Genomic DNA, 57,671 nt, shown 5'->3' with positions numbered 1-57,671 from the left:
TAAACTCTCCAACCCTTCGTTTTGGTACTCTTGTGCTGCAGACATAATATATCCCAAAAGGACAGGTTGTGCAGTTGTTTGTGCTTCCGATAATCTGTCTAATGCGTTATCGTCGAGGCTATCCACTTTTTCGATAGCTGCTTCAATGTGTCCTATGGAGACTTGTGCCATGTGTATTTGTTTTGGCACAAATGTACTGTAATCTTTAAAGAAATGCAGAAATTCTCGTCACCGAAAATCTGTAAAAATCAACAACCTTGCGAATTGGATAAATACTATCTTTGGTGCATGGCATATTTTACAAAAGACTATCTTGATTTCTTTATTGAATTAGCTGCAAATAACAATAAAGACTGGTTTGATTTAAATAGAAAACGCTACGAAAATTCAGTAAAAAAACCTTTTGCGAACTTTGTTCAGGTATTTATTGATCACTTGGCAAAGTCACATCCTTCTTTTAAAGATTTAACAGCATCGGAATGCATTTTCCGAATCAACAGGGATATCCGGTTTTCTAAAGATAAATCGCCTTACAAACTGATGTGTTCCGCGGTAGTTGCACCGAATGGGAAGAAGTCTAAAAGTATTCATGGTGTTTACTTTGAATTCGGCCCGGAAGAAGTTCGTGTTTACGGAGGAGTTTATGAGATCGAAAAAGACGACTTGTTCCTGGTTCGCGAAGGAATTGCTCATAATCTGAAAGAATTCAACGCGCTGATAACAGACAAAGAATTTGTGAAAGTGTTCGGGGAAGTTCGCGGTGAACGCAATAAAATAGCTCCTAAAGAATTCAGGGAAGAAGCTGAAAAACAACCTTATATTCTCAATAAACAATGGTATTTCTTTACAGCATTCGATGCAGAATTGATTTTGCAGGAGAATCTGTTGGAAACCCTAGATCATTGTTTTCAGGTCGGTCTGCCGCTTGAAACGTTTTTTAATAAATTCATACAAAGACCTTAATTTATGAATAAGTATTTTGGACTAACAGTATTTGTTATTCTTGGATTTGGTGCGGTTGCTCAGAAGAAGCAACTGACACTTTCGGATGCAGTGATGCAGCAAAACAGAGCTTTCAGAGACGAACAGTGTAATTCCATTACCTGGATTCCCGGAACGGATTCCTATGTCTATGTTAGCAACAATTATCAGACAATGTATCAGGCTTCTGTTAAGAAAACGGATCCGGAGCAACTCTTTACCATTCAGGAGGTGAACAAAATCCTTGGTTCACAGCTATACAGTTTGTATGGTTTTGTGTTTAAAAGTGCAGATGAACTGATCCTGAATGATGGAAACAACTATTATTTGCTGAATCTGAAAACGAAAACCGGTTCTAAGTTGGTCTCTGTGGTAGAAGAAGGTGCCGGAGCTGAATATGAAATGAATTCAGGAAGCGTAGCTTATACCGTTGAAAATAACTTATGGATAGTCAATTCAAAGGGTGAAAAAATTGCCGTTACCTCCAATACCGATAAAAATATCGTTTCGGGACAGACAATTGCCCGAAGCGAATTTGGTATTTCGGATGGGATTTTCTGGTCCGGAAAAGGAGCTTACCTGGCATTCTATCAAAAAGACGAAACCAATGTGAAGGAATATCCTCTGGTGGATATCACGAAGGTTCCTGCAGAATTGATGAATATTAAATACCCGATGGCCGGACAAGGTTCTGAGAAGCCGAAAGTTGGTATTTATTCTGTTTCAGATAAAAAAACCGTTTATATTTCACCCAAAGGGGCAGCAGACAGTTACCTGACTAATTTGTGCTGGACTCCCGACGAGAAGTTTGTCCTGATCGCGGAAGTAAATCGTGAGCAAAACCACATGTGGTTAAACCAGTACGATGCAAAAACAGGCGCTTTTGTAAAAACCATTCTGGAAGAGCAAAATGATAAATGGGTAGAGCCAGAGCATCCTGCATTTTTCCCCATGCCGAACTCCAATAATTTCGTTTGGATTTCTGAAAAAGACGGATTTAACAATCTCTATTATTATTCCTTGGATGGTACTTTAATCAAACAATTGACTACCAATAAATTTGTGGTTAAAGATATTTTGCAATCAATCAATAAAGGAAAAGAAATCGTTTTCTCGGCAACGGGGACAAGTCCTCTAAACACTTTGTTCTATGCAGTTGACCTGAATGGGAAGCAACGTTGTTTAACATTGGAAGAAGGAACTCATGGAATTGTGATCAATGATTTGAATACTTATATTATCGATCAGTATTCCTCTCATTCTGTTCCTGGCAAAGTGGAGTTGAAGACCATTACTGGAAAAATCACAAAAACGTTATCGGTTTCGAAAAATAAACTGGCAGATCTTCAGATCGGAAGTGCAGATATCGGGCAGATCAAAGCTGAAGACGGTTCAGTTCTTTACACACGGCTTATTAAGCCAAGTAATTTCGATCCTAATAAAAAATATCCGGTAATGGTTTATGTTTATGGAGGACCGCATGCTCAAATGATCACCAATTCTTGGTTGGATGGAGCTAATTTGTGGATGTATTGGATGGCCGAGCAAGGTTATTTAGTGTTTACGTTAGATAATCGTGGTTCCGGAGAACGTGGTTTTACTTTCGAAAGTCAAATACACAGACAGTTGGGAGTTATAGAAATTAAAGATCAAATGAAAGGAATTGATTACCTGAGATCTTTGGCTTATGTCGACACCTCCCGTTTTGCTGTGCATGGTTGGTCTTTCGGTGGATTTATGACCACTTCATTGATGTTGAAACAAGCTGAAACGTTTAAAGTTGGAGTAGCCGGCGGACCGGTAACCGATTGGAAGTACTATGAAGTAATGTACGGAGAACGTTACATGGATCGACCTGAGGAAAATGCTAAGGGGTATGAGGAAACCTCTCTGTTTTCGCATGTCAATAAATTAAAAGGAGATCTATTGTTAATTCATGGAACAGTGGATGATGTAGTGGTTCCACAGCATAATGATGCGTTAATCAAGAAATTCATTGATTTAGGTATTCAAGTAGACTTCTTTCATTATCCGATGCATAAGCATAATGTAATTGGAAAAGACAGAGTACATTTGATTCAAAAAGTGCTTAACTATATTATTGAGCATAATCAATAGAACTGGATATATAAAAAGAGGAAAAAATTTCCTCTTTTTTTTTCAAAACATTAAAATATGACTAAATTAGTCATGATAAATTTAGTCAAAAATGAAAGAAATTATCCGGAATGCTAGAAAAACAAAAGGAATGCGTTCCAGGGAACTGGCAAGTTTGCTAGGGGTGGATCAATCCTTGATTAGTAAATTCGAGAACGGTAAACGAATGCCATCTGAAGCACAACTGATTCAGATTTCAAATATTCTTGGGATTAATTTGAATGAATTGATGAAAGCATGGCTGACACAGAAGGTTTTAGTAGAAGTAAAACAATATTCATTTGCAGATGAGGTATTGACAATGGTTCAGGAAGAACTGGCAAGTTATTATCCTGAAAGAAAGTTTGAAGATCTGTCGATTGAAAAAACATTGGGTGAAATCGATGATTTGAAGAAGCAATTGGATCAGATACGGGAATTTGAGAATCATCGTATTACGGAAGCATTGGAACTGGAATATACCTTTGAAAGTAATCGAATAGAAGGGAATACTTTGACACTCCGTGAAACCGATCTTGTGATTAATAAAGGTTTAACTGTTTCAGGGAAAAGTATGCGGGAACATTTGGAGGCAATTAATCACGATGATGCCATTCATTATGTGAAAGAACTGATTTCCAAAGATGCTGTAATTACCAGGAGAGAATTGCTGGGAATCCATAATTTGGTACTTAGAGGGATTCTTCCTGAAGATGCCGGAAGATTTCGTAGAATTCAGGTAATGATACAGGGGAGCGGGCATATGCCTCCGGCTCCATATCTTGTTGAAAAGCAAATGGAAGATTATTTCATCTGGTACGAACGGAACAGGCTAAGTTTGCATCCGATTGTGTTAGCGGCAGAAATGCACGAACGGTTAGTCACGATCCATCCCTTTATAGATGGAAACGGAAGAACATCCCGTTTAATCATGAACATGATTTTATTACAGCATGGCTTCGTGATTGCAAATATTAAAGGCGATAATACGTCCCGTTATAGTTATTATGAAGCACTTGATGAGGTTCAGACTTCCGGTAACAAAGATGCTTTTATCCGGTTTGTTGCTGAAATTGAGAAGCAAAGTTTGGAAAGATATCTTTCCATTTTGAAATAAGATGAGGTTTTTGTTCGCAAATGAAGCCGATTATTCTTCTCATATTCGATTCGTTTCCTTTTTGAATCTTATCTTTGTTACAAAAAATACCCTAAAATGGCAGATACTCTTTCGAAGACCATGAAATCTACTGTTAAAACAAGCAAAGATGTTTTGTTGAAAGCCTTTCGTTTAATGGCAACCGCAAAAACATTGGCTGAGAAATATGAGGCAAATAAAGAAGTTACAGCAAAATATGTTCATGCTACATCCAGAGGACATGAGGCGATTCAGCTTGCTGTAGGTTTGCAGTTGAAACCACAGGATTGGGTTTCTCCTTACTATCGGGATGACAGTATTCTTTTGGGAATCGGAATGACTCCTTATGAGTTGATGCTTCAGGTTTTTGCCAAAAAAGACGATCCATTCTCAGGAGGAAGAACTTATTATTCGCATCCATCTTTGAAACGGGATAATATGCCAAAAATCCCGCATCAGTCTTCAGCGACAGGTATGCAGGCTATTCCGACAACCGGAATTGCAATGGGGATTCAATACAAGGAAAAAACCGGTCTAGCGGAAGATTTTAACGGTGAAAACCCGGTTGTGGTTTGTTCTTTGGGGGATGCTTCCTGTACGGAAGGTGAAGTTTCCGAAGCATTCCAAATGGCAGCTCTGAAGCAATTCCCGATTGTTTACCTGGTTCAGGATAACGGATGGGATATTTCTGCAAATGCAGCGGAAACAAGAGCTCAGGATATCAGTCATTACGCACAAGGATTCAAAGGGATCGAGGTAAGAACAATAGACGGAAGTGATTTTGATCTTTCGTTTCAAACTGTTCAGGAGGTTTTTGATATTGTTCGAAAAGAAAGAAGACCATTCATTATTCATGCAAAGGTTCCGCTTTTAGGGCATCATACATCGGGAGTGCGAAAAGAATGGTACCGGGATGATCTGGAAGAAGCTGCAACGCGTGATCCGTATCCGAAATTGAAGGAAATTATTCGTGAACTGGAAGGCGAAGCGGATATCATTAATATTGAAGCTGACGTTCGGAAATTGGTCGACGAAGATTATGAAAAGGCTTTAAATGCAGAAGATCCTGCACCGGAAAGCGTTACCGATTTTATTTTCGCTCCTACTCCCGTTACTGAAGAAAAAGGAGAACGTGAACCTGCCGGAAAGAAAAAAACGGTAATGGTCGATAGCGCATTGTTTGCAGTGCGTGAGATTATGTCCGAGCATCCGGAAGCATTGCTTTACGGCCAGGATGTCGGTGGACGCTTGGGAGGCGTTTTCAGAGAAGCAGCTACACTCGCTCAAACATTTGGTGATGATCGCGTGTTTAATACTCCAATTCAGGAAGCATTTATTATTGGTTCTACTGTCGGTATGTCGGCTGTAGGATTGAAGCCATTTGTAGAAGTTCAGTTCGCAGATTATATTTGGCCGGGATTGAATCAGTTGTTTACTGAGGTTTCCCGTTCCAACTATTTGTCGAATGGAAAATGGCCGGTTAGCTGCGTAATCCGTGTTCCGATCGGAGCTTATGGTTCGGGTGGGCCATATCATTCTTCCAGTGTGGAGTCGGTTTTGGCAAATATTCGTGGGATCAAAGTGGTTTATCCTTCTACCGGTGCGGATCTGAAAGGTTTATTGAAAGCGGCATATTATGATCCGAATCCGGTGGTAATATTGGAGCACAAAGGATTGTACTGGTCTAAAATTCCTGGTACTGAAGGTGCTATGTCGATTGAGCCTGATGAAGAATACATCATTCCGATCGGTAAGGCGCGTATTGTACAGGAAGCTTCGGAATCTGCAGTTAAAAACGGGGAGTCATGTGTGGTGATTACATACGGACGAGGTGTTTATTGGACATTGGAAGCTTCCAAACAATTTGATGGAAGAGTGGAAGTTTTGGATTTGCGTTCCATCAATCCATTGGATATGAAGGCTATTGCTGCTTCCGTAGAAAAGCACGGAAAGGCTTTGCTGGTAACAGAAGAGTCTGTTGAAGCATCCTTTACGCTTGGTTTGGCCGGAAGAATTCAAAGAGATTGTTTTAAACACCTGGATGCTCCGATAGGAATTGTCGGGGCTGTTGATACACCTGCTATTCCGTTGAATTCGACATTGGAGGCTGAACTGTTGCCGAATGCAGATAAAGTGCAGAAAGCTCTGGAACAACTATTAAATTACTAAACTTTTGAACCAAAATCATCCACCTAGAGTTCGGGCTATGCTCGAGCGTGTTCGGTTAATTAAATCAGACCTCTCAGGGGTTCATATCTCTGTTTCCCTTGATGGAAATGTGAAGAACTTACCGGAAGTAGCTGAAATTCTATCCTCTATTAATTCAGAGGATAAGACGCGTTTATTGACTGCTTTGCATGAAGCATTTGAACAAAGAGACCTGACGAAAGTCACTGCTTTGTATTCTTATATCGTCCTGTTTTCCGAATCGGATCAGCTGGAAATAAAAAGAGAGACACTCCAGGATTTTCAGCTTTACATCAGAGGGCATAAAAATGAAGATGAGTTGAATGATATTTTCACTCATCCGGGCTTTTCAACGTTGGTCAATGCATTAAATAACCAAGACTTGACAGATCTTCAATTCCGGCTGTTTGAAAGATATCATATTGAAAACAAAACCAATATCGGAAGAAAGGTTGCTATAGTACAGAAAAACCTGCCTTTAAGTGAGGAACAGCGGGCTGGGGTGATTCAGTACCTGGAAGAAATGAAAGCTGAAAAGCAGAAGAATGATGCCATTGAGGAGAAAAAAAGTAACAAGGCGCTCATCTGGACAATTGTCGGTATTGCTTTGCTCGTTATCAGGATCTTATTGCGTTTATCCCGGGATTAGTATTTGTAAACAATCCTGATTTTATAAGTAATTGATTTTTCAGGAAAATCGATGCCTCATGAGCTTACCTTTATAGAGAGGAAGTCTATGAAAATCGGAAGTATACATACAGTTGGTGCAATCGCACAATTTTTGGGCAGGGAAGTAGTTGGAGATGCGTCTCTGATTGTTACGGGAATCAATGAAATCCACAGGGTTGAACCTGGAGATCTGGTTTTCGTGGATCACCCGAAATATTATGATAAAGCCCTCAATTCAGCGGCTTCATTTGTTTTGATTGACCGGGAAGTTCCCGTTCCGGAAGGAAAAGCACTGATTATTTCCCCGGAACCTTTCGACGATTATAACAAACTGACTAAAAAGTTTTCGCCCTACAGGCCGCAGATGTCGATGACCGGGGAAAACTGCCAGATAGCAGATTCAGCACATCTTTCTCCGAATTGTTTTATTGGTCACGATGTAATTATCGGTGAAAATGTGACGATCCATCCGGGAGCTTATATCGGAGACGGAACTGTTATTGAGGAAAATGTGATCATAGGTCCGAATGCGGTGATCGGCCATTATGCCTTTTATTACAAAAAGAAACCGACCGGCTATGACCGCATGCACAGTTGCGGATTTGTTTACATCGAAAGAAATGCAGAAATAGGTGCAGGATCAACCATTGATGCCGGAGTTAGCGCAATTACAAGGATCGGTGAGGGAACAAAAATTGATAACCTGGTCCAGATCGGACATGATACGATTATCGGGAAAAATTGCCTTTTCGCATCCCAGGTTGGAATTGCAGGTTGCTGCACCATCGGTGACAATGTTACTTTGTGGGGCCAGGTTGGCTGTGCTTCCGGGATTACGATCGAAGATGGAGTAGTTGTTTTGGCTCAATCCGGTATCGGGAAGAACCTGGAAGCCGGAAAAACATACTTCGGTAGTCCGTGTGATGAGGCTAAACTAAAAATGCGTGAATTGTTTGTGTTGAAAAATCTTGCAGAGCCGAAGAAATAAGTCATGAAGGCAGAAACCCGCATAGCGAATTTAGAATCACAGGTTGAGTTGGGAGAATTCCGGTTAAATTCTTTACTGGAATTAACTCGGGCAATTGCTACCAATCAAAGTATTGAGCAAATTGTGCGGATGTTTGAATTCGTTATGCGCGAACAATTAGGTTTTGACCACTTTCTGTTATTTAATAAAGAAAATCACTGGAGCCCGCTTTTAAAAGTCGGGTTGAAAAATAAGCTCAAAGATGTTTCCGTTGAAAAAGAATTGTACCGGTTTCGCGAAATTACGGTCATAGAATCGAGTTATTCTGCAATTATCGACGAATTCGACATCATTGTTCCCGTATTTCATAAGGATAAACCGCTGGCTTATTTGTTGATTGCGGGAATAGAAGGCTCGGGTATGCGAAAATCCGAGACTTTGGCGGATATGCGCTTTGTTCAAACGCTTACCAACATGGTTGTTATGGCGATCGAAAACAAGCGAATGGCTCGGGAAGAACTCAAAAGAGAGCGCTTGAAAAAGGAACTGGAAGTTGCTTCGGAAATGCAGAAATTGCTCTTTCCTTCGGATTTGCCGTCCAATAAACAAATGGATATTTCGGCGAAGTATATCCCACGTCACGAAGTAGGAGGAGATTACTACGATTTTATTCCCCTGGGAGACAATAAATATGTGATTTGTATTGCGGATGTTAGTGGAAAAGGAATCAGCGCCGCGATGTTAATGGCCAACTTCCAGGCCACTATCCGGACGTTTTACTCAACCGTTCATCAAATTCGCCCTTTTTCCCTGGAATTTCTTATTGAAGAATTGAACAAAAAGGTCATGACGAGTGCGAAAGGTGAAAAGTTCATCACTTTCTTCATTGCAGTGTACAATGCAGAGACACGAGAATTGGACTACGTAAATGCCGGACATAACCAGCCCATTATCACCAATGGAAAAGAACCGAAATTACTGGATATCGGATGTGTCGGTTTGGGAATGTTTGATGAAATGCCCTTTATTCAGGTAGGAAAAGAAGTACTCAAACCTAATACAACCTTGATTCTTTATACGGACGGGGTGGTGGAATTGGAAAATGAGAAAAACAGTCATTTTGAATTGGATCGCCTGATTAAAATTTACCACAATTTCTACCGCCTGAGTATGGAAGATATGAATAACATTGTGTTTTCCAAACTGGATGAATGGAGGGGGAATCGTAAATTAGTGGATGACACCGCGATATTTTCCTGCAGATTCTTCTGAGTCTTTTGATACATTTGCAGAAAATATTCAATCATGAAAATAATCAATTTAACGCTCCTGTTCTTTTTAGGGAGTTTATCACTGTATGCCCAGGATGATATCAAAGTTTCTTCCGGGGTGAAGGTTACGAAAAGCGAACCTTATCCGGTAACAGACGCCTATTCAAAAGAATATTATGCACTAGGTAACGGCGAAGTTTTTAGCATCAAACAAAAACGGAAAGGTGGATTGACTTTAATCCTTCAAAAGTTCGGTGGGGAAAATCTGAATGAAATACAAAGAGGAGAAGCGGTTCTGAGCATTGAAAAAGGAATGGCTATCGAGGGTACATTCAAAATGGGGGAGACATTTTACCTGATGTATTCCAAATTGACCGGATCAAAAGAAGTCATCTTGTATGCCAGAGAAATAAGTACTTCCAGTCTCTCATTTTCCGGTGAAGAGAAAGAATTGCTGACGATGACAGAGCCTGAAAATCAGGTTCCTTTCGGTGCAATCGTATTGAGTAAACAAACCTTCCCGAGATTTTCGTTTGATTTTTCGAGTGATCAATCGGTAATGGTGGTGAGATACCGGAAAAAACCTATCAACAAAGATGATTCTAACAACCACGATATTATTGGGATGGGTGCTTTTGATGCGCAAATGACTAAGCTATGGGGAAATGAATTCGAAATGCCGTATACGGAAAGTTTAATGGATAATCTGGATTTTACGGTAGACTCCAAAGGAAACGGGTATTTCCTGATTAAAAAATACAAACAAGAACTTACCCGTAAAAACAGGGAAATATCCGATAACGAATCGATGGCTATTTTAGTGACAAACCAGGATGGGCGTCTGGCCGAAGTAGAATTCAACCTTGGAGAAAAAATGCTGGATGACGTTTATTTGAAAGAAAATAAAAAAGGAGACATTATTTGCGCGGGTTACTACCGGAAGCCGAAGTCTTATGGAGTTGATGGTGCTTTCGTCTCCATTTTGGATAGCAAAGGCAATTTAAGTGCACCGAAATTTTATGAATTTTCATTGGATTTCATTAAGAAGTACAAACGCATTTCAGATAAGGCGAAGAAAAAAATGGAAAACGCGGATGCGAACGATAATCTTGCGATGACCAATTTAAGAATGCGCCGGATCCAGACATTAGAAGATGGAGGAATCGTATTGGCGGGTGAGATATTCTATATTACAACACATACCGATTCAAAAGGAAACACCTACACCACTTACCATTATGATGATGTAGTGTTGGTTAAAATCAATGCTGACGGTGAATTGGGGTGGATGCAGAAGTTCCCGAAAAGATCCGTTTCGGAATCATTCCGTTTAATGGCTTCTGAAAAATATTCCTATGTACTGTTTTTAGATCCGGTAAGGAACGCTACGATGACGGATGACGGAGAAGTGAATAAAGACATTAAAGGAGATTGTGTTACAGCGCATTGCGTGGATAACAAGACCGGGGAAGTGAAATACCTTCATTTGTTCGACTGGAGAAAAATCGACGGGACTGTCGTTTACCAATATGCTTTGAACAGAGTCATTCCGTTAACAGATAATTCATTCGCGATTGAACTGTATATCAAGCAGAAAAGCGATATGATGTTCAAGGTTGAATTTGAAGAGTAAGAAATAGAAAATGCTAATAATAAAGGTCGTTTCGAATTCGGAACGGCCTTTTTCTATCTCATCAAATACATCTTTCCAAAATTCTTTTTGAAATATTGATCAGCTCCCGATTCGCGCTGTTTGATATCTTCTCCGTTAATTTTAGCCATAACCTGGTACAGATACACTCCGTTTGCCAGTTGGTCACCGAATTCATCTTTTCCATCCCAGGCATATTCAGAGATGTTTCTTCCGATACGGATCAATCCCATTTCGTCTTCGGTGATTTCACGTACCACGCGACCTGAAACGGTCATAATGCGTATAATAATATCGTCCGGAACTTCGGTACCGGTTAAGGTAAAAACGAACCTGGTACTGGTCGAGAAAGGATTCGGATAGTTCATCATTTGGGTAATCGATGATTCCCGGATAATCTCAAAACTCACTTTGTATTCGTAATCACCTGAAATATTTCCCGACCGGTCTGTTCCCTGGACAAAAAGCTGATAGATTCCGTCCTGCAGGAATTCTTTCGGATAGATGATTTTAAACTTCAGGTTCTGGCCATTTGCCGGGTACCACTGCATGATCGTATTTCCGTTTGCATCTATAAACGGAATCCGCTTTTGGACTCCGTCCGGGCCGGTCAGGTAAATTCCGAAAAGTGTGGTATCGCTGATGTTATCCATCACCAGGTAAGGATTATCGTCCTTAAGCGTAATCAGAATTTCACTAGTCGGATCAATAATATCTCCGTTCAGAATGTGTTGCCCGTTGAAAGTAACATCGAGAATCGGGTTCCTGTTGTCTTCTACTACAAAAACCGGCAGCTGCAGGATGTTGTTGTAATGGTATTGCTCCAATTGATCGGTTTGGACCAGTGAACCGTTTACATAAGGATTTACTTCCATCCAAAGGATGTTATAACCCGGACGTGCAACAGAAGTGAATTGAATGGTATCTCTCAAAACCTGGTGAACACGCAAAGAATCCTGTCTTGGGTAAGGAATAACATGTTTGATGTGTTGCTGATCCTCCAGCCAGTAATCGATCAGTAAGGAATCCATATCAAATTCACTGACATTTACTACATCTACTGCAAAACTGAAATCCTGGCCTTCGTACAAGGTGTCACCGCTTACGGAGGCATAATATCCGGACGATCCGTCAATTGCGGCTTCAGGAACAGGTTGGTAAAGCACGTGTATGCGATCGATCTGGGCAGGAGTTAAATTCGCTTTATCCGAGTTGTAAATCCCGATGCGTATCCTAGGATAGGTTGTTGCATTAATCAGGTTGTTCAGATTGATAATAGAATCCAATGGTGTGAACATCGTATCAATAGTGCCGACCAGATCGTTGGTCGTATTGTATTTCTCAATGAATATACGCACACTGTCTGTAGACGGCGATTCTAAGGAATCTCTTCTCCAATAGAGTGTTTCCCACTTAAAAGCCGGTCCGATTTGAGGTGTTTTTTCTACACCGATATAAGAGGGTTTTAACACATTGGCCTTCAGAACAATTTTAGGAACTCCATCTGGTTCACCCGCTGTTTGAGTATCTGTGGACCAATATTTTACCTGATTGAATGCAGTTGTACCTTTTTTGAAGAAGAGTGCAAATGGTTCGTCCGGCTGGCTGGCGGTCATGGTAGGGAATCCTAAATTCTGGAACATGGTAAACACGCTCGGATTATTGGTTCCCCACAAATTGAAATAAGTGGAGAAAGGCGTGTAAATAACCACGTAATTACTATCCGGAATTCCATTGGTAATCATGTTTTGGAAATTGGCCATGGATGCCGGGTCTGTTTGGTCGAAAGTGAAATATACTTCGTATCTGTCCCTGCAACCCTGACCTCCGGCACTTCCCAGGTTATTTAAATTACCGAAATTCATTGCCGGGTTATTGTTACTTCCCTGAGAGCATCCCGGGCAGTGGGTTCTCCATGCTTCGAGAGTTGTACCGTCTGCTACACCAACGTAGATATAAGGATAGGTGTTGCAGGTAGCATAATCCATGTTTTGATTATCTATAGACCAGGCAATAAAATAGGAATTATAAAGAGTGGTGTACTTCATAGTGGTAATCCCTATGGTATGTATATCATTGAGATTAAACAATCGTTTTCTGGATGTTCTGTCATAATTGATGCTCGAGAACGAATTATTCTTAAACTGGAAGAAATGATCCTGTCCCCATCCGCGTTTTCCCGGAATGTACTGGAAAGAATATTCAGTCCAGCTTGGAACCGTACTGTCAACGGCAACTCTCCAGAAATAAACCGTGCTGTCTGTGCATACAAGCGGGAAAGGAGCACCGAAGGCTGACAACCATTGATTCGGTTGTACCGATTTTACACCACCAAGACCGGTCACTGAAAAACGTCTGAGTTGCGGACTGTCGTAGGTATCTGTTGTGTCCAGTTCAAACCGATAAGTCCTCATTCCGGCGATCGGATTAATGGTGGATGCTTTAACCGTAATGGTATCAAATGGAATAACTGCGTAATTGTAAGGCCAGATAGGCAGCATTCCATCAATGTTCAGGAAAAAATTGGCACTTGCCTGGTTATTTGAAATTTCTTCAAATTGTTCGCTATAAACATTCGGAATGTCAACAGAAACCGTAAAGGTATTCACTCCGGCACTGATGGTAGGTTGTAAGGGAAATTTACGTTTGATTACCGTATCGTAGTTCAATTTTGGCAGAAACAAAGTTTTCATGGAGTCGATAGTCGTTCCCGGAAAATCTCTTCGGATCTCGACGTAAACCGGTCCCTTGATCGATTTCCCGATATTCCGGATAGTGAAAGTCAATTCAATACTGTCAACCGATAAATTCACATTGCTCGGACTCAGGTTCAGATCAGCAACCTGGATGTCAATTTCCGGATCCGTACTATAATTGACCTTAATCATCGGATCGCCGTGAAGTGTCATTTGAGTACATGCCGTTTCATAGAATATGATTCCGTCCTGTAAAATAGGGGAATACTCATTGTAAATCTGTTTGATAGTTTCTTTAATCTGATAACCGAATGTTTTCCCATAGTTTTTGTATGAAAACTGTTTGTATAATTCGGTTGAATAAATGGCCAGCGGAGAATCGTAACCTACTGAAATGGTTGAAAGGAAAGCAATAGCTCCTTCATTGGGAATGTTAATAAAGTTCTCAGAAGTTGAATTGACATCTTTGAAAATATTCCCGTTATAACAGGAATTTCCAATCACCACCGGGTATTTTCCGAAATTATTCCAGTTGCCTGGCTCATCGATATTGATTTCAAATCCATTATTGGAAGCTGCGGCATGGCCAAAGAAATTCATGATCGAAACACCGTCTTCTATTTTTTGTGTAACGTCTGTCACCACATTCGGATCCAGCGGATTACTGGAAGTTTTGAAATAATTGGTGACATTTCCGGCAAAAAGAGTGTCTTCTACAATTTGCTTCATGCCATTCATGTAACTTTGGAATGTGGTCTGTTGCAGTGCATCAGATCCACCGACAAAATGAAGCAATTGTTTTTGCCACTTTTTGGTCTGGGAATAATTCAATCCGACATTATTTTGAGCATCCTCGTATTGCTGGATCTTTGAGAGGTAATTTTCCACTTCCGTATTGCTTGTCATGGAAAGTCTTCCTGTTGGAACAAGCGGTTCCCAGGTATTTGTGCTGAGCAAACCGGCGGTTGTGGCAACATCACTTGCAGGATATCCCATTGGTGGAACCAGGCAGTTTGCAAAGCCGGTAGGAGAAAGTCTGGTTTCACCGACATTCATACCTTTTCCTATTAATAATAGTCCTTCCGGCTTTTGAGTGCTGTTATTGTAAATGAAATGCACAAAACGGCGGATTGAAACCGGATGTTTGATGATACCTCCTCCGAACTGTAAATACAATTCTTCAATATTGGCAGCAAGTACGTTGTGACTTCCACCGCTTATCGATGAACGATAGTTTGCATAAGAATCCTTGCCGCTTGAAAGAGCAGGAGGATAAACAAAAATGAGCGCCGAATCAATGTTCATTGAGCCAAAGTCGGTAAAAGTACCGGTTCCGTTTACCGGAGTCATAGTGCCAACCGGAGTAGCACTGCTGATATCCACTACCAAAACTTCGGTTTCATTGCTCCAGGTGTTGTTCGGAACAATGAACTGAATCAATCCGCTGCCGATTGTCGGGATTTCATATCTTGGAATGGAACCGAAACTCAGTACCAATGGTGTGGGTACGCTGTAGTTGATCAGGTCGATTCTGCTTTTTACGGCTCCGTTTTGAACAAAAAAACGATCGGACACCAAATTGTTCGCATTCGGAAGTCTTGGATAGGACAACATCGTATAAGTGAAAATCTGCCTGTCTACCGCAACGTTAAGGTCCGCGATAATTTCATGATGAATATAGGTTATCCCGTTGCTTAGTGCTGACGCCGGAAATTGACTGACTGTTTTTATCTGAGTGTGATTGCGGTAAGTGGTGTCAATGATCGGTAAATTCGAAGTTCCGAATGATAATTTGGTATGGTGATTGGGATCTTGCGGATGTGACGTTTCGGCTTCCGAATCGGAGGAAACCCGGCATTCCACTTTGACGGGTATTGCACCGGGGCCTGTGTAAACATTCGGGGTTGAAATTCCTACATCATACGAAGCATTGCTGCCTGCTGAAACCAGTTCGGGCAAACCGTAGCCTTCTCCCCGCGAATAAATGGAACCGGAAGCATCATCATAGGTAAAACCTTCGCTGTACGAATTTGAATAGTTGCTTCTGTATTCGGCCCTGACAAAACTGCTTGGCGTGTAATTGGAATAATTCTGATCGGATTGCAAGGTGAAACGAAGGCCATTGCCTGCATTTTTCCACGAGAAGAAATAGGTAATAGTATCGTTGATCAAACTAAAGCCGGGATTTCCCATTTGAGCTGGATTCGGATACATCACGGAATCGAGCCAGCCGTCATTCCGGTAAGCATAAAACAGGAAATAATCTCCCGGATCAAATGAATTATCCCCGTTATCAACCATGTATAGCGGTACTTCTTTATCTTTCCCGAAAACCTGAAAACTGGAGGGAGTAATTCCGGAAACAGGAACTCCATTGCTGCTTAAAGTAGCATAGTCAATTTTGTATAAACCTGTCTGGAAAATTTTAAAACCGTAGAATTTCTGGGAATAATCAATCCATTCATTCCCATAAGGCTGACTCCACGCAAAAACAACCGGAAAAATTGTAAGTAGTATTAAGTAGAGTTTGTTCATAGGCTCTTCTTATTCATCTGTTTTCACCGCATTTTTTGGTTTGTTCAGTGCAAGACGTAATGAAATGACATGTGAGTACAATGCAGTTGAAGCGTCACCGATATCAGTAAATGCGTAGTCTAAATATACAGCTTTAATGTGTAATCCAATACCAATGTTTGGTTGAATGGTTAATTTTTTTGAGTCGTCAAAGTTCTTGATATACTGTAAGTTGGAAATTCCTCCGCGCAGTGTAACCAATTCCTTAAATCCGAATGCAATCCCGATATGCGGATCGAAACTGACCACATTTGTTTTAATGATCGTATTTCGTTTACCATCCGTAGTCATGTCCAGATCCAATTCCCCGGAAACAAAAAGCCCTTTTTTACCAAGTGGCTGTTTGTAATAAGTCCCGAGAATCAAACGCGGAAGGGTCAGTTCCAGTCCGTTTCGCGGGATTTCGTTTCCTGTCAGGGTGAATACTTCTTTCGTCTGATCGTCGAGTGTAAAAATCCATGCATTGAATGTGGAAGTTACATCACGCAGTACTGCTCCGAACTTCAACCGGTCGCTTTTCTCGTAAGTTGCTCCTGCATCCAAACCGAATCCCCAGGATTTTGCGAAATCACCGACCTTGCGGTAAATGACTTTGAAGTTTCCTCCCAAAGATAATCCGGGAACTTTGGTTTTACGGGCATATGAGAACAGGAATGCGTAATCTGCAGCTGTAAATGTGGTGATCTTGTCGTAATCGATGCGGCCTTCATTATCAATCAATTGAGTCGTATTCGGAATGTCGTCTACCGCAAAACGGATAACGGATAAACCGACCGCACTTTTTTCATCGATCTGGTGAGCAAGGCCTAAATAATCGTATTTGGCAATTCCCGCAAAATATTCCGAGTGCATCAAACCGATATCCAGCCATTTATTGGTTCTCACCAAACCTGCAGGGTTCCAGTAACCGCTGTTTACACCACTGGTCTGAGCAACAACTGCATTGGAAAGGCCCAAAGCGTCTGCCCCGATACCGATGGCTAAGAATTCGTTGGAATATTTGGGTGCTAACGAACCTTGTCCGAACGACAGGAAAGAGCAAGCAGTAATGCAAACAATTAGGTAAAATTTCATAGTATACAAGTTCCTCACGATTGCTATTAACTGCATCTTTTATAAAAAATTGTGTGTCCCGATGGTTTAATGATAAAATCGAAGTGTAAATTTACACACTTTTGAAATATTTAAACTAACAAAATATTCATTCACCCCATGAAAATGTTCAATTTACCTAATTTGATCACTGCCAGCAACATGCTTTGTGGAGTTCTTGCTATTATCCTGGCATTTGCGGGAAGAATCGATATCGCTCCGTATTTTATTTTCCTGGCGGCAGTTTTGGATTTTTTCGACGGGTTTGCGGCACGAATGCTGAAGCAGCAGGGCGAGTTGGGGAAACAATTGGATTCATTGGCGGATATGATCTCTTTCGGATTGGCCCCGGGGATTATCATGTTTGTTTTAATGGTCATTCAGCAAAGAGGCATTGATTTATTCCAGTCAACAGCATTGTTGAATATGTCTATGCATGTTGAACTCTACGATTTGGTTAATTTGCAATGGGATAATAAACTTCCTTTCCTGGCATTAATCATTCCTTTCTTCTCGCTGTTTCGCCTCGCAAAATTCAACATCGATACCCGTCAGTCGGAATCATTTATCGGTTTACCAACCCCGGCCAATACCATTTTCTTTATGGCTTTTCCGCTGCTTTTGGCACAATATGGAAATAAAACGGGCTGGGAACACGATCTGATTATCTGGCTCATTCAGCCGGCGGTGCTCATTCCGATTATTGTAATTATGTCCCTGCTTCTGGTTTCTGAATTACCTTTGTTTGCGCTGAAATTCAAGCATTTTAAATGGAAAGGGAACGGGACCCGCTACGTGTTCTTGATAAGTTGTGGAATACTTATTTCAACTTTATTGATTTGGTCCATTCCAATTATTGTACTTTTGTACCTGTTATTATCATTTATTCAACACATTCTTCGAAAAAATCGAACGCATGAAATTCAAAGCTGAAATCGATGTGATGCCATTAGAGGCATTGTTAGACCCTCAAGGAAAAGCAGTTACTAACAGTATGCCGACAATCGGTTTGCCTGAAATTACAGGAGTACGAGTTGGAAGACACGTACGTCTTTTTGTGGATGCACCTTCTAAAGATGTAGCAACTGAGAAAGTTGAATTGGCTTGTAAGAAATTGCTTTCAAACCAAATCATGGAAAGTTACTCATACACTGTTGAGGAGGCGTAAGCCATGAACTTCTTAGGCAAGAATCACATTGGTTATCAAATAAGCGCTTTTGGAGATCGTATTTTTTTTGGAATAGATCCAAGAAACAACCAGCCATTTGAAACACCTTTTCGTCAGGCTTCTCCAGAAGAAGTAGACGAGGCTCTTGCCAAATCACAGGAAGCGTTTGAAGCTTATCGCTTAATTTCCGTTGAAAAGCGGGTACAATTCCTGAAGGCCATTTCGGAAAAACTGAAGGCCAATAAAGAATTGTTGATCCAATGGTTTTGTGCCGAAAGCGGTTTGCCCCGGGATCGTGCAGAAACGGAGTATGCACGTTCTTGTTTCCAGTTTGAATTCTATGCAAAGGCTGTTGAAACCGGGTATGCATTGGAGATCAAGATCGATGAAGCTGATCCGGAGAGAAAACCGGCTCCCAAACCGTCTCTTACAAAAATAAATATCCCGGTTGGACCCGTGGTGGTCTTCGGGGCAAGTAATTTCCCTTTTGCGTATTCTACCCTGGGTGGCGATGTGGCTTCTGCACTTGCAGCGGGTTGTTCCGTTATTGTGAAAGCGCATGCCATGCATCCGCATACGAGTTCGATTTCCGCTCATTTTATTCTGGAAACAGCAAAAGAACACGATATGCCGGATGGGATTTTGTGTCATTTACTGGCGGAAGATTTTACGGTTGGCCAAAAGCTGGTTCAGGACCCGCGCGTAAAAGCCGTAGGTTTTACAGGAAGCATCGGAGGCGGAATGGCGCTTCAAAGATTGATCGATGAACGCAAGGAGCCGATTTCCCTGTATGCTGAAATGGGAAGCTCCAATCCGGTTGCAGTAACGAAAAGTGCCCTTGACAAACGAGCAGCGGAAATTGCCAGACAACTTGCCGCTTCTGTTTTATTAAATGCAGGCCAGTTTTGTACGTCTCCCGGTTTGTTGTTTATTGAGGAAGGTGCAAATCTGAATTTCTTCAAGCAAGAATTGATCAACGCGTTTTCCGGTAGCGAATTACAATGTATGCTGCATCCCGGAATTTCAAAGCGGTATTTCGAACGTGTAAAAGAACATGCGGCTTTGGTAACAGTTCTTTACGAAGGAAAACACGAAGGGAATTTCATTCAGCCTACTTTAGCCGAAACAACTGCTGAACATTTCATGAAACATCCTCAAATCCAGGAAGAGATCTTCGGTTCTTATCTGACCATTGTGAAATGTTCCGATGAAGTGGAATTGAGAATGTGTATGCAGTTGCTGCAAGGTCAGCTTACAAATAGTTTATATGCAGAAACAGACGAAGAAATCAATCGTTTTCTGCCCGTTTTAACCGCTAAATCAGGTAGGATTATATTCAATGGCGTGCCGACTGGAGTAGAGGTGAGCTTTGCACAACAGCACGGCGGACCATTCCCTAGCAGCCTGAATTCTTACTTCACATCCGTGGGTTGGGATGCCATCAAGCGTTTCCAGCGGCCTGTTACCTTCCAAAACTTCCCGGAAAATTTCATTTCTAAAAAGGTGGAATTCAATGGAAACACCCATTTTTTACATTTTCTTAACGGAAAATACGAATAAACGTATTGGAGGGACGAATTAAAAACGCTTTATTTGTCTCGATGAATTCCCTATCGTTCATTAGTTCTATTGTTATATTTGTATTTAAATTTTAGATTATGTCAGAAGAATCAGGCTCAAAGAAAAACATGACACCGGCACTAACAGCGATTATTGTTTTGTTGGTTGTTTTATTAGGAACGATGACTTATTTATGGAGTTCAAAAAACGGCGCTTTGAAAGAAGCAACGAAGAAAAATGAAGAACTTCAGGCGGACATCGAAGAAATGAACAAAATGATGGCTCCGTTCTTAGGAAGTGAAACCACTAACGACTTGATGTCGGATTTCACCAACATGATGGATACTTACGATGCGTTGATTAAGAAAGATGCATCCAAATCTGATAGCTTGAATGCTCAGAAAGACAAGATCCAGGGATTGATGACTGAGTTGGAAACAGCAAAAAAGAATGGTCGTGTAACAGCATCGTTGATTGCGAAGTTGAAGCGTGAGAACGAAACCTTACGTCAGATCATGATCAGTTATGTGAAACAGATCGACCAGCTGAATACCATGAACCTGAAGTTGACTTCGGAATTGGATGAAACTTCAAGCCAGTTGGCAGAAACGCAGACAGAGCGTGACAGCTATAAAGGTCAGGCGGAAGCAAGTGCCGAACAGGTTAAGAAAGGTTCGAAACTGGCAGCTTACGGCTTCTCTTCAACCGGTTTACGTATGAAATTGAATGATACCACAGAACCAACTACGAAAGCTCGTAACTGTGTTCAAGCAAAATCATCGTTTACAATCGGTGAAAACAATATTGCAACAGCGGGAGACCGTACCGTTTATATGCAGATCATTGATCCGGACGGTAAAACATTGCAAGGCCGTTCAGGAGGTACTGCAAGTGCTGACGGAGGAAATTTCGTATATTCAGCCAAGCGTGATATCCAGTATGGAAACAAAGCGGTTGATGTGACGATCTTCTACGACTTCAACGGTGAAGAGCCGGTGAAGGGAAATTACAAAGTAAAAATCTACTGTGATGGACAAGTTATCGGTTCCGATAGCTTCACATTGAAGTAAGAAAATAAAGAATGTGAGCTCCGGGATTATTTTAGTTCCGGAGCTAACTGTTAAAAAGGAATAAACGTTGAAACGTTTTAGGTAAATTAGTCGGACTGAAGTCCAATTTTAAAGTTAGGTAAATGACAAATATTTTTATCGCAAATCTCGATTGGGAGATTACATCGGAGGATTTGCAAGCAACGTTTTCAGCGTTTGGTGCGGTTCACTTGGCTCACGTAGTGTTTGATGCCAAAACAAAACAATCTAAAGGCTTTGGTTATGTCGAAATGGAAAGCGCCGAAGAAGCAATCAATGCTATTCAGGCACTGAACGGTTTCGAAGTAAACGGCCGTAAGCTGGATGTGAAAATTGCTTCTCCGAAAGCAAATCGTCCGAAACCGGAAGACAAGCCGAAAAAACCATCCTATGGAAATAAGCAAGGTGGTTTCGGTGGACAAAAGAAGTTCAACAACAACGGACCGCGACAAGGTGGTGGCGGTGGCGGATCTTACAGATCCAACGACCGGAATTCCAATTACAACCGTGAAGGTGGAAGCGGGAATTCAAACTACAACCGTAACGAAGGTGGAAACTCCAATTACAATCGAAATGATCGTAATGACCGTAATGAAGGAGGAAACTCGAATTCCGGTTCAGGTGAACGTCAGATGCGTCCACGCAGAAAATTTGATAACTGATAATTAGTTCCATTTAATCCATGTCAGAAGCTATCAACCAGGGACACGTAGAAATGCGTGTCGATGAATTCGGTATTGCTACAATCGAATTCGGACATCCTTTAAGTAATTCATTGCCGGGAAAAATTCTCCGCAAACTGGCCGACACCATTACAGACGCAGGAAATGATCCTGCTGTAAAAGTGATCGTATTAAGATCCACAGGAGATAAAGCATTTTGCGCAGGTGCAAGTTTTGATGAATTGATTGCTATCCAGGATCTGGAATCCGGAAAAGTATTCTTTTCGGGGTTTGCACAGGTCATCAATGCATGCAGAAAATGCCCCAAATTAATCATTGGCCGTATACAGGGAAAAGCAGTTGGTGGAGGAGTAGGAATTGCTTCGGCAGTTGACTATTGCTACGCAACGCGTTTCGCGGAAGTAAAACTTTCCGAATTGGCTGTTGGAATCGGGCCGTTTGTGGTTGGACCGGCAGTTGAGCGTAAAATGGGGCTTTCAGCCATGTCACAGCTGGCAATCAATGCCACAGAGTGGAGAACTGCCGAATGGGCTATGCAAAATGGCTTGTATGCGGATGTGTTTGACAGCGAAGAAGAAATGGATGATGAGATTATGCGTCTTGCAACCGTTTTAGCGAAATCAAGCCCGGAAGCAATGGCGGAATTGAAAAAGATCTTCTGGAAAGGAACCGAAGATTGGGATCAGTTGTTATCAGACCGCGCGGGAATCAGTGGAACATTGGTTTTGTCCGATTTCACGGTAAATGCGATAAATTCGTTTAAGAAGAAATAAACAAATCGATTGAAATACTGAAAGGGTATCTGCTGTGGCGGATGCCCTTTTTTGGTGAGCAATGTTTTTAGTTTATAATGATTTAGTCATTGACAGGCTGTGATTATTCATTCAATGAGATTTCCTTTTTTCGGCAGTGAAAAAAGAGTACATTTGAACTCGGTTAAACCCCTAAAGATGAAAACACTACTTATAACTATCCTTGCGTTCGTCAGCCTTCAGTTGAATGCACAGACCTGGGTTCAGGTTCCGGATCCCAATTTTCAGAACTTTTTAACTGCTCATTATCCGGCGGGTGCTTTTATGACCAGTGGCGGGAATTTCTTTGTTGATGCCGATCATGCGGATATACAGGCAGAAGATACATTGTTTTTAAATTCAATGAACTTAATGAGTATAGAAGGAGTTCAGGCGTTTGAAAATCTGGTTTATTTGAGCTGTTATGACAATCAAATAACTGGACTTCCTGCGTTACCGGTGAACTTAGATCTTTTAGAATGCAGTAGTAACCAGTTGACTTCTTTGCCTGTATTGCCAATGAATTTAAGATTGATATATTGCTCTGATAATCAATTGACTTCTTTGCCGGGTTTGCCGAATTCCCTTATTGGACTAAATTGTGGTCGAAATCAATTAACGGCTTTGCCTGCTTTACCAGGAATACTTATAGGCCTGGATTGTCCGAATAATCAAATTGCCGTAATTCCGGGATTACCAAATGGTTTAACAGCGCTTAATATTTCCAGTAATCCTGTGAATTCTTTTCCAACGTTGCCGGCCAGCTTGCATTCTTTAATTTGTGATAGTATTCAATTGACCGCGCTTCCTGCTCTTCCTCCAACATTGACTGGGTTGTCTTGTTCAGGAAATATGTTAACAGTATTACCAGCTTTGCCGGGTACATTGAACCTACTTGTTTGTTATGGAAATCAATTAACCTCCCTTCCGAATCTTCCGGCTACGTTGTATTATCTTAATTGTGCATCTAATCAACTAACATCCTTGCCTGAATTACCTGATGGCTTACAAACTCTGAATTGTGTAGGGAATAATATTCATTGTTTTGGAGAATTTCCGTTGTCCCTTACAGGTGTTTTTATAGCGAACAACCCATTTACCTGTCTGCCAAACTATATTCCTGCAATGGATCCGGCAACATTAGCTTATTCCTTATGTATTGAGAATGACCCGGTTAATAACCCGAATGGTTGTGCCGCGGCAACCGGAATTGAAGGGACGGTTTTTCATGACGCAAACAGCAATTGTATCAGTACCGGGCAAACACTCACTTATGTTCCGATGTCTCTATTTGATTCAAACGGTTCGTTGATTACATCGTCTACGAGCCTGGCTAACGGAGATTATTATTTTTCGGCAGTTCCGGGAACTTATGCATTGAGTATTGATACAGTAAATCTGACAGATGTTCTCCAGGTAACCTGCCCATCGGGAATTACATCTACGGCAACAGTTCCTTATGCAGATACGGTAGTTTCAGGCGGAGATTTCGGATTGGTTTGTGACGGTTATGATTTGGGAGTACAATCCATCACTCCTAACGGCTGGTTTTTTCCGGGTCAGGTACACACCGTGGAAATCCTGGCCGGTGATTTAACTGCTCCATATAACATGCACTGCGCTTCCGGGATTTCAGGAGAAGTGAGCATTTCGGTTGCAGGTCCGGGAACTGTTACTTTTCTGGGGTCTCCGATAAGTGTTTCAGGAAATATAGCCGTATACGCCGTTGCGGATTTCGGAGCGCCGGGAGCGATGGAGTTTTTTGTATCAGTACTGACAGATACAACAGCCCAGGGCGGAGATGAATTCTGTGTTTCTGTTGCGGTTTCCACAACGGCGGCGGGAGAATTGAGCTCCTCGAATAATGGATTAAGCTACTGCTATGAGGTCGTGAATTCTTACGATCCGAATATCAAACAAACATATCCGGAAATTGTTGAACCGGGCTATGATGATGAGTTTACTTATACGGTTTATTTTCAAAACACGGGAAATGCTCCGGCATTCAACATTCGTTTGGCCGATACGCTGGATGCAAACCTGGACTTAACGACTTTTAAAGCAGTGAACGCCAGTCATGAGTTCAATACGGTTGTAAATGCTTCAACACGCCTGTTGACCGTTCGTTTTCCGAATATCATGCTGCCCGACAGTGCCAGCGACCCGCAGGGCTCAATCGGCTTTATTCAATACCGGGTAAAACCACTTTCGGGATTGCCGCATGGAACAACCATTCACAATACGGCGTACATCTATTTCGATTACAATGCCCCGATCGTAACGAATACTACAGAGAATTTGTTTACCGTTGGTTTGGGTCTGAACGAATTCCAGGCAGAAACTATTCAGCTCTATCCGAATCCGGCAGAAAATGAGTTCTTTGTTCACGCTGAAACTGAAATAAATCAAGTCACACTTTCTGACATCAACGGGAAGCAAGTTGGCATTTATTTTCCAAATGCAAAAACAGCTTCAGTGAATGTTTCGGATCTGAAACAAGGAATTTATCTCGTAACGCTTAAAACAAACCAATCAGTTACTACAAAACGTTTGATTGTTCGCTGAGAATAGAAATAGAACAAATAAGCAGGGACGGGATTAATCGCGTCCCTGCTTATTTACTTAGAAAGCAAAGCCAGCAAAGCAAAACTCGCCAACCAGTGTTCGCCCATGTAATCCCCGTCTACAATGTTCGGAAGGGATGTCCGGATGTGCTGATCCGCAATGGCATTCAAATGCTTCAATTCCGGTAATGTTTTCGTAATTCCGTATAAACACCAGGCTCTGCTGAAATTCAATCCGTCCAGATGTACCAGGTGGCCGTCCGAACGATCGGAAACCTTTCCGGGTTCAAGTGCGAATTTCTTGCTGAATAATTGAGGGGCGAACTGTTTCAGCCACTTTTTAAACTCGTCTTTGGACAGGATTCTTCGCATGATGTCTATTTCTTCAAAACCTCCCGAAAGGAAATCGTAACCGCTTGGCTCCAAATGGAGCGGATAATTTTTATCGTTGAAATAGAAATCCCGCGCGCGTTTTTCAATGACATTTTTCAGGGAATCGTTCGAATGTGCCAGTGCGTAATCGTAAGCGAAAGTCAGCCCGAAAGCTGTATTGATGTGATCTCCGGAACGAATGGCATAATTCAGTTTCGGCAGAAAGTCGATGTACTTTTTGCAAAACAGATCGGATAAGGGCTCCAGGTTTGCGCTCAGTTCTTTTCCCGCCGGATGCTCCCAGTTTTCGAGTTCCAATTGCAATTTCAACAGCCAGTTCCAGCCGTAAGTGCGTTCAAAAGATCCGTTATTCTTTACACCGAAAGATTCGATTTCCTTTTGGATATTAGCTTTGCTGAGATTGGTCCGCAGCAGCAGCAATACCGAATCGGTTGCCAGTTCGGGGTATTTGCTGAGTATTTTTACCATGAGCCAATGGCCGTGAACGGAAGAGTGCCAGTCGAAACAACCGTAGAATGAAGGATGAAGCTCGGCGGGCGATTTCAAATCTCCTCTTTCATTCAAAACCTGTCCCAATTTGTTCGGATATTCTTTTTGAATACATTTCATGGGAAGGCTCAGCAATCTTTTTGCTTCTGTCAGTGAAATTTCCTGCGCGGAAGCAAGTGTTGCAAGGAAAAGGAATGTTACGGTCAAAAACTTCATCAGTTGCGATTTCTTTCAAATGTAGGATTATTTTTCTTCCGCTGAATGATGCGTAACTTTGTATTCTTGTAAGGAGAACGAAATCATGGAAAACCAGGCAGAAGAACGGAAAATCATTCACATCGATATGGATGCGTTCTATGCTTCTGTGGAACAAATGGACAACCCGGAACTGAAAGGTAAGCCGATTGCTGTTGGCGGAAGCAAATTGCGTGGTGTGGTTGCAGCGGCAAGTTATGAAGCCAGGAAATTCGGAGTGAAATCAGCGATGCCAAGTTCCACGGCGGCACGTTTATGTCCGGACCTGATTTTTGTGCGCCCCCGTTTTGAGCGTTACCAGGAAATTTCTGCGCAAATCAGAGCTATTTTTCACGAGTACACGGATTTGGTAGAGCCACTTTCCCTGGATGAAGCTTTTTTGGACGTGACAGCCAATAAAAAAGGCCTTCCGTCGGCAACTTTATTGGCAAAGGAAATCCGTGATCGCATCCTGAAAGAAGTCGGGCTGACTGCCAGCGCCGGGATTTCGATCAATAAGTTTACGGCCAAAATTGCCTCAGATGTCAATAAACCGAACGGTCAGTTGACTGTGGGGCCGGATGAAGTGGAAGCTTTTTTAGAGAAATTGCCCATTGAGCGGTTTTTTGGAATCGGAAAAGTAACGGCTGCCAAAATGAAGGAACTGGGCGTGCGGAATGGCAAAGACCTGAAGAAAAAGAGCATGACTTTCCTCACGCAGCATTTTGGGAAACAAGGACTTCATTTTTACAACATTGTGCGTGGAATTCATCGCAGTCAGGTAAAGCCTGATCGCATCAGGAAATCCTTTGCTGTTGAGCACACCTATTTTTCGGAAATTTATTCCAAACATAAAATTAGGGAGAAGCTGGAAGAGATTGCTGTTGACCTGGAACGCAGGATGGAGAAACGTTCCATTGCGGGAAAGTGTGTCTCGATTAAAGTCAAGTATGCTGATTTCACCACCCAAACCCGCGCAAAGACCATTACAGAATACATGTGGAATAAAAACGATTTCTTTCCTTTGGTAGAATCATTATTGGATCATCTGGAAGTAGAAAAACCTGTTCGTTTGCTGGGAATCTCGCTTTCCAAATTGAATACGGAAGACGAAGAACCGGACCGGAACAAGCAATTAACACTTCAATTCTGATTACAGCCTGATCCGCAATCCGATTCCCACGCCGAAAGCAGGATTTCTCGGTGCATCGATTTTCCATCTCAATTGCTGGGAAAGTGTATGATTGAACGTCCCAAAACCAAACAGTTCAGTTCTACCGAAGGAATAAACCAATTCCGGGCGCAGCCAAACGGAACAGCCGAACGGACGGAATTTCGGAGCACTTAAATCCGGATGTGTGAACTTGCTTGAAACATGACCGTAAGCGAACTCTGCACCGGCTGAAAGGCGGGTTCGCAGTTTATTGCCAATTGGAATGGAACACGCGAAACCAATCGGCAGAACGATGGAGTTTACCCGGAATGATTGCTTTTCAGACCAGCGAATCGTATCGGGAGAATTGGGAACCGGTTGCGGAACGCCCGAACTTACCCCGTCGATCGGAATTTCTATTCTTTCCAGGTTGCCGTATTGCACAATCTCAGAAGAACGGAAACCAATTCCTGTCAGAACTTCCCAGCGCTGTGCAAATTGCCGGTTGATTTCCACTTTTCCGTAGAAAGTAGAAGCATGCACCTGCGCATTTTCTCTTTTGAAGGCAATAAACGGCTCATCGCTGAAACCGGAAGCCCGTCTTTTTTCGCCTTCCCAGTAGGTCAATACCGATAAGGACCATTTTCCCGCTTCTTTGTTTGAACCCGCGCGTTTGAGTACTTCTGAAATGGCTAACGAATCAGAATCGGGAACCGTGGCAGTACTGGTATCCGGTTTGTTTGCTGCAAGGACTTCCTGTTCAGCTGGTATACGATCTGTTGATTTTACCGGATCTGTGATTGCAGGTATTTCTTGTTTGTTCTGCTCAAGCAAGTGTTCAGGTGTTTTCCCGGCTGTTGAAACAGGTTCGCTTTTCAGGATAAGTTTGGAAGTGGTCTTAGTGATAAGAACGTTTGGGGAGGTAGAATGAGAATGAGAATGAGAATCCAAAGCAGCCAGCCGCGGCTGATCGCTTTGGATTAAATGAGAATGAGAAACAGCCCCGGTAGTTATCGGGAGAGTGTTAGAGGCTGAAGATTTGGAAGTTTTTCCGGAAGCCTTTCTATCAGCATTAGATTTATGTTCAGCGAGTCTGTTTTGGGAGGTAAGCAGCTTAGTTGGTTCAATCTTCTTACCGGAAGGATAAAGTGATAAGGTTGCGGCCAATGCGGATAATCCGAAAAGAACCGGGAAAAGAATGAACAGGAATCTCCGGCGCTTCTTTTTGGAAGCGATCGCATGATCGATATTCTCCTTCACGTAGGTGTCGGGAGTGAATGTCAATCCGTCCAATTCATCTTGAAACAACAGGTCTATTTCATCAGGCTCTTTCATCGTTTCTTTTTTTTTCCAGGTTATTTTTAAGCCAATCACGTGCTCTTGTTAATTGTGATTTGGAAGTTCCTTCGGATATTTCCAGGTATTCCGCAATTTCTTTGTGAGTCAGGTTGTCCATGACAAACAAGTTGAAGATAGTACGGTAGCCTGCCGGCATAGCGTTTAACAGCCTTAATAATTCCAGTTGTTTGTTCTCGCTGCTGTTTTCGGTGTCATAAATTTCAACAGTTGATTCGAAGAAGTTCTCATCTTCTTTCAAAACCAATTTTCGCTGTCGTTTTAATAAATTAATCGCTGTGCGGATAGTAATGGTTTTTATCCACGGGCCTAGCGGTAATTCCGGGTTGGCCTTTCCGCAGTTCTCGTACACTTTGATAAACGCTTCCTGGAGAATATCCTGCGCATCATCCCGGCAATTGGAGTAACGCATACAGACACCAAGCATAGAAGGGGCATACTTTTCGTATACCCGGTCAAAAGCTTTTTTATCGCCCTTGATGAATGCTTCTATGTGTTCCTCCATCTGTTTTATTACACCATTTTAGATATTTCTAGCGCTGAAGCGTTAAGTAAAATCCGCAGGCACCTTCACCGGTCGACTTTTTGTTTTCATCAATCAGTAATTGATTCCCGGAGAATACAAACTGTCCCAACTCATTGGCATCGATTACTAAGTAGTTTCCGTTAGCGTTCGAAATTTGCTGAAAAGGATATGTTCCCGAAGGTAAGTAATAATAGGTGGAATTACCAACCGTATTGTTAACAGTCAACGTGCCGGTTGATGTATTGAAACTCCAGGAAATATCACCGGCTGCATGTGTTTCGTTGGCCCCGCTGATTCCGCCATGAATACGCATCAGGTACCATTTTCCGTCAATGGTGCTTTTTGGGGTGCTGCTTGTGGTTGTTGGTCTTGTTTCTTTTTGACATGCCGTAAACGTGAACGTCAAAAGCAAAAGGAACGCGCTGTGAACAAGTGTTTTCATGTGTCTAAAGATTATTGATAGCAACTTATTGTTTAACAATTCGCCGGGTAAAGGCATTTCCGTCCGGGTCTGTTAAAGTGACCATGTAAATTCCCTGTTCCAGGTAAGACAGATCAATAGGCGGGTTTTCAGGTAACTGTTCCCCGGAATAAACCAGCTTCCCTGTCATGGCATGCAGTTCCATTTTTCCGACAGGGAAGGTTGTTTTGAACGTAAGCTCATGGTGGAATGGATTGGGATAAACGTCGAAGCCACCGGAAGTAAATTCCTGAATTCCAAGGAAAGGATCGATGTGGAATTCCAGGGTATCTGTATCGTGAACGGTTGCCTGCCCATTTGTAGTAATAGATACCAGCAACCGGAAATCTCCCGCTCCCGGGTTATCAATAGGGATCGTATCCTTACGGTCGCAGATATAAGTGATCATCCCGATGGTATAATCCAGCGACAGAAAAATGTCGTTTCCCTGCTGCTCTGCGTGTATACTGTTTAACTGACAACCACCATAAGGGAAAATAGTGTGGCAGACTACTTTCAATGCGTCGTTTGAAGTTGGATTTGCGGGGATTAGTTTTAAGCTGTCAATGCCCGGAAGTTGCTGTGCAAAGGTGTGACCGGACAAGAATAGTAAACCTGCAATTAAAAATTGCTTTAATCGGATATTTTTCATTGTGTTCATTTTTTGTTTAGTTCATTGCAATGCGCCGGCGCTAATGTGTTTCGAAGGGAATACAAAACAAAAAAGGAAAGGGTTGCATGCGGGCGAAATTTTTTTCGGAAATTTGCAATCCGGTCCGGAAAAGGAGCGATCTGCAGTTTTATCTAATTCTGTATGTAATAAAGATAAATCTGTCTGTAAAACGTTGGTTCAGGCTTTCTTCAAACGCATTTACTACAGATTTATTTACAATTCCCTTGTTAATAAAAAATAGAGTTTCTATCTTTGCACCCCTCAAAGTGGATTTTGGGGATATTGTCTTATTTAAAAATTAAGGTTAGTGAATACTTTAAGTTACAAAACTGTTTCTGCTAACAAGGAAACCGCTGATAAGAAGTGGTTGTTGGTAGATGCTGAAGGCCACACAGTTGGTCGTTTGGCAAGTGAGGTAGCGAAGTTAGTACGTGGAAAACACAAGCCAAACTTCACACCGCACGCTGACTGTGGAGATAACGTGATTGTTATCAATGCAGCAAAAGTGTCGTTCTCCGGAACAAAATTGGAGAACAAAGAGTACGTTCGATACACTGGATATCCAGGAGGACAACGTTCATTGACTGCGCAAGAGTTATTGCAACGCAGCCCTGAACGTGTAATCGAAAAAGCGATTAAAGGGATGTTGCCAAAGAATACTTTGGGTCGTCAGCTTTACAGAAATGTAAAAGTTTATGCTGGTGCAGAGCACAAGCATGAGGCTCAAAACCCTGAGGCTATTAACTTAAAAGCTAATAAATAACGGATATGGAAGTAGTAAACGCATTAGGAAGAAGAAAAACTTCAGTTGCTCGTGTATACTTGATGAAAGGTACGGGCAAGATGACAATTAATAAACGTGATTACAAGGAGTTCTTTCCGGTAGCTATTTTGCAGGGGAAAGTTGAGCAGCCGTTCAACTTGACTGATACTTTAGGTCAGTATGACATTAAAGTAAACGTAGCAGGAGGAGGAATCAACGGACAAGCAGAAGCTATCCGTTTGGGTATTTCACGCGCTTTGGTAGAGGTATCAGGAGATTTCAAAACATTGTTGAAAGCAGAAGGTTTAATGACACGTGACCCTAGAATGGTTGAGCGTAAGAAACCAGGACAGCCGAAAGCACGTAAGAAATTCCAGTTCTCTAAACGTTAATTTGAATTTTATTTTCCTGCTTTGGCGGGAGGGTTGTTTAGTATCCAAGCACAAAGTAACCTCCAGGTTAAGCCTGAACCCTTTGTTTAGCTGATTACTAAGGAACGTAAACAATTAAAAAAAAAAGTATGTCTAAAGTAAATTTTGATAGTTTATTAGAAGCGGGTGTTCACTTCGGACACTTAAAAAGAAAATGGAACCCGGCAATGGCGCCGTATATCTTTGACGAGAAAAAAGGTATCCACATTATTGACCTTAATAAGACAATTGCACATCTTGATCAAGCTTGTGCGGCAATGAAACAAATTGCTAAGTCGGGTAAAAAAGTACTTTTCGTAGCTACTAAGAAGCAAGCAAAAGAAATTATCACTGATAAAATTTCAGCGATTAACATGCCATTCGTAACTGAGCGTTGGTCTGGTGGTATGTTGACAAATTTCCAAACAACACGTAAGTCTATCCGTAAAATGGTGTCTATCGACAAAATGAAAACGGATGGTACATGGGAGACTTTGAACAAGCGTGAGCGTTTATTCAAAACTCGTCAGCGTGACAAACTGGAGAAAACTTTCGGTTCAATTGCTGACATGACTCGTCAACCGGCAGCGATCTTCATCGTTGATATCTTGAAAGAGCATATCGCATTGGCTGAAGCAAAACGTTTGGGTATCCCTACATTTGCAATGGTAGATACGAATTCTGACCCTCGTTTGGTTGATTTCCCTATCCCAGCGAATGACGATGCTACAAAATCAATTGCAATCATCCTGGATGCAATTTGCGGATCTATCAAAGAAGGTTTGGATGACCGTAAAGCAACTTCAACAAAGGATAAAGATGAGGCTCCTGCAGAAGAAGCAGCTGCTAAAGTTGAAGAGACAAAAGAATAATAGTAAAATAGCCCTGGCGTAACAGCCGGGGCATACATTTGCAATAAACATTTAAAAGATTTATAGTCATGGCAATTACTGCGTCAGATGTAAACAAATTACGCCAGCAAACAGGTGCTGGTATGATGGACTGTAAAAATGCATTGGTAGAAGCAAACGGCGATTTCGAAGCTGCTGTAGATATCCTGCGTAAAAAAGGTCAGAAAGTTGCTGCGAAAAGAGGTGAAAACGAAGCTTCAGAAGGGTTGGTTTTCGCTCAAACAAGCGCAGATAACAAAGTGGGTGTATTGTTAACGTTGAACTGTGAAACAGACTTCGTTGCTAAAAACGATACTTACCGCAATTTCGTTCAATCTTTGGTTGATATCGCAATGAACAACCTTCCTGCAACTGCAGAAGAGTTGAAATCATTGAAGTACGACGATAAATTGACTGTTGAGGAGAAAATTACTGAGCAAGTTGGTGTGATCGGTGAAAAATTGGATTTGTCAGGATATGCTGTTGTTAAAGGTGACACTGTTGTTGCTTACAACCACCCTGGAAACCAATTGGCTACTTTGGTTGCTTTGAACAAAGGAGGTGAGTCAGTTGCTGAAGCTGGTCGCCAGGTTGCTATGCAGGTTGCAGCAATGAACCCGATCGCTTTGAACAAGGACGGAGTTGATGCACGTACAATTGAGCGTGAAATCGAAGTTGGTAAAGAGTTGGCAATCCAGGAAGGAAAACCGGCTGATATGGCTGAGAAAATCGCTCAGGGCCGTTTGACTAAATTCTTCAAAGAAAATACTTTGTTAAGCCAGGAGTTCATCCGTGACAACAAAGTAACTGTTGAGCAGTTCCTTGATTCAACTGAAAACGGGTTGACTGTTACTGAATTCAAACGTTTCTCTTTGAGCTAATCCTCATTGGAAATTGAAAATATAGAAATCCTGTCCGTTTGGGCAGGATTTTTTGTTGGTAACAACAGTTGGCCCCCGATTAATCGCGGGTTTACTGTTGTTTTTTTACATCAAATTCATTCCCGCAATCCAGGCATTTGTACACGTCTTTCCGGTAGAGCGGGAAAATAAACAGCAGGAAGGAAGCAATGGCCGAAAGCACCGCTCCAACGCTTTTCATGGATTTATGCCCCGATTCAATATGTGTTGACTGGCATTTCGGGCAGGAGATTACCTGTTCGTCGTCCGTGGTATAAGGAGTTTGCTCCAGTTCCAGGACCACATTTTTTGCGTGCACCAAATCTTCTTCGTTGATCTTCAGTTTGATTCCGCCTACCAAATTGGAGTAAAGCGGATTTACACTTACAATATTCTCATCAAACAGGAAACAGGTAATTCCCTCACTTTCCAGCTTAATTTTCAGTATGTGAGCGTCGATTGAATTGTCGAATGTTTTAAAAGTGATAAGTCCCATTCAAATTGGATTTCTACTCTAAATTAGCGAATTATTCCTCCACAAATGGCTTTTCCTTTTCCGATCTTCAAAGATTCCCACTATATTTGCGCAACTTCTTTCAATAATTATGAAATACCGTCGCATTCTGCTCAAATTAAGTGGTGAATCCCTTATGGGAGATAAACAATTTGGAATTGATAACCAGCGGCTTAGTGAATATGCTAAGCAAATCAAGGAAATTCATGAGTTGGGTGTAGAAGTGGCAATCGTAATCGGTGGAGGAAATATTTTCCGCGGTGTTCAGGCCGAAGAAGGTGGAATGGACCGTACGCACGGAGATTACATGGGTATGTTGGCAACGATGATCAATTCCATGGCACTTCAGGCGGCGCTGGAATCTGCGGGTCTTCAGACAAGGCTTCAGTCGGCAATTGAAATGAAGGAAATTTCCGAACCTTATGTCAGAAGAAGAGCCGTGAGACACCTGGAAAAAGGCCGTGTGGTTATTTTCGGTGCGGGAACAGGAAACCCTTATTTTACAACTGATTCAGCGGCATCTTTGCGTGCCATTGAGATCAATGCAGATGTGATTTTAAAAGGGACTCGCGTAGATGGAATTTACACGGCAGATCCGGAGAAAGATCCGACCGCTACCAAATTTGATACAATCACGTTTGAAGATGCATACAGCCGCGGATTGAAAGTAATGGATATGACCGCTTTCACGCTTTGTATGGAAAATGACCTGCCTATTATTGTTTTCGATATGGATACTCCCGGAAATCTGAAGCGATTGATGGCAGGTGAACAAGTTGGAACAATTGTAAAAAATTAATAGTTCAATTTAGATAAATTATGACCGAAGAGTTAGAACTAATTTATGATGATCTGAAATCATCCAATGCGAAATCATTAAGCCACCTGGAAAGCGAATTGACGAAAGTGAGAGCCGGTAAAGCCACGCCTTCCATGCTTTCAGGAGTAATGGTGGATTATTACGGTTCTCCGACTCCGATCCAGCAGGTTGGAAATGTCAATACAATGGATGCACGTACATTAACAGTGCAGGCATTTGAGCGTTCCATGCTGAATGAAATTGCAAAGGGAATCCTGAATGCAAACCTGGGATTGAATCCTCAGAATAACGGGGAACAACTGATCATTCAAATTCCGCTTCTGACAGAAGAACGCAGACGTGATTTGGTAAAAAAGGCAAAAGCCGAAGGAGAGCACGCAAAAGTGGGTATCCGGAATAACCGAAAGGATGCTATTGATATGGTTAAAAGCCTGAAGGCAGACGGCCTTTCGGAAGACATGACCAAAGATGCAGAAAATGAAATTCAGAATATTACCAACTCTTTCATCAAGAAAGTGGATGATTTGGTAGATCTGAAAGAAAAAGATATAATGACGATCTGATGCGTACCAGTCTATTCATCGCTTCACTTTTTGTTCTTTTTTCCTGTGCCAAACAGCGTATGATCGACCGTTTGGAAGGAAGATGGAATTATTCCAAAATGCTGAAGAACAACGGTGAATATGTTTACCATTCGGAAGTTTATGAATTTACAGGGGGAGACAAGGACAATGATGCCGGTTTCCCCTTTGTTGTTTACGGTCAGGATACGATTCACGGTACTTATCGCATTACTAAGAAGAATGTGATCAAGGTAAAAGAAGACCTGGGAGGTGAGGAAATTGACTGGCTGATTGAAGACATGGATAAAAACTCGCTGGTTTTCCGGATAGCGGAAGGAGTGGTGTTTTTGGACAAGCAACAGTAAGGAAAGGTAATTCCACTTTCAATTCTCGTGAAACCCGCTAAAATACTGGTTAAATCCCGCACTTTCGGGATGCGTAATTTTGAGACAGAGGATTAGAACAGTTGGGGATTCTCCATGGGAATTTCTACCAGCCCGGCTCCACCGGAATAATACAAATACCCCTTGATCGACTGCATTCCGATTTCCTTCAACACTGTCATATAACCCAATACTTGTTTCACGTGCTTGTCACTTTTTTCCCCGGTCTTAAAATCGATAACTATAGTTTGCTCATCCGAAACGATCAGTTTATCCGGTCGCAAACGTGTTTTGGAATCGAAGATCAGCGTACGTTCGTTCAGGTGTTTGCCTGCTTCAAATAAGCTTACCAACAGTTGATTTTCAAAAGCTTCTTCTAACAGAATAGTCAGTTTTTCCTCGAAATCCTGCTCGATCTCTCCTTTCAAAAGGCCTGTTTTCAAAGCTGAAAAAGCAGTTTCTTTCGAATGGGATTTTTCCATAATAAAATGGAATTGCTTCCCGATCCGCTGCTCCATGGTCAGGCTGTCTTCTTCCTGTTCTTTGGTCGACTGAATGCTGATTTCCGGGAACCACAAAAAGTTGCGAATGGATAAAGGGCTGTAATCAGAAGTGTTTTTCCGCGAATGGTGTTTGATTTCCGGAGCTTCCCCATATTTCAGGTGAAAGCCATTTTCTTGCGGAGTTTCCGGAAATAAAGTCGTTAAGATCGTATTAAATTTATCGTAAAAACTGTTCCGGGAACCTTTTAAATTGAGCGCATACAAACGATCCTGCGGACGGGTGAAAGCAACATACAACAGGTTGATAGCGTCCATTTTTTGAGCGGCATCTTCCTTTTCCGCTTCGATCTGGATGGCGGGAATGGCGGACTCAAACTTGCTCATCTTCGTTTCGATGATGTGGTCGTTGATCTCCATTAAAAACGAATCGTTGTTGTTTCCTTCACTGAAAAAATTAAAGGAAGGGATAATCACCACCGGAAATTCCAGTCCTTTTGATTTGTGAGCGGTCATGATTTGTATGGCCTGCTCGTTTTCAGAGAGCTGAACACTGAATTTACTCCGGTTCTTCTCATAATAATTGATGAATTCCATGAGGTCCGGACCGTTTGACATGTCGAACTGGTATGCAAGATCGAGTAATTGCTGCAGGTAAGTGTTTTCAATGGAATCCAGTCCTACCAGCATTAAAAAATCGACCAGCAGGGAATAAATGTTTTGAAAACTGGCATCCAGAAAGTCTTCATTCAGGCGGCTGTTTTCGAAGAAAAGCTGTTCCGAAAAATAGGATTTGGAGTCAGCGGCGTCCACCCAAAAGCAAGCTCCGTAAGTTTCAAACGCATCTTCTTTGTCCAGGATTTCAAAGTAGAAATAGGCAAATTGCATGGCGCGCTGAAAGTCGAAACGGTTGACCTTCCATTTGCAATAACAGATAGCCAATTGCACGTACTGATCGCTGTTTACCAACAGGGAGTCGGAAGAAACGATTTGGTACCCGCGCGACTTCAGGAAATTCGCATATTGGTTGCAATCGCGTTTTTTTCGTCCCAAAACGCAGATTTCATGTGGTTTATATCCGTCTGCAATGCATTGTTGCACCCATTTCAATAATTGGCTGTTTGTGAATTTGGCGGTGTCGAGATCCTTTTGCGGATTCATCAGCAATTCCACATAACCGCCTTTTTTGCCTTTCGGATTTTGCTTCAGATGCTTATAAAACTCCTGACCACTTTCCGGCATGAATTGCAGTAATTCTTCAAAGAACAGGTTGTTGAAGTTGACGATTTCAGCTGCCGAACGCCAATTATCCTCCAAACCCTCCACGATTCCCATTTTCTGAAAGAATTGCGAACGCAGTTTGATGGAGGGTTCTTCTTCCGGGTTGTAAATTTCAGGCAAAGCGATAAACTGCTCTGCTACACCGTTCTTAAACCGGTAAATGGATTGCTTCGGATCGCCGACAATGAAATTGAAATAGTTTCCTCCCAGGGAATTGTGGATCAGCGGAACAATATTCAGCCACTGCAGGCGCGAAGTATCCTGGAATTCATCCAGAAAGAAGTGATTGAACCGGGAACCCAAACGCTCATAGATAAACGGAGCATCTTCATTCTGAACCAATTCAGCAACCAGTTTGTTGAATTCACTTACACGGATAATGGATTCCTTGTTGCGGATATCGTCCATGCTGAGCGCCAGTTCTTTCAGAATGGAAAGCAAATGGAACTGTTGAATTTTGAAATCCAATTCAATCCAGTAAGGGCTTTTTTCCGCAATGAAACGCAGAAAATCCACATAAGCAGGGGAGAATTGCGTCTCTTTTCCTTCTTCAATTGTCTTCAGGATATTCTTCAGATTGGCGTCGGTGCGTTTACTGTCTTTGAGGAAAGGAATTGGTTCCGCAGGCAGTTTCAGATTGAAAATTATCGGATTGAAGGTGGTGGTTTTCCCAGCAAAAGCATTGGCGTCCACACCTGTTTCCAGGAGCAAACGGTTCAGCGAATTCAAACGGATCAACAGTTCTTCTTTTTCTGCTTTGAACTGCAGTTTCCAGAGTTCCAGCTGTTCCTTATTGAAATCTGTTTTGGAAAGAGTCCGGATGATCTGGAAATACCCTTCGTTGGTCAGTACTTTGGCTTTCGACAAAAGGATTTTCTTCAGGTTCCAGTCGTTTTCTTCTTCCAGATTCGATTTTGCGAAATTCAAGGCAAGCTGGTAGAGCTTCGTTTGATTCTTCGCGTCAATATTGCTGAGCAATTCATCAATCGCTTTTTCAAGAATCAGCGTATCGTCCAGTGAAATTTCGAATGTTTCGGGTAAATCGAGGTCACGGGCAAAAGAACGGATCAGCCGCAGATTGAATTTGTCAATGGTCATCACATTGAAATCTTCATACTGATGCAGGATTTTCCGGAGGACTACCCGCGCCCTGCTACGGATTGCTTCTGGAGTTGTACCTACAAAACCGGCAATTTCTTCCAGGTAAGCCGTTGACTCTTCTTTTCCGTTGGCAAGCTTATTCAAATCGCTCATGATCCGCGATTTCATCTCGATACTTGCCTTGTTGGTGAAAGTCATTGCCATGATCTGACTGATTTCGGCCCTGTCGTCATTTTCAGAGAGCAGCAAACGCAAATAATTACGCACCAGATTGTACGTCTTACCACTTCCGGCAGAAGCGTTTACGATCAAAAAAGGCTTGCTTACATCCGAATTCATACCGATCAATCAATAATCTCCCGAAATTACCGAAAATCCGCCGGAAGCCCTTTGTTTTTTTAGGAATTCTCTGAGCATTGGCTTAAATTTGGGAAAACATCTCAATGAAACATCTTTCGATTCTTGCGTTGCTTGTATTTGTTGCCTTATTCTCCTGCAATAAGGACAATGATGAATCGCCCGGTCACGGTGATATGGCAACTCCTCCCGAAAGTATTTTAAGGATGCAGCCGGTTTTCGGCTCGACCAATCTGAAACTGGATTCTGTTTATACATTGAGCAATGGTTTCGAAGTCAAAATAATTGAATTGAAAGCTTATTTTACAGATATCCAGGCAGGTGGAAATACTTTGAAAGATGCCGCTTTGTTTGATTTCAGATTGCATGGAGATCTTGTTTTTGATGTTACCGGAATCGGTCCGGGTGCTTCCACGTTCATTCAATTCGGAATAGGTGTCCCGGGTACGATCAATCACAATGATCCGAGCCTTTTTCCTGCGTCCAATCCTTTGAATATTGCCATTGCGAATGACATGCATTGGGATTGGAATCCGGGATACATTTTTTTCAAAGTAGAGGCAAAGGTGGATACGATTGCAGACGGAATTACGAACTGCGATCACAATTTGGTGTATCACGTCGGAACGGATGGATACTATACCTCAAAAACAGTCAATAATATCCAGTGGACTCAATCCGATGGTGTCAGTACGAAACTATTTAACAGCAGGCTGAAACTGGATATGAAGAATTTCTTTGAGAACCCGGGTAGCCCGATCGATGTGAAAACAGAGTTCACCACGCACAGTATGGCTTCTCAAAGTGCACTAACAGAAAAAGTGCGGCAGAATTTCGCAGCATCCATCAGTGCATTATGAGTCGTTTCTTTTTTGGAATATTGGGGTTGTTGATTCTTTTTCTGGCATGTACGAAAGAAAAAGTGGGGTATGATCCGACTTCGTACACTTTGAAGATCCCGAGCCATTTTCCACAAATGAATATTCCGGCAGATAATCCCATGACAGAAGAAGGTGTTTTGCTGGGAAGAATGCTTTTTTACGAAAAGCAATTGTCGTTGACCAATACGATTTCCTGCGGTTCCTGTCACGCACCGGATGCCTCATTTTCGGATGTAAATCAGTTTTCCCAGGGAGTAAACGGAGCTATTGGTGTGAGGAATGCAATGGCATTGATTAACCTCGGATGGCAAACCAGTTACTTTTGGGACGGACGGGCGCATACGCTGGAAGAACAGATTTTGGAACCGGTTCAAAACCCCATTGAAATGCACATGCAATGGAAAGATGCCGTGGCGCGCCTGAAATCAGATGTTGTTTACCGTAACCAGTTCTACAAAGCATTCGGTGTGATCGATTTTGACTCAAGTCACGTAGCGAAAGCACTGGCGCAGTTTTTGCGGACCATGATTTCCGGTGAATCCAAATACGATGTGATGTATAAGTTTGCAAATAATATTCCGCTGACTTCCTCCGAGTTGGCAATTAAAAATTCAATCACAAACGAAGAGTGGGCCGGATATGATTTGTTTAAAGACTTAAACGGAGCAGATTGTTTTCACTGTCATAACGGAACTTTGATGCAGGTTCAGAAATTTTCAAACAACGGGTTGGATGCTGTTTTTTCGGATTTGGGTAGGGGAGCAATAACCAATAACCCGAATGACAACGGGAAATTTAAGGTTCCTTCGCTTCGAAATATTGCACTTTCAGCTCCTTACATGCACGATGGAAGATTTGCGTCATTGGATGATGTAATTGAACATTATTCGACTGGAATTCAACATTCTGAAACAATCGATCCACTGATCGAATTTGCAAGTGTGGGCGGTGTTCATTTGAATACGGAACAACGTAATCAGTTGAAAGCCTTTTTATTAACGTTAACAGATCATAATTTTGTAACTAATCCTGACTTTAAACCGTTAAACCCTTAACGAAGTAAGTCTAATTGTTAGTACATTTGTACAAGTGATATGGAAGAAATGGTAGACGAAAGAAGATTAACCACCGAGGAGAAAGCCTTGAAAATTAATCTAACAAGTGACATTTATGGTTGTTTCGCTGAAATTGGAGCGGGACAGGAAGTAGCAGCCAACTTTTTTAAAGCGGGAGGTAGTTCCGGAACCATTGCGTATACGCAATCGGCTTACGATATGAAAGTATCGGATGCGATGTATGGCGCTGCATCCAGGTATGTTTGTGAGCAGCGTTTGGTTACCATGCTTACAACAGAATACAATACCTTATGTGAGCGTCTTCCTAAAAAACAGGAAGTTGCCCGTTTCTTCGCATTTTGTAATACCGTTGAATCTTTAAATTATCACAAGACCAATCAGGGCCAGGGTTGGGTTGGATTGCGTTTCCAGTTGAAACAGGGAGGCGAGTTCAATGACATTATCCTGCACGTCAAGATGCACGATAATTCGCACAAGGCACAACAGGAAGCATTGGGGATTTTAGGTGTAAACCTGATTCACGCGGCTTACTTTTCAACGGATGATCTGGATGAATTCCTGACAAACCTGGTACACCGCATTCCAAGAGATCGTGTAGAAGTGGATATGTTACGTATTTCCGGACCGGACGTAGGATTGGCGGATAACCGTTTGATCGCTTTGAACCTGGTAAAAAGAGGAATGACAGACGCAACGATGTTTGACTTGTGCGGAACAGTTCTCCAACCTGCGGCAGCATTGTATAAAAAGAATATTTTGTTGATGCGCGGTCGTTTCAGACCGGTTACGAAAGTGCACTTGGACATGATCGCTCATGGAACGGAACAGTTCCTGAAAGAAGAAGGTGTTCGTGAAGATAACCTGTCGGTGATTTTCGAGCTGACCCTGAAAGATTTGACGGCAGACGGGAAAATTTCAGACAAAGACTTTATTGACCGCGCTGAACTATTGGAATCACTTGGATATACCGTGATGATTTCCAATTATCTGAAGCACTATAAAATGCTGGATTACCTGGCAACGATCGCACGTGGTCAGAAAATGGGAGTTATTGCCGGAATTTACAACCTGCATACCATTTTTGACGAACGCTATTACGACAATTTACCGGGAGGTTTATTGGAAGCTTTCGGAATCGGGTTCGGGCACAATGTGAAAATGTATGTGTATCCTGCATTGAATGTAGATACCGGTGAATTATATACGTTGGACGAATTGACCATTCCGAAACATTTACGCGGATTGGTGCAATTCCTGAAGGATAACAACAAGCTGGAAGCGATCTCGAATTTTGATCCGGAAGCATTGAAAATTCTTTCAGACGATGTATTGTCGAAAATCCGTGCGGGAATTACAAGCTGGGAACAGGATGTTCCGGAAAACGTGGTGAAAGCGATTAAGTACTACGAACTTTTCGGTTACGACAAAAAGAAAGACACGGTAAACGCTTAGTTCGCGGAGAGAATCCTGATTGTTAGTGAATTAGTGATCGCTTGGAAAACCAAGCCTGAAAAGTTTTGTTGGAAAAATTATTTAGTGTATAATTATTCCTTAAATTGGTCAGGGAAGCTGCTATTTCACGATACCTATGGTTCTATTTTCAGAAAGTCTACTTTTATCCAAACAAAAGCATTTGCTTTTAGCCTTTCTGTTCATTCATTGCACCTTTTCAGGTTTTTCGCAGCAAAAAAAATACGATCACGAACAATTCAATCGGGAAATCCAGCGCTTACGGGAAGAAATGATCGTGGATATTTCCAAAGCCAATGAAACCCTTCGCTTTTTAGACAACAAGTACAGTCATTTCCACAATGCGGAGATCAACTATAGCATCACCATTAAGAAGATCAAATTTTTCAGTGCTTATGGTGATTACGCCCGTGTAAAGTTTGAAATCAATAAAGCCAAACGCTTCCAGTTCTTCTTTAAAGTTAAAAAACAGGACAAATTATACCTCGATTTGTACAGTGCCGTGTACGAAAGTTTGGGTCAGGATTATGATGTGCTCATTGAAAAAGCGACTAAAATCCTGAATGAATCCAATAAGTCCGACAAATACCTGTTGCTGCAGTGTCGCCTGGTATTAGCCAACTGTTACAGTGAAAAGGGGGCATTTGACAAAGCAATGGTACAGATAGCTGCAGCCAAAGAATTAGTAACCAAAATGAGTGCTCCTTATAGTTTCCAGGTTGCGAATTCGGCGGGACAAGTCTATTTCTTCAATAACGATATCGGAAAAGCACTGAAGGAATTTCGGTTTGCCAAAAACCTTGCCCGGTTCAATCACTGGAAATTTGCGGAACAGTACGCCAATGCCAGTTTGGGTGAAATTTATTTGTATACCAATCAACTGGATTTGGCTAAGCCATATTTTGACAAAGTACTCAAAAACGAAAAATCCACGGAATTGCGCGATTTATTCCAGGTGTACGGATGTTTGGAGCACTATTACGAGCTAAAGAACAACATGGATTCTATGTATTATTTTTCAGTGAAACGCAATGAAGTGGATGACTTACTGGAAAATCTGCGAAGCGAAAACCTGGTTTTTGAATTGGAAAAGGACTTTCAGACGGAATCCAACCAGTATTTATTGGAAGAGGAGCGCGGGAAAAATCAGCAGCTTCGCTTAATCCTGATCCTGATTTTGATGAGCATTGTGGTAATCATCAGTATTTCGTACCTGTTTATCCGCCAGAAAAGTGATTCGAACCGCGTGCTTCAGCTTCAAAAAGAAGAAATCGATGATAAGAACAAAGAAATTTCGAATGCGCTGGCGATGAAAGAAAGCCTTTTGAAGGAAATTCATCACCGGGTAAAAAATAACCTGCAGGTGGTTTCGAGTATTTTGAACCTGCAATCCCGGAATGTACATGATGAAGAAGCACTCCGGATCCTGGAAGAAGGCAAGGAACGTATTCGTGCCATTGCTTTGATCCATAACCAGCTTCACTTGAATAATGATTCTGCATATGTGGAAATGGGAGCTTACCTGAATAAACTGATTTCTCAAATGGGCGAATCTTTTTCCAGTTACAACAAACACATCGAAGTGATCGTGAATGTGGAGGAGATCAACCTGGCGATAGATTATGCGGTTCCTGTGGGATTAATCATGTGTGAATTGCTTTCGAATTCCTATAAGCACGCATTCGCCAAACGACAAGAAGGAATCATTGAAATTGCATTGAAAAATAACCCGGAGAAAAGCCTCAACTACGAACTCCTAGTAAAAGACAACGGAATCGGATACAAAGGAAAAACGGAGTTTTTAGAACAATCTTCTACCGGTGTGGAAATTATCAGTGCTTTTATCCAGCAATTGGATGCCGATTATACCTATTTGAATTCCGGCGAAGGCTTCGGGTTGTTTATCGAATTTGCAATTGATGAGCGTCATTCCAAGTTAAATTGAGTTTTTTTTGATACTTTAGATTGAAAGTTTTGTCGTTATGCCGCATATTAAGAATGCCTTGTTGAGATTCCGGATTATTGACCGTGCCCTGAGAAATAATTATAAGCCTTATCCGACAAAAGCACAATTACGTGAGGCTTGTGAAGAAGCATTGTTCGGAAGCGTAGACGGGGCAAATATTTGTGATTCCACCATTGAGAAAGACATGTTCGCTATGAAGATGGAGCACGATGCGCCAATCAAATATTCCAAAAGATATAACGGGTATTACTATAGCGATCCGGAGTTTTCACTGGATGAAATTCCGCTGAATGAATCGGATATTGAAGCGATCCGTTTTGCGGCAAACACCCTGAGCCAGTTTAAGGACGTGGGCATGTTCAAGCAATTTGGCTTTGCGATCGATAAGATTGTGGACCGCGTGAATATTTCGAATGACATCAACGACAAATCCATTGAGCGTTTTGTAGAATTTGAAACTCCCGTTTCTTCGCGCGGAAGTGAATTCCTGAATCCCATTCTGAATGCGATCAAAGACGGAAAAGTCATCTATTTTGACTATGAAAGTTTCCAAACGCAAAAACGCAAAGCACGTAAAGTACTTCCGCTTTTACTGAAAGAATACCGCAATCGCTGGTACCTATTGTGTTACGACCTGATCAAGGAAGGAATCATTACGTATGGTTTGGACCGGATTTACGATCTTCAAAACTCGGAAGAAGTATTCCGTTCACCGATCCCGTTCAACCCGGACCAGTTCTTTGAGCACGCAATCGGGATTACGGCCAGTAACGGCAAGCCGGAAACCGTTGTTTTCAAAGCAGATAATATTGCAGCAAAATACATTGAATCGCAGCCTTTCCATGCATCGCAAAGACTGATCAAGGAAGGGAAGAACAAATCTACCTTCGAGATGAAAGTCTATATTTCGGAAGAATTGATCCGGAGCATCATGAGTTACGGAGGTGAAATCGTTGTGATAGAACCCGAATTATTGCGGAACCACATCATAGACCGGATCAAAGCCCTGGTAGAAAACTATCAATAGATCATTTTTTGATCAGGATTTGGGAGTTCGTTTTGGATTTTAAGATAAAAACACCTTCAACCTGGTCTTTAAAAACAACATCTGTGAATCCTTCGTGACAGGTCATTGTTAAACTCCCGGAAATATCTTCGCCGACCGAATTGAACACTTTCAGGGTTTCCAGTTCTGATTGATTACCGAAAACCCGGAAACGATCGATGATCGGATTCGGGAAGATCCTGATGTCGTTTTCCCCGATTTCCACTTTATTGTTGAACGAAATGGTTTTCAGAGATGTTTTCGTACCGTCAAAATCGTACTGATTGAGCCGGTAATAGCTGATTCCGTCCAGTGGATTGTCGTCCATTTTCTGATAAATTTCCTTCACGGAACTTTCGCCAGCGCCTTTGACGGTTAAAAGCCGGTTCCAGTCAATTCCATTCAAGGAGCGTTCCACTTCGAAGTAATCACTGTGGTGTTCCGATTCGGTTTCCCATTCCAAAAGAACGGATTGATCTACTTTCACGGCGGTGAAATCCAGGAATTCTACAGGAAGCGGATCTCCCAGAATATAATGAACCGTTCCGTTGAAAGCCCTGTTGGCCGTAACTGTCCCGAAAGGATAAGTAATTCCCGCTCCCCCATAAACGGTTAAATCGGAATTGGAAGTGATTGCTGAATAACCGGAATTGGTTGTGGTCAATACACCGGTAGACAGAATCGGATTGGAAGCCGTGATGTAGAAAGCATAGGTTTGTCCGGCAAGGATTGTTTTGTTGACCGGAACACTGATGGGTGTTGCCAGGTTCAGCCCGATACTCAAAAGAGAACCTTCCGATCCCAGTAAAGTCCAGCTTGCCGCATTGGTTTCGAATCCGACGTAAGTTCCGGTTTTGAAATAAACTTCATAACCTCCGACGGATAAAGCCGGTAGATTTGCATCAAAACACGAAATGGTTACGGTATTTGTTGCTGTGATGTCAAACATAACTCCTTTGTTGGAACTGTTGCTTGCATAGGGCGCTACTGCATTCGATCCTCCGGCAATACATTGAGTAAAAGCATGATGGCCGATGAACAGGCAGCATGCGACCGAGAGAAATGTGGATTTCAACATGACCTGACGTAAATAATGGTTTACAGCAAGTTAAGGAAATTGAAGTAGAGTTTCCCGATTTTTAACACTTCCAAACCAAAATTTTAACGTTTAAATCCACCTTCGAAATGAAGGCTATCTTTTGGAAAATGATCCGGAGTATCATGAGTTCCGGAGGCGGGATCGCTGTGATCGAACCTGAATAATTGTGGAAACACATCATAAACCGGATCAAAGCCAGGTAGAAACTATCAATAAGTCATTTTTTGATCAAGATCTGAGAACTCGTTTTGGATTTCAGAATAAAAACGCCTTCCTGCTGATTTTCGAAATAAACCTCCGAATAACCATTGTGGCTGGTAATTGTCACGGCATCTGAAACGTCCTGGCCGATTGAATTATAAACCGTTAAATTCTTTAGTTCGGATTTATCGCCGAATACCATGACCCGTTCAGTGACCGGGTTCGGGGACACACGAATTTCATTTTCCGGGATTTCGATTTCGTTATTAAAGGATACGACTTTCATGACTGTTTTTGTTCCGTTCAGATCATATTGATTCAATCTGTAATAACTAATCTTTTCAAGCGGATCAGCATCCGTTTCGTGATAGTGTGTTGGTGAAGTGCTTTCACCCGCTGCCTCAGTGGTAACTAGCCTTTCCCAATCCCAACCATTTGCGGAACGTTCAATTTCGAAGTAATCGCTGTTATGTTCGGTTTCTGTCTGCCATTCCAGCCGGGCAGAATAATTTGACCTGGTGGCTGAAAAATCAACAAATTCTACTGCCAGTGTATTTCCAAGCGTGTAGTGGGCTGTACCATTAAAACTCCGGTTTAATTTAACCGTATTGAAAGGATAGTTCACCCCGATTCCTCCCCAGATTGCCATGTCTTCATTAGCAGAGATTAGTACATAACCGGGATTGTCCGTAGTGAGAAGCCCGGTAGACAAGGCTGAGTCCGAAGACGTAATGTAGAATGCATAGGTTTGTCCTGCCTGCATAACCGCATTAACCGGGATTTCCAAAGCAGTTCCCGTATTTAGACCGGCACTTTGAATAGCTGTGGAAGAACCGATAAGTTGCCAGTTCTCCGGTTTAATTTCCGAACCGATGTAGGTTCCGGGCCTGTAATAAATTTCATAGTTCCCGATTGAAGAAGCGGGAAGATTCGCCTCGAAACAGGTGATGGTAACAGTTTTCGATGGTAAAATGTCAAACATAACTCCTTTGTCGGAGGTATTGCTTACATAGGGTGCTACTAAACTTGATCCCACGTTTGTGCATTGAGAGTAGTGCGGACCGATTAAAAAGCAGCATGTGAATAAGAGAATGGCGGATTTCAACATGGTCTGTATTTATAATGGTTGGGGGCAAGATAATTAAATCGAAATACATTTTTCAAATTTTTTTGAACTGAAAATTAAATTTTAACAACTCTGAAAGCCCTTTGTTTAAAAGGCTTTGCTGAAAATTAGTTATAAGTTATTCTTTTTCAGATAATTTTTAAACGGCAATTATAGTTGACGGTTTTAGATAGAAATTTTAAAAATATAAGTGCGGGATTTAAAATTTGAATGAAATTTCAGGACTTAGGTGTTTAAACATCCGGTCGACTGTAGATGTGGTAATATACGAACCCGGCAATCGCGAAGATTTATCTGAAATCAGCATGTCGGGAAAGTGCTTTTTCTATCTTTGTTTAAAAAATCAAGAATGACACTGATTCAAGAATTTAAAAATGGGGTTTGTACGCTTACGCTAAACAGGCCGCAGGTTTTCAATAGTTTTAATAAAGAAATGGCGATGGCTTTGCAAAAGGCTCTGGATGATTGCGAAAAGGATGAGAAAGTCCGGGCTATTGTCATTAAAGGAGAAGGAAAGGCGTTTTGTGCTGGTCAGGATTTAGCAGAAGCAACGGATCCGAACGGCCCTGAAATGCAATCCATTGTAAAAGATCATTACAATCCGATTATTGAGCGAATCAGAACTATCGAGAAACCGATAATTGCAGGAGTAAACGGAGTTGCTGCCGGAGCAGGAGCAAACATCGCACTGGCTTGTGACTTGACGATCGCCAGGGAATCTGCATCTTTTATTCAGGCGTTTTCGAAAATCGGGTTAATTCCTGATTCCGGCGGAACATTTTTCCTGCCGCGTTTGGTTGGTATGCAAAAAGCGATGGCACTGATGATGACCGGTGAGAAAGTTTCTGCCAATGACGCTGCAGCAATGAATATGATCTACAAATCAGTTTCAGACGAATCTTTTGAAGAAGAGTTGACGAAGCTAGCAGAAAATATGGCTTCAATGCCAACTTATGGCTTAGGTTTGACAAAACGCGCCATGAATGCAAGCTTCACGAATAACCTGACAGAACAGCTGGCAGTTGAAGAACAATTGCAGACGCTTGCAGGAAAATCGGAAGATTTCGCGGAAGGTGTGAATGCGTTTATGGAGAAAAGAAGCCCGGTTTTTAAGGGAAAATAGTTCGGATAAATTATCAATTATGAATTATCAATTGAGTAAGAGGGGAGCTTCCCTTGATAATTGATAATTCTTTCATTCATAATTAATGAAAAGTAGAATAGGGGTACTAGGTGCCGGAACGATGGGAGCAGGAATTGCTCAGGTAGCGGCTCAATCGGGGCACGAGGTTGTGTTGGTAGATGTAAACCAGGTGCAACTGGATAAAGCGAAACTGTCCTTGAATAAAGTACTGGATCGCATGATTGAAAAGGGAAACCTGGATGAAAACGGGAAAAATGATTTGTTGAACCGGATGATTTTTTCGACCCAATTGACGGATTTCAGAGGATCGGAGTTGGTCATTGAAGCCATTGTTGAGAAACTGGAAGTCAAACATGCTGTTTTCAAAGAGATCGAAGAAATTGTCGGATTGGAATGTATCATTGCTTCGAATACTTCTTCCTTGTCTATTGCGTCGATCGGTTCCGTATTGAAATTTCCTTCACGCGTGATTGGGATTCATTTTTTCAATCCTGCGCCGCTGATGCCATTGGTTGAGATCATTCCGGCCGTTCAAACGAGCGAAGAAACGTTGAATACCGCAAAATCGATCATTGATTCCTGGGGCAAGCTGACGGTTATTTGTAAAGACACTCCGGGATTTATTGTAAATCGCGTGGCACGACCTTTCTACGGAGAAGCATTGCGTATTTACGAAGAAGGAATTGCAGATTTTGCAACTATCGACTGGGCCATGACCGAATTGGCAGGTTTCAGAATGGGGCCGTTTACATTGATGGACTACATCGGGAATGACATTAATTATACAGTAACCGAAACCGTTTTTGCCGCATTCTATTATGATCCGCGTTTCAAACCGTCGTTTACTCAAAAGAGACATATGGAAGCCGGATTCCTGGGAAGAAAAACAGGAAGAGGGTATTACGATTATTCGGAAGGAGTGGAGATGCCTGCTCCGAAAAAGGACGAAAAAGTCGGACAGGAAATCGTGGACCGTATTTTAGCCATGCTGATCAATGAAGCTTATGACGCTTTGTTCCTGAATGTGGCAAGCCGGGAAGATATCGATACGGCTATGACCAAAGGAGTGAATTACCCGAAAGGACTGTTAGCCTGGTCGGAAGAAATAGGATTGAAAACGGTTCTTGCAAGATTGGAGAATCTTTTTGAGGAATACGGTGAAGACCGTTACAGACCGAACCCGTTATTGAAACGATTGGCGAAATAACATTAAATAGGAAAGAGGCTGTATCAAAACAGCCTCTTTTTTTGATCTTTTACCCGCCTGTGAGGCATTCACCGTGTATTTCATACAGATTGATGCCATTTTTTCTCCAACGTGTGACACAGTCTGGTTCCAGGTCATCGCAAGCGTCATAAATGGTTTCATACGGTGGTGCTGGGTTGATAGAAACCGGATAAGTTGTTGTTCCGATCTTGATGCTAATACCGGTTAAAGCGGTGACAATTCCGGGCGCGGGACTTGCAGGGTAAGAAAAATTCGCAGAGCTCCCTGTTGAAATAGTATGACAAACCGCTACATTACTTCCAGGCACGGGAGTATTGGTGCTGGAATAGCGAAGCTCCATGTAAAAACAAACTTCATACGGACAACCAGGAACAATGCTGGTATTGGAAACTGTCCATAAGGATGAAACCTTTGTTTGTGAAAATGTTGAAATGCTTAGCAGTATAAATACTGCAAATAATGTTGTTTTCATAATTCAAATGTTTGTTATGATTAAAATCAGTGTACAATGATCAATTTCTTATTGCTTACAATTTCCTGGTTGTGTTTGATCACACATAAATAGTTTCCATTCGTAAACTCGTTTGTCTGAACTGAACACTTACCGTCTCTTATCTGCTGTTGGCGGATTTTACGACCGGTCATGTCATAAACAATAACCGACCATTCACCCGAAAAATCCTGTTCCGTTGAAGTAATTTCAAATTTTACCAGATCATTCGCAGGGTTCGGGTACATGTTCCATTCAATCGCATGGGTTCCATCACCTCCGGCCAGAGCTTGCTTATTTCTGACATCATCTCCGGGAGCAATCATCGTACAAGGAATAACTGTTAATAATGCCGGCTCACTTGCAACGGTATTACATCCCGTCATGATACACCGAAACAGGAATCCGTTCAGTGAGGGTGTCGGATTTAAAACAGTCATCGTTGCGGATAGGTTATTTTGAAATACAGCTGGCAGATAATTGTAACAATAATCCCAGTTTAGACCATTGTCAGCACTGTATATCCAGGTATAGGAACCAACATTTACAGCATTAACGGAAAATACCGCATCGGGGGCAGGAACAGAAGGAGAATAACAGACTTCGACCTCATTCACCTGGCTGTAACTGACATTTCCTTCGATAATAATGATACGGATTTCGGAAGAAGTTATTCCGGAACAATTGGTGACACTAACCCGCGCAACAATGACCTGGTAACTCCATAAGGTATAAATATATGGATTATAAACCGGAGGAGTCAGGGTGAACAATCCGGTGGAATTTGTTCCAAGGCTCACATAACTGCTGGTACTATTGTTCCAGATTTCCCAGCTGTAGGTAAAAGGTGCTGTTCCAGCTGAAGAAGAAGCATTCAGGGGGATATTCTGGTAAGGACAATAAGTATTGGTAGGATTCAAACTAAGAATCGGAGCAGCACTGTTATCGGTGAATGAAGCAAGAAATACATCTCGGCCACTTGGACTAAATGTGCCGGAAACCCCTGTTAGTGTGGTGGAAACATCAATACTCCCGGCACAATGTACTTTTCCGTTTCCATAGGTGGAGATGAAAGAGCGCGATAAGCTGTTCATGTTATAGATCGCCCAGGGATTGGCTGATTGGAATATCCCGTTTGTGTTTATCTTAAAGATCATGGTATTGGCTTGCTGCGGACTCGTGATTGCCTGTGCCGTCGAAGCTACATCCGTAAAGGAAGGATTTGTACCTTCGGTATTTATGCCCACAAATATCTGGTCGCACGGTCCTTTTGTGAGCGAAACCACTTCTGTTCCGGAAGCTGATCTTCGGCCAAAGCATTTCCACAATGAATATCCTGTACCGGAACTTAGTTTCACTACGTAGACATGATTTGGTGAGGTAGTTACTACCTGAACGGCATCATATCCTGAAGATTTGGGAAATTGAAGGTAATAATCCGTCGTAGTATGAGCTTTTACCCATCCGCTGATATAGATGTCGTTCAGATCGTCGACAATAATAGATGATGGAGTGCTTATGGTGTTATTCAATGTAGCATTGGTTACTTTCGCCCAGGATACATTTCCCGATGTATTGTATTTCGCATAGATGGTTGCCGTACCACTATTATTGCTCGTTACCGGAATGGTATTGGTTATTCCTTTTACGGTATAACTTCCACCGCTTAATTTTCCGCTTACAATAACATTGTTGCTGTGATCAATACATAATCCTGTTGAATAAGGATTGCTTGTAAGATTATCGTTTGTGAAATTCACTGCCCGGACCGAACTTCCGGTAGCGGGGTTCAGCCAAAGTAAGTAAGAACCGGTCACAACCGAACCTCCGCCCAGAATAATGGGAGATGTTCGGACGATCCTGCCGGTAGCTACCAATGTTGTTCCGTCTTCACTGATTTTAATATCAGCCATACATTCGGGATCTGTAGCGTATGCACCGATTCCGTTCCGGAACCATTTCAGGACCCCGGTTTTGGAATATTTGGCAATAAATCCTCTTGCAGCTCCGGCCGCCCCGACACCGTTGTATAAAGTACCTGCAGGTGAAGATACATGGGCAGAATCATACAAGGTGCAAACATCGCTGTACATCCCGCACACATAAGTGTTTCCTGAATTGTCCGTAGAAACGGAAGAAATTTGTGCACCATATGCGGAACAAATGCGTGTTGCCCACTCGATCGTGTTATTGGGTTTGTATTTGACAATGAAACTATTTAGGTTTGAATTAGTGGGATCTGAACTGAACGTTACCCAAGGGAGGGAATATGTTCCGAATAGCGAATTTCCCCTATAAGTTCCTACAACAACTTTGCTTCCGTCCATTTGTTCTGCAACACCTGTTGAACTTTGGGTATTTGCTCCTCCGGAATTGACGGCCGTACTCCAGTTTTGAGCATGGGCTGTCCAGGTTAATCCTGCTGCCAGGATTACTAATGTAAAAAGTGATTTCATAAATATGGTACTAAATAATGGTTACCTACTCTGTTAAGGCTTTTCGGTGTGCGCCGCTATTGAAAACTGCAGTTGAACCAAATCTAAAACAGAATTTTCCACGGGTCAATACCATAAATAGTACTTCTTCACAAATTAAATGACGTTGATATTTTCCAGGTAGGCAATTAGTTGAGGTGTATTGGATGTTTCAGTTTTTGCAAGCAGGTTTTTCCGGTATTTGTCAATGGAATGCTTGGAGAGGAAAATTCTGTCGGCAACTTGCTGACTGGTCATTCCTTGTTTCAGCAATTGACAGATTTTGATTTCGTTGTCTGTAAAGATGTTTACTCTGGAATTGTATTGGCTCAGGTAACCGTGCATTATCTCCACACTGTTTGCTTCATCTTTGATCTTGAAGAAATAATTGACCAGGTTACTTTTGGGTGGTTCGATCGGTACAGAAATCTGTGCAAGATTGACAAGCGGAATATTGGTTGCCGCGTCACACTCCAGAATGTTGTTGGTCTCCAGTATTTTGTGGTAATTTCCATTTGCATCGCGCATACGGTAAGAAATACAAAAATGCCCGATTCCTTTGGTGCTTATCGGCATGTTCATCAATCCTTCCAGGCAGAGGTAATACAACTTTCCAAAAGCCTCCTGGTCCTCCGGATGCACAATCTCAAGAATTTTTTCGGCAGTTATTTCCTGATTCTGATAACCGAAATAGGTGTCGAATCCTTCTGCGGCTAAATGCTCATAAGTTTGAAAGTCAAGCACGGAGTAAGCCTGGACGACGCTTCTGAAGGGTGAATTCTTCAATGAGTCTACGATGTGCTGTTTTTGCAGATCCGTTAGCGGTGTGGTGCGATCTGCAATAGCTTGTTTGCAGAATGTTTTGAAAAGGGATGTCAGTTCGTTCATAGTGTTCGTTAAATACCTGTTAGATTAACGAATAAAAACGAAAAACGGTTAATTCCTTCCCACTTTTTTAGCAGGAAGGAATTCATGAAGAAGATTTTTAGGAGATCAATTCTGCCTCCAAAGTCAATTCGAAACTAAAAGCTCCGCTTACCGGACAGTTTTCTTTTGCTCCCTGTGCAATTTTTTGGAATTCATGGTTGGAAATTCCGGGTATTTTTGCCGTTAACTTCAATGCCGAAAGTGTAATTTTTCCGTTATCCAGCGTAATGCTTGAACTGGTTCTCAATTCTTCCGGATTGTAACCGGCTTCTGTCAGATCGGCACTCAGTTTCATCGTGAAACAACCTGCATGTGCTGCAGCCAGTAATTCTTCCGGGTTTGTACCGACTCCCTCAGCAAAACGGGAATTGAACGAATATTGTGTTTTGTTCAAGGTGGTACTTTGCGTGGTAATGTGTCCGCTTCCTTCTTTGATTGTTCCGTTCCAAACGGCTTCTGCTTTTCTCTTCATGGTGTTTGTTTTTAATGATGAAACCAAATTCAGGGAAGGATTTCTTAGTGTGCTTTCCCTTCACTAACCCATTTTCCAAAACAACCGGACAGTTACCGGCCACTTTGATTCCGGTAAGATAACGTATTTTATGAGTTCATTATTTCCAGGTTTTCAATACTTTTTCAGCCTGTTTGGAGTAAAATCCTTTTTGGTTCCTGATTTTGACAAATAATTCTTTTGCGCTGTTCTTATCACCGTTCGCCAGGCGGCTTTCTGCCAAGTACCATTCTGCCTCGTCATTGAAATTGGAAAATTCCAGTTGCAGACAGGCGGAAAAGTTTACGCAGGCTTCGTTATATTGTCCCAGATTGTAATAACACCAACCGGCATAAAAACGGGCATTCACATCATCCGGGTAATTTTTAAGGATTTCATTGAAACGGGAAAGTGCCTGTTTCCATTTTCCCCTGTTCGTGTAGTTGAGGGATTTATCCAGGTAGTCCATATAAGGAATGTTCACCAGTTTCCTTTGCGGTTCTTCCGGAACTACATCGTCTTTGTCTTTCTGATCGGCGGGAACTCCGGTAAGGATGATCTGTTCGATCTGAACACTTGGCTTGGTCCTGTATTGGGAATAATCAATCGCTTTCAGGTCCTGCAGATAGATTTCCTTGGCAATTTTCTGCCTGGATACCGTCACCGGTTTTTGCTCAATCACGGGAGGAAGCGGTTCCAGAACCAATTGGGGGAAGGGAATATCGATTAGTTCTTCCTTTTTAGTTTCCGCCGGAATGTTTTTGATCTCCGTTTGAGAAGTTTTTATTTCCCGCACGGTAATCTGGTCTTTTTGAGGAATTGCTTTCAATGTATCGATCTCCTCCGGAATGTGAATATCCGTATTTTCAACCTTCACAAGCAACGGTTTTTTGTTTGCAACGGTTGCCGAAGGATTGCGAAGCAGGAAAAATGCGAGGATCCCAAGGGCCAAAATAGATACACCTAATAGATAAGGAGTAAAATTGATTTTGGGGAAGTTCATTTTGCGGTCCAGTTGTTTCATTTTCGAAAACGGTACATTGGATTGCTTCCATCCTTCAAGTGCATCACGGTCAAAATCGCTCAGATGTTCATTGGAATCTTCCTTCGGGAAATGCTGTAAGAGCTTCTCAAATTCGTTTCGGGATATGTAATCTTTATTCTTCATGACTTTCCATCCAGATTTTTAAATTTCTTTTTCCATTTTGAATCGAACTTTTCACACTATTTAAAGGAATATTCAATTCATCACTAATTTCCTGGTAGCTTTTGTCCTTTAAATAGAACAATTCGATGCAGATTCGCTGCTCATCCTTTAAATGTTGGATAGCTTGTTCCAGTTTTGTCAGCCTGGATTCCTTTTCATGAAGTTCTTCCGTTTCGGCTGTTTCTGCCTGCAGCAGGTTTTCATGAATAGGTGTTTGATGTGTTTTTTGCTTGCGCAGATGGATCAGGCACTCATTTTTAGTAACCTGGTATAACCAGGATTTGAAATGCTGGATCGTGTGTTTCTCAATTTTCTGATTCAATTCTCCGAAGATTTTCATGGTTGTGTCCTCCGCATCTTCATAGCGTTTCAGGTATTTGATGCAGGTTCCTAATACCAAATGACTATAACGCTCATATAATAAAGGTATGGTAAACACATTTTCTTCCTGTTTATAAAGCTGTATCAGCTCCAGGTCCGACAGATTGCTGTACCTTTTATGTCCGCGTTGAAACAACATCATGACAAAGAGATGCATCAGGTGAAATAATTCCATAAACGAGTTATACTATATATAAAAGTAAGCACTTAAATTTATACCTGTTATGAGTGGACTGAAAAGAATTGGGGTTTTGACCTCGGGAGGAGATTCCCCGGGTATGAATGCGTGTATTCGTGCGGTTGTGAAAGCCGGTATCGGGAAAGGCCTGAAAGTATTCGGGATAGAAGACGGATATAAAGGAATGATTGAAGATCGGATTCGTCCCTTAACTTATAAGGATGTAAATAACATTATCCATTTGGGAGGTACCATTCTCGGAACTGCCAGAAGCGATGCTTTTAAAACTGCTGAAGGACGAGAAGAGGCTGTTGCCAATTTAAAAAAACACCAGATAGAAGGACTAATCCTTATTGGCGGCGATGGAACTTATGCCGGGGGAATGGCTTTAACCCGGGAATTTGACATTCCGGTGATCGGATTACCGGGAACAATAGATAATGATATTCATGGCACAGACTTTACAATAGGATACGATACCTGTTTGAATACGGTTGTTGAAGCGGTCGACAAGATACGGGATACGGCTTCGAGTCATCACCGGGTGTTCTTTGTGGAAGTAATGGGAAGAGCTTCCGGGTATATTGCATTGAATAGTGCAATAGCAAGTGGCGCAGAATCCGTGTTGATTCCTGAAACTTTAACGGATATTGAGTTACTTGCCCGTGAAATAAAAAATCAAAACAAAGGAATTCGCAGTTCTATTATTATAGTAGCGGAAGGTGATGAGGAAGGCGGAGCAAAAGAAATCATGGAAAAAGTGAAACCTTTTTTAGAGGGCTACGAACTGAGGTATTCTGTTTTGGGGCATATTCAACGTGGCGGAAGTCCATCTGCAAGCGACCGGATCCTGGCAACAAGGATGGGAGCGAAGGCTGTTGACTTATTAATAGAAGGAAAAAAATCGGTCATGATCGGCCAAATCGGAAAAGATTTGGTGTTTCAAAATATTCTGGAAGGCACTACCGGAAACGTTCCAAAGGACGATTCCGGCATAGAACTGCTGAAGTCACTCCTTACTAAAGGATAAAATTCAAAAAAAGTTTAAACTTTAAAAACTATTGTTTCAACGAGTTAGCAGTTTGCCGGAAACTTTTTCACAAAATAATCTTAAAAAAGGCTTGTTAAAGTGGAATAAGTGAGTACCTTTGCCACCGCTTAGAACGATAGGCGCTTCGGAAATGGAGAGATTGAAAAGGAGGGAAAAGAGGAAATCAAAAAAAAGTTTTTAAAAAGCTTTGCAGAATAAAAAAGATGATTACCTTTGCACCCCGCAAACGAGCAAAGGGCTGACAAGTGAGAGTTTAAAA

At 41.9% G+C, this 57,671-nt stretch carries 49 protein-coding genes (1 of these 49 running past the window's edge); 31 read left to right on the top strand and 18 right to left on the bottom strand.

Annotated features, from left to right (window positions below):
* Window positions 1-171, bottom strand: the start of a protein-coding gene (locus ABDW02_RS19695) for a hypothetical protein (RefSeq protein ID WP_343637699.1). Its footprint begins 306 nt before the window's first position; only the first 171 of its 477 coding nucleotides appear in the window; it begins with the start codon at window positions 169-171; its stop codon lies off the left edge, out of view.
* A 117-nt stretch (window positions 172-288) separates the two neighbouring features.
* Here ABDW02_RS19695 and ABDW02_RS19690 point away from each other — a divergent pair, with 117 nt between their 5' ends.
* The 8 genes from ABDW02_RS19690 to ABDW02_RS19655 all read left to right on the top strand — a co-directional run bounded on the left by ABDW02_RS19690 (window position 289) and on the right by ABDW02_RS19655 (window position 10,979).
* Entirely contained in the window at window positions 289-963 is a 675-nt protein-coding gene (locus ABDW02_RS19690) for a DUF2461 domain-containing protein (protein ID WP_343637697.1), read from the top strand.
* Window positions 964-966: 3 nt separating this feature from the next.
* On the top strand, window positions 967-3,099 hold the full coding sequence (locus ABDW02_RS19685) for a DPP IV N-terminal domain-containing protein (protein WP_343637695.1): 2,133 nt from the start codon (window positions 967-969) through the stop codon (window positions 3,097-3,099).
* A 91-nt stretch (window positions 3,100-3,190) separates the two neighbouring features.
* Entirely contained in the window at window positions 3,191-4,234 is a 1,044-nt protein-coding gene (locus ABDW02_RS19680; RefSeq protein WP_343637693.1) for a Fic family protein, read from the top strand.
* Window positions 4,235-4,330: 96 nt separating this feature from the next.
* A complete protein-coding gene (locus ABDW02_RS19675; protein ID WP_343637691.1) occupies window positions 4,331-6,421 on the top strand; it encodes a thiamine pyrophosphate-dependent enzyme in 2,091 nt (696 codons plus the stop codon).
* A 4-nt stretch (window positions 6,422-6,425) separates the two neighbouring features.
* Window positions 6,426-7,088, top strand: a complete 663-nt coding sequence (locus ABDW02_RS19670; RefSeq protein WP_343637690.1) for a hypothetical protein — start codon at window positions 6,426-6,428, stop codon at window positions 7,086-7,088.
* Window positions 7,089-7,175: 87 nt separating this feature from the next.
* Window positions 7,176-8,096, top strand: coding sequence for an LpxD N-terminal domain-containing protein (locus ABDW02_RS19665; protein ID WP_343637689.1), 921 nt, complete (start codon window positions 7,176-7,178; stop codon window positions 8,094-8,096).
* A 3-nt stretch (window positions 8,097-8,099) separates the two neighbouring features.
* The gene (locus ABDW02_RS19660) at window positions 8,100-9,347 is read left to right on the top strand and encodes a PP2C family protein-serine/threonine phosphatase (protein WP_343637687.1); all 1,248 of its coding nucleotides are present in this window, start codon (window positions 8,100-8,102) and stop codon (window positions 9,345-9,347) included.
* Window positions 9,348-9,380: 33 nt separating this feature from the next.
* Complete coding sequence (locus ABDW02_RS19655) at window positions 9,381-10,979, top strand: hypothetical protein (protein WP_343637685.1); 1,599 nt, start codon at window positions 9,381-9,383, stop codon at window positions 10,977-10,979.
* A gap of 53 nt (window positions 10,980-11,032) precedes the next feature.
* Here ABDW02_RS19655 and ABDW02_RS19650 read toward each other — a convergent pair whose 3' ends face one another.
* Together ABDW02_RS19650 and ABDW02_RS19645 are read right to left on the bottom strand one after the other, a co-directional pair.
* Entirely contained in the window at window positions 11,033-16,228 is a 5,196-nt protein-coding gene (locus ABDW02_RS19650) for a C25 family cysteine peptidase (protein WP_343637683.1), read from the bottom strand.
* A gap of 9 nt (window positions 16,229-16,237) precedes the next feature.
* Complete coding sequence (locus tag ABDW02_RS19645; RefSeq protein WP_343637681.1) at window positions 16,238-17,341, bottom strand: hypothetical protein; 1,104 nt, start codon at window positions 17,339-17,341, stop codon at window positions 16,238-16,240.
* 144 nt (window positions 17,342-17,485) lie between these two features.
* On the opposite strand from ABDW02_RS19645, the gene ABDW02_RS19640 reads away from it, so the two are divergent.
* From ABDW02_RS19640 to ABDW02_RS19610, 7 genes are all read left to right on the top strand, one after another.
* On the top strand, window positions 17,486-18,292 hold the full coding sequence (locus ABDW02_RS19640) for a CDP-alcohol phosphatidyltransferase family protein (RefSeq protein ID WP_343637679.1): 807 nt from the start codon (window positions 17,486-17,488) through the stop codon (window positions 18,290-18,292).
* Complete coding sequence (gene purS, locus ABDW02_RS19635) at window positions 18,276-18,527, top strand: phosphoribosylformylglycinamidine synthase subunit PurS (RefSeq protein WP_013687217.1); 252 nt, start codon at window positions 18,276-18,278, stop codon at window positions 18,525-18,527. The genes ABDW02_RS19640 and purS overlap by 17 nt, the downstream gene beginning before the upstream one ends.
* A 3-nt stretch (window positions 18,528-18,530) precedes the next feature.
* Window positions 18,531-20,087 carry an aldehyde dehydrogenase (NADP(+)) gene (locus tag ABDW02_RS19630; RefSeq protein WP_343637672.1) on the top strand — a complete coding sequence of 519 codons (1,557 nt, stop codon included), beginning with the start codon at window positions 18,531-18,533 and terminating at the stop codon, window positions 20,085-20,087.
* A 98-nt stretch (window positions 20,088-20,185) separates the two neighbouring features.
* On the top strand, window positions 20,186-21,157 hold the full coding sequence (locus ABDW02_RS19625) for a hypothetical protein (RefSeq protein ID WP_343637670.1): 972 nt from the start codon (window positions 20,186-20,188) through the stop codon (window positions 21,155-21,157).
* Between the two features lie 122 nt (window positions 21,158-21,279).
* Window positions 21,280-21,837 (top strand): RNA-binding protein, encoded by a 558-nt coding sequence (locus ABDW02_RS19620; protein WP_343637667.1) that lies wholly within the window; start codon window positions 21,280-21,282, stop codon window positions 21,835-21,837.
* Between the two features lie 20 nt (window positions 21,838-21,857).
* Window positions 21,858-22,631 (top strand): enoyl-CoA hydratase/isomerase family protein, encoded by a 774-nt coding sequence (locus tag ABDW02_RS19615; protein ID WP_343637665.1) that lies wholly within the window; start codon window positions 21,858-21,860, stop codon window positions 22,629-22,631.
* A 177-nt stretch (window positions 22,632-22,808) separates the two neighbouring features.
* Window positions 22,809-25,214 (top strand): T9SS type A sorting domain-containing protein, encoded by a 2,406-nt coding sequence (locus tag ABDW02_RS19610; RefSeq protein WP_343637663.1) that lies wholly within the window; start codon window positions 22,809-22,811, stop codon window positions 25,212-25,214.
* A 53-nt stretch (window positions 25,215-25,267) separates the two neighbouring features.
* Here ABDW02_RS19610 and ABDW02_RS19605 read toward each other — a convergent pair whose 3' ends face one another.
* The gene (locus ABDW02_RS19605; RefSeq protein WP_343637661.1) at window positions 25,268-26,311 is read right to left on the bottom strand and encodes a DUF2891 domain-containing protein; all 1,044 of its coding nucleotides are present in this window, start codon (window positions 26,309-26,311) and stop codon (window positions 25,268-25,270) included.
* 85 nt (window positions 26,312-26,396) lie between these two features.
* Between ABDW02_RS19605 and dinB the strand changes: the two genes are divergently transcribed.
* Window positions 26,397-27,482: a DNA polymerase IV gene (dinB, locus tag ABDW02_RS19600; protein WP_343637656.1), complete on the top strand. Its 1,086-nt coding sequence runs from the start codon at window positions 26,397-26,399 to the stop codon at window positions 27,480-27,482.
* Here dinB and ABDW02_RS19595 read toward each other — a convergent pair whose 3' ends face one another.
* Genes ABDW02_RS19595 through ABDW02_RS19580 form a run of 4 tightly spaced genes read right to left on the bottom strand, consistent with a single transcriptional unit; the run spans window position 27,483 to window position 30,476 of the window.
* Window positions 27,483-28,817 carry a hypothetical protein gene (locus ABDW02_RS19595; RefSeq protein ID WP_343637654.1) on the bottom strand — a complete coding sequence of 445 codons (1,335 nt, stop codon included), beginning with the start codon at window positions 28,815-28,817 and terminating at the stop codon, window positions 27,483-27,485. It abuts the gene before it with no gap.
* Complete coding sequence (locus ABDW02_RS19590; protein ID WP_343637652.1) at window positions 28,804-29,343, bottom strand: sigma-70 family RNA polymerase sigma factor; 540 nt, start codon at window positions 29,341-29,343, stop codon at window positions 28,804-28,806. Before ABDW02_RS19590 ends, ABDW02_RS19595 begins: the two co-directional genes overlap by 14 nt.
* Window positions 29,344-29,371: 28 nt before the next feature.
* On the bottom strand, window positions 29,372-29,806 hold the full coding sequence (locus tag ABDW02_RS19585; RefSeq protein WP_343637650.1) for a hypothetical protein: 435 nt from the start codon (window positions 29,804-29,806) through the stop codon (window positions 29,372-29,374).
* Window positions 29,807-29,831: 25 nt separating this feature from the next.
* Complete coding sequence (locus ABDW02_RS19580) at window positions 29,832-30,476, bottom strand: T9SS type A sorting domain-containing protein (protein ID WP_343637648.1); 645 nt, start codon at window positions 30,474-30,476, stop codon at window positions 29,832-29,834.
* Between the two features lie 328 nt (window positions 30,477-30,804).
* Between ABDW02_RS19580 and rplM the strand changes: the two genes are divergently transcribed.
* From rplM to tsf, 4 genes are all read left to right on the top strand, one after another.
* On the top strand, window positions 30,805-31,260 hold the full coding sequence (gene rplM / locus ABDW02_RS19575; RefSeq protein ID WP_343637646.1) for a 50S ribosomal protein L13: 456 nt from the start codon (window positions 30,805-30,807) through the stop codon (window positions 31,258-31,260).
* A 5-nt stretch (window positions 31,261-31,265) separates the two neighbouring features.
* The gene (gene rpsI / locus ABDW02_RS19570; protein WP_144334572.1) at window positions 31,266-31,652 is read left to right on the top strand and encodes a 30S ribosomal protein S9; all 387 of its coding nucleotides are present in this window, start codon (window positions 31,266-31,268) and stop codon (window positions 31,650-31,652) included.
* A 128-nt stretch (window positions 31,653-31,780) separates the two neighbouring features.
* Window positions 31,781-32,542 carry a 30S ribosomal protein S2 gene (rpsB, locus tag ABDW02_RS19565; RefSeq protein ID WP_343637643.1) on the top strand — a complete coding sequence of 254 codons (762 nt, stop codon included), beginning with the start codon at window positions 31,781-31,783 and terminating at the stop codon, window positions 32,540-32,542.
* A 68-nt stretch (window positions 32,543-32,610) separates the two neighbouring features.
* Entirely contained in the window at window positions 32,611-33,441 is an 831-nt protein-coding gene (gene tsf, locus ABDW02_RS19560) for a translation elongation factor Ts (protein ID WP_343637641.1), read from the top strand.
* 91 nt (window positions 33,442-33,532) lie between these two features.
* Here the strand turns inward: tsf and ABDW02_RS19555 are convergent, their stop codons facing one another.
* The gene (locus ABDW02_RS19555) at window positions 33,533-33,955 is read right to left on the bottom strand and encodes a DUF2007 domain-containing protein (RefSeq protein WP_343637639.1); all 423 of its coding nucleotides are present in this window, start codon (window positions 33,953-33,955) and stop codon (window positions 33,533-33,535) included.
* Window positions 33,956-34,064: 109 nt separating this feature from the next.
* Between ABDW02_RS19555 and pyrH the strand changes: the two genes are divergently transcribed.
* From pyrH to ABDW02_RS19540, 3 genes are read left to right on the top strand one after another with little or no spacing between them, the layout of a single operon-like run.
* A complete protein-coding gene (pyrH, locus tag ABDW02_RS19550) occupies window positions 34,065-34,772 on the top strand; it encodes a UMP kinase (RefSeq protein ID WP_343637637.1) in 708 nt (235 codons plus the stop codon).
* A 20-nt stretch (window positions 34,773-34,792) separates the two neighbouring features.
* Entirely contained in the window at window positions 34,793-35,356 is a 564-nt protein-coding gene (gene frr, locus ABDW02_RS19545; RefSeq protein WP_343637635.1) for a ribosome recycling factor, read from the top strand.
* Entirely contained in the window at window positions 35,356-35,721 is a 366-nt protein-coding gene (locus tag ABDW02_RS19540; RefSeq protein WP_343637633.1) for a hypothetical protein, read from the top strand. The genes frr and ABDW02_RS19540 overlap by 1 nt, the downstream gene beginning before the upstream one ends.
* 92 nt (window positions 35,722-35,813) lie before the next feature.
* Here the strand turns inward: ABDW02_RS19540 and ABDW02_RS19535 are convergent, their stop codons facing one another.
* The gene (locus ABDW02_RS19535) at window positions 35,814-38,960 is read right to left on the bottom strand and encodes a UvrD-helicase domain-containing protein (RefSeq protein WP_343637631.1); all 3,147 of its coding nucleotides are present in this window, start codon (window positions 38,958-38,960) and stop codon (window positions 35,814-35,816) included.
* A gap of 104 nt (window positions 38,961-39,064) precedes the next feature.
* On the opposite strand from ABDW02_RS19535, the gene ABDW02_RS19530 reads away from it, so the two are divergent.
* The 5 genes from ABDW02_RS19530 to ABDW02_RS19510 all read left to right on the top strand — a co-directional run bounded on the left by ABDW02_RS19530 (window position 39,065) and on the right by ABDW02_RS19510 (window position 45,398).
* Window positions 39,065-39,838 carry an MbnP family protein gene (locus tag ABDW02_RS19530; RefSeq protein ID WP_343637629.1) on the top strand — a complete coding sequence of 258 codons (774 nt, stop codon included), beginning with the start codon at window positions 39,065-39,067 and terminating at the stop codon, window positions 39,836-39,838.
* A complete protein-coding gene (locus tag ABDW02_RS19525) occupies window positions 39,835-40,914 on the top strand; it encodes a cytochrome c peroxidase (protein WP_343637627.1) in 1,080 nt (359 codons plus the stop codon). The genes ABDW02_RS19530 and ABDW02_RS19525 overlap by 4 nt, the downstream gene beginning before the upstream one ends.
* A 39-nt stretch (window positions 40,915-40,953) precedes the next feature.
* Window positions 40,954-42,387, top strand: coding sequence for a TonB-dependent receptor (locus tag ABDW02_RS19520; RefSeq protein ID WP_343637625.1), 1,434 nt, complete (start codon window positions 40,954-40,956; stop codon window positions 42,385-42,387).
* 181 nt (window positions 42,388-42,568) lie between these two features.
* Window positions 42,569-44,350 carry a histidine kinase dimerization/phosphoacceptor domain -containing protein gene (locus tag ABDW02_RS19515; RefSeq protein ID WP_343637623.1) on the top strand — a complete coding sequence of 594 codons (1,782 nt, stop codon included), beginning with the start codon at window positions 42,569-42,571 and terminating at the stop codon, window positions 44,348-44,350.
* Window positions 44,351-44,387: 37 nt separating this feature from the next.
* Complete coding sequence (locus ABDW02_RS19510) at window positions 44,388-45,398, top strand: WYL domain-containing protein (RefSeq protein ID WP_343637621.1); 1,011 nt, start codon at window positions 44,388-44,390, stop codon at window positions 45,396-45,398.
* Window position 45,399: 1 nt separating this feature from the next.
* On the opposite strand, the gene ABDW02_RS19505 is transcribed toward ABDW02_RS19510, so the two are convergent.
* Complete coding sequence (locus ABDW02_RS19505; protein ID WP_343637619.1) at window positions 45,400-46,494, bottom strand: hypothetical protein; 1,095 nt, start codon at window positions 46,492-46,494, stop codon at window positions 45,400-45,402.
* A gap of 238 nt (window positions 46,495-46,732) precedes the next feature.
* Complete coding sequence (locus ABDW02_RS19500; RefSeq protein WP_343637617.1) at window positions 46,733-47,752, bottom strand: hypothetical protein; 1,020 nt, start codon at window positions 47,750-47,752, stop codon at window positions 46,733-46,735.
* Between the two features lie 439 nt (window positions 47,753-48,191).
* Here ABDW02_RS19500 and ABDW02_RS19495 point away from each other — a divergent pair, with 439 nt between their 5' ends.
* Window positions 48,192-48,965, top strand: coding sequence for an enoyl-CoA hydratase-related protein (locus ABDW02_RS19495; protein ID WP_343637615.1), 774 nt, complete (start codon window positions 48,192-48,194; stop codon window positions 48,963-48,965).
* An 85-nt stretch (window positions 48,966-49,050) separates the two neighbouring features.
* Window positions 49,051-50,193 carry a 3-hydroxyacyl-CoA dehydrogenase NAD-binding domain-containing protein gene (locus ABDW02_RS19490; RefSeq protein WP_343637613.1) on the top strand — a complete coding sequence of 381 codons (1,143 nt, stop codon included), beginning with the start codon at window positions 49,051-49,053 and terminating at the stop codon, window positions 50,191-50,193.
* 49 nt (window positions 50,194-50,242) lie between these two features.
* Here the strand turns inward: ABDW02_RS19490 and ABDW02_RS19485 are convergent, their stop codons facing one another.
* The 6 genes from ABDW02_RS19485 to ABDW02_RS19460 form a co-directional block, all read right to left on the bottom strand.
* Complete coding sequence (locus ABDW02_RS19485; RefSeq protein ID WP_343637611.1) at window positions 50,243-50,686, bottom strand: hypothetical protein; 444 nt, start codon at window positions 50,684-50,686, stop codon at window positions 50,243-50,245.
* A 26-nt stretch (window positions 50,687-50,712) separates the two neighbouring features.
* A complete protein-coding gene (locus tag ABDW02_RS19480) occupies window positions 50,713-53,160 on the bottom strand; it encodes a T9SS type A sorting domain-containing protein (protein WP_343637609.1) in 2,448 nt (815 codons plus the stop codon).
* A 135-nt stretch (window positions 53,161-53,295) separates the two neighbouring features.
* On the bottom strand, window positions 53,296-54,066 hold the full coding sequence (locus ABDW02_RS19475) for a LuxR C-terminal-related transcriptional regulator (protein WP_343637607.1): 771 nt from the start codon (window positions 54,064-54,066) through the stop codon (window positions 53,296-53,298).
* A gap of 97 nt (window positions 54,067-54,163) precedes the next feature.
* Complete coding sequence (locus ABDW02_RS19470; protein ID WP_343637606.1) at window positions 54,164-54,577, bottom strand: OsmC family protein; 414 nt, start codon at window positions 54,575-54,577, stop codon at window positions 54,164-54,166.
* 139 nt (window positions 54,578-54,716) lie between these two features.
* The gene (locus ABDW02_RS19465) at window positions 54,717-55,763 is read right to left on the bottom strand and encodes a tetratricopeptide repeat protein (protein WP_343637605.1); all 1,047 of its coding nucleotides are present in this window, start codon (window positions 55,761-55,763) and stop codon (window positions 54,717-54,719) included.
* A complete protein-coding gene (locus ABDW02_RS19460) occupies window positions 55,753-56,358 on the bottom strand; it encodes a sigma-70 family RNA polymerase sigma factor (protein WP_343637604.1) in 606 nt (201 codons plus the stop codon). Before ABDW02_RS19460 ends, ABDW02_RS19465 begins: the two co-directional genes overlap by 11 nt.
* Before the next feature lie 49 nt (window positions 56,359-56,407).
* Between ABDW02_RS19460 and pfkA the strand changes: the two genes are divergently transcribed.
* Window positions 56,408-57,391: a 6-phosphofructokinase gene (gene pfkA / locus ABDW02_RS19455; protein WP_343637602.1), complete on the top strand. Its 984-nt coding sequence runs from the start codon at window positions 56,408-56,410 to the stop codon at window positions 57,389-57,391.
* The last annotated feature ends 280 nt before the right edge of the window (window positions 57,392-57,671 follow it).

The sequence above is a fragment of the Fluviicola sp. genome, from assembly GCF_039596395.1.
Taxonomy (GTDB): Bacteria; Bacteroidota; Bacteroidia; order Flavobacteriales_D; family Crocinitomicaceae; genus Fluviicola.
The sequence above is the reverse complement of the archived record's forward strand: the minus strand, read 5'-3'. Positions and strand labels throughout refer to the sequence as shown.

Bases quoted from the DNA above. Each gene is read 5' to 3' on its own strand.
- ABDW02_RS19690 (WP_343637697.1), top strand. From the start codon at position 289: ATGGCATATTTTACAAAAGACTATCTTGATTTCTTTATTGAATTAGCT.
- ABDW02_RS19685 (WP_343637695.1), top strand. From the start codon at position 967: ATGAATAAGTATTTTGGACTAACAGTATTTGTTATTCTTGGATTTGGT.
- ABDW02_RS19680 (WP_343637693.1), top strand. From the start codon at position 3,191: ATGAAAGAAATTATCCGGAATGCTAGAAAAACAAAAGGAATGCGTTCC.
- ABDW02_RS19675 (WP_343637691.1), top strand. From the start codon at position 4,331: ATGGCAGATACTCTTTCGAAGACCATGAAATCTACTGTTAAAACAAGC.
- ABDW02_RS19665 (WP_343637689.1), top strand. From the start codon at position 7,176: ATGAAAATCGGAAGTATACATACAGTTGGTGCAATCGCACAATTTTTG.
- ABDW02_RS19660 (WP_343637687.1), top strand. From the start codon at position 8,100: ATGAAGGCAGAAACCCGCATAGCGAATTTAGAATCACAGGTTGAGTTG.
- ABDW02_RS19655 (WP_343637685.1), top strand. From the start codon at position 9,381: ATGAAAATAATCAATTTAACGCTCCTGTTCTTTTTAGGGAGTTTATCA.
- ABDW02_RS19650 (WP_343637683.1), bottom strand. From the start codon at position 16,228: ATGAACAAACTCTACTTAATACTACTTACAATTTTTCCGGTTGTTTTT.
- ABDW02_RS19645 (WP_343637681.1), bottom strand. From the start codon at position 17,341: ATGAAATTTTACCTAATTGTTTGCATTACTGCTTGCTCTTTCCTGTCG.
- ABDW02_RS19640 (WP_343637679.1), top strand. From the start codon at position 17,486: ATGTTCAATTTACCTAATTTGATCACTGCCAGCAACATGCTTTGTGGA.
- purS (WP_013687217.1), top strand. From the start codon at position 18,276: ATGAAATTCAAAGCTGAAATCGATGTGATGCCATTAGAGGCATTGTTA.
- ABDW02_RS19630 (WP_343637672.1), top strand. From the start codon at position 18,531: ATGAACTTCTTAGGCAAGAATCACATTGGTTATCAAATAAGCGCTTTT.
- ABDW02_RS19625 (WP_343637670.1), top strand. From the start codon at position 20,186: ATGTCAGAAGAATCAGGCTCAAAGAAAAACATGACACCGGCACTAACA.
- ABDW02_RS19620 (WP_343637667.1), top strand. From the start codon at position 21,280: ATGACAAATATTTTTATCGCAAATCTCGATTGGGAGATTACATCGGAG.
- ABDW02_RS19615 (WP_343637665.1), top strand. From the start codon at position 21,858: ATGTCAGAAGCTATCAACCAGGGACACGTAGAAATGCGTGTCGATGAA.
- ABDW02_RS19610 (WP_343637663.1), top strand. From the start codon at position 22,809: ATGAAAACACTACTTATAACTATCCTTGCGTTCGTCAGCCTTCAGTTG.
- ABDW02_RS19605 (WP_343637661.1), bottom strand. From the start codon at position 26,311: ATGAAGTTTTTGACCGTAACATTCCTTTTCCTTGCAACACTTGCTTCC.
- dinB (WP_343637656.1), top strand. From the start codon at position 26,397: ATGGAAAACCAGGCAGAAGAACGGAAAATCATTCACATCGATATGGAT.
- ABDW02_RS19595 (WP_343637654.1), bottom strand. From the start codon at position 28,817: ATGAAAGAGCCTGATGAAATAGACCTGTTGTTTCAAGATGAATTGGAC.
- ABDW02_RS19590 (WP_343637652.1), bottom strand. From the start codon at position 29,343: ATGGAGGAACACATAGAAGCATTCATCAAGGGCGATAAAAAAGCTTTT.
- ABDW02_RS19585 (WP_343637650.1), bottom strand. From the start codon at position 29,806: ATGAAAACACTTGTTCACAGCGCGTTCCTTTTGCTTTTGACGTTCACG.
- ABDW02_RS19580 (WP_343637648.1), bottom strand. From the start codon at position 30,476: ATGAAAAATATCCGATTAAAGCAATTTTTAATTGCAGGTTTACTATTC.
- rpsI (WP_144334572.1), top strand. From the start codon at position 31,266: ATGGAAGTAGTAAACGCATTAGGAAGAAGAAAAACTTCAGTTGCTCGT.
- rpsB (WP_343637643.1), top strand. From the start codon at position 31,781: ATGTCTAAAGTAAATTTTGATAGTTTATTAGAAGCGGGTGTTCACTTC.
- tsf (WP_343637641.1), top strand. From the start codon at position 32,611: ATGGCAATTACTGCGTCAGATGTAAACAAATTACGCCAGCAAACAGGT.
- ABDW02_RS19555 (WP_343637639.1), bottom strand. From the start codon at position 33,955: ATGGGACTTATCACTTTTAAAACATTCGACAATTCAATCGACGCTCAC.
- pyrH (WP_343637637.1), top strand. From the start codon at position 34,065: ATGAAATACCGTCGCATTCTGCTCAAATTAAGTGGTGAATCCCTTATG.
- frr (WP_343637635.1), top strand. From the start codon at position 34,793: ATGACCGAAGAGTTAGAACTAATTTATGATGATCTGAAATCATCCAAT.
- ABDW02_RS19540 (WP_343637633.1), top strand. From the start codon at position 35,356: ATGCGTACCAGTCTATTCATCGCTTCACTTTTTGTTCTTTTTTCCTGT.
- ABDW02_RS19535 (WP_343637631.1), bottom strand. From the start codon at position 38,960: ATGAATTCGGATGTAAGCAAGCCTTTTTTGATCGTAAACGCTTCTGCC.
- ABDW02_RS19530 (WP_343637629.1), top strand. From the start codon at position 39,065: ATGAAACATCTTTCGATTCTTGCGTTGCTTGTATTTGTTGCCTTATTC.
- ABDW02_RS19525 (WP_343637627.1), top strand. From the start codon at position 39,835: ATGAGTCGTTTCTTTTTTGGAATATTGGGGTTGTTGATTCTTTTTCTG.
- ABDW02_RS19520 (WP_343637625.1), top strand. From the start codon at position 40,954: ATGGAAGAAATGGTAGACGAAAGAAGATTAACCACCGAGGAGAAAGCC.
- ABDW02_RS19510 (WP_343637621.1), top strand. From the start codon at position 44,388: ATGCCGCATATTAAGAATGCCTTGTTGAGATTCCGGATTATTGACCGT.
- ABDW02_RS19505 (WP_343637619.1), bottom strand. From the start codon at position 46,494: ATGTTGAAATCCACATTTCTCTCGGTCGCATGCTGCCTGTTCATCGGC.
- ABDW02_RS19495 (WP_343637615.1), top strand. From the start codon at position 48,192: ATGACACTGATTCAAGAATTTAAAAATGGGGTTTGTACGCTTACGCTA.
- ABDW02_RS19490 (WP_343637613.1), top strand. From the start codon at position 49,051: ATGAAAAGTAGAATAGGGGTACTAGGTGCCGGAACGATGGGAGCAGGA.
- ABDW02_RS19485 (WP_343637611.1), bottom strand. From the start codon at position 50,686: ATGAAAACAACATTATTTGCAGTATTTATACTGCTAAGCATTTCAACA.
- ABDW02_RS19480 (WP_343637609.1), bottom strand. From the start codon at position 53,160: ATGAAATCACTTTTTACATTAGTAATCCTGGCAGCAGGATTAACCTGG.
- ABDW02_RS19475 (WP_343637607.1), bottom strand. From the start codon at position 54,066: ATGAACGAACTGACATCCCTTTTCAAAACATTCTGCAAACAAGCTATT.
- ABDW02_RS19470 (WP_343637606.1), bottom strand. From the start codon at position 54,577: ATGAAGAGAAAAGCAGAAGCCGTTTGGAACGGAACAATCAAAGAAGGA.
- ABDW02_RS19465 (WP_343637605.1), bottom strand. From the start codon at position 55,763: ATGAAGAATAAAGATTACATATCCCGAAACGAATTTGAGAAGCTCTTA.
- ABDW02_RS19460 (WP_343637604.1), bottom strand. From the start codon at position 56,358: ATGGAATTATTTCACCTGATGCATCTCTTTGTCATGATGTTGTTTCAA.
- pfkA (WP_343637602.1), top strand. From the start codon at position 56,408: ATGAGTGGACTGAAAAGAATTGGGGTTTTGACCTCGGGAGGAGATTCC.